Origin of the sequence: Neisseria sp. HMSC078H04, from assembly GCF_001838135.1 — a bacterium.
Classification (GTDB): domain Bacteria; phylum Pseudomonadota; class Gammaproteobacteria; order Burkholderiales; family Neisseriaceae; genus Neisseria.
Map to the genome: position 1 here is coordinate 1 of NZ_KV835853.1, position 56,616 is coordinate 56,616.

Below are 56,616 nucleotides of genomic sequence, written 5' to 3' on the forward strand. Positions count from 1 at the left end.
CGAGCTGCTTCAGCCTTACGTGCTTCTTCAGCCTTACGTGCTTCCTCGGCTTTGCGAGCTGCTTCAGCCTTACGCGCTTCTTCGGCTTTTGTATTTTCAATATTGGTATTGGTTGGTCGTGTAGATGGCGTTCCACCTCCACCTCCACCACAGGCTGCCAGGCTTAAAGCAATAACGGTTACTGCACTTATTTTTTGTAAAGACATGGATGTTTCCTTTGTAATGAGTGGGTTGATAATCAAAATGCAGACGTATTATCAACCAGTCATTTGAAAATATCAAGTAAATAATTTACAAAAACAACAGAACTGTTAATTTTTGCAACAATCGGCTATTCATAATTCTCAATTATGCATACCGAACAAGACAAAATCGATTTTAGCGAACGCTTGAAAACCGCAATCAGGCTGGCGGGTTTGGATAATCTTTCCAACGCCAGCCTTGCCAACCGCTTCAATCTGCGCCATCCCAATCAATCCGTCAGTACGCAGGCTTTCCATCATTGGTTAGTCGGACGTTCGATCCCAACGCCCGATAAAATTGAAACATTGGCGAAATGGCTAGATACCAGCGGAGAATGGTTGCGGCACGGACGAATGTTGGAAGAGGGTGGGGCAGTTTCCCCGCAAGAGGCGTTGTTGCTGAAATATTTCCGCGCGCTGTCGCCGGAAAAGCAGGAGGCGTTGATTACTTTGCTTCATAAAGCGGAGGATTGAGTTTTCATTACAAAAAGGTCGTCTGAAAACGGAAATCTCGTTTTCAGACGACCTTTTGCCTTTATCCGTCAAACCGCTGCTGCTTCAGGTTTGACCTTGCTTTTCTTAAACTTCAATACGGCTTCTTCTTTTGTTGCATCCCAGTCTATCAGCACAAAGCCGCCTTCGGCGAGTTTGCCGAACAGGAGTTCGTCGGCGAGCGGTTTGCGGATTTTTTCCTGAATCAGGCGGTTCATCGGGCGTGCGCCCATTTGTGGATCGAAACCTTTTTCCGCCAGATATTTGCGCAATGCCGGTGTGAATTCGGCTTCGACTTTTTTGTCGAGAAGTTGGTGTTCGAGCTGGAGCAGGAATTTGTCCACGACTTTGACGATGATGGGTTCGGACAAGGGTGCAAACGGAATAATCGCGTCCAAGCGGTTGCGGAACTCGGGCGTGAAGAGTTTGTTGATCGCCTGCATTTCGTCGCCGCGTTCGCGTTTGGCGGTAAAGCCGAGGCTGGGTCGGCTGAGGCTTTCTGCGCCTGCGTTGGTGGTCATAATCAGGATGACGTTGCGGAAGTCGGCATTCTTACCGTTGTTGTCGGTCAGTTTGCCTGCGTCCATGACTTGCAGGAGGACGTTGAAAATGTCGGGGTGGGCTTTTTCGATTTCGTCCAAGAGCAACACGCAATGCGGCTGCTTGTTGACGGCTTCGGTCAAAAGGCCGCCTTGTTCAAAGCCGACGTAGCCCGGAGGTGCGCCAATGAGGCGCGATACGGCATGGCGTTCCATGTATTCGGACATATCGAAGCGTTGCAGCGGTACGCCCATTGAGTAGGCAAGCTGTTTGACGACTTCGGTTTTGCCGACGCCGGTCGGACCGGAGAAGAGGAAGCTGCCTATGGGTTTGTCGGGTAGGGCGAGGCCGGAGCGCGACATTTTGACGGCGGCAACCAGTGCATCGATGGCATTTTCTTGACCGTAAACCATGTTTTTCAAATCGCGGCCGAGGAATTGCAGTACTTGTTTGTCGTTGTGCGACACGGTTTTTTCAGGAATCCGCGCAACTTTGGCGATGACGGTTTCGATTTGCGCTTTACCGATGACTTTTTTCTGTTTGGATTTGGGCAGAATCCGTTGTGCTGCGCCTGCTTCGTCCATTACGTCAATGGCTTTGTCGGGCAGGAAACGCTCGTTGATGTAGCGTGCGGAAAGTTCGGCGGCAGCTTCGAGTGCGCCTTGCGTATAGCGGACTTGATGGAAGTCTTCAAACATCGGTTTCAAGCCGCGTAGGATTTGTACGGTTTCGGAAACGGTGGGCTCGACCACATCGATTTTTTGGAAACGGCGGCTTAATGCGTGGTCTTTGTCAAAAATGGTACGGTATTCGTCATAAGTAGTCGCGCCGATGCAGCGCAGCGAGCCTTTCGCCAGCGCGGGTTTGAGTAGGTTGGACGCGTCCATGGTGCCGCCGCTGGTGCTGCCCGCGCCGATGATGGTGTGGATTTCGTCGATAAACAAAATGGCGTGCGGGATTTTTTCGAGCTGTTTCAGGACGGATTTAACCCGCGCTTCAAAGTCGCCGCGGTATTTCGTGCCTGCCAAAAGCGAACCCATATCCAGTGCGTACACTTCGGCTTCTTTCAGCGCATCGGGAATGTCGCCGTTGACGATTTGATGCGCCAGACCTTCCGCCAGCGCGGTTTTGCCCACGCCTGCTTCGCCGACCAAAAGTGGATTGTTTTTGCGGCGGCGGCATAGGATTTGCACCAGCCGTTCCATTTCGTGTTTTCTGCCGATTAAGGGGTCGATGCGGCCGGCTTTGACTTCGGCGTTGAGGTTGACGGTATAGTCGGAAAGTGAGCCGGTTTTTTGTTCCGCTTCTTCGCTCTCGCGTTCCAGGCCGTCTGAATCATTACCGTCTTCGTCATCGGGCGAGCCATGAGCAATACAACGCAAGACTTCGAAGCGCGTAATGGATTGCAATTTGAGGAAATAAACGGCATGGCTTTCAGATTCGCTCATCATGGCAACCAAAATATCCAAAGGCTCTACTGCGGCTTTGCCGGCAGACTGGGTATGCACCATCGCCCGTTGGATGACGCGTTGGAAGCCCAATGTCGGCTGGGTTTCGACCGTATCCAAAAGATGATCGGGAATTTGCGGCGTGTTTTCAGCAACGCTGGCGGCAAGCTGCTCGGACAGGACTTTCAAATCCGCACCACACAGTTTCAAGACGTTCGGCACAGCCGCATCTTCTTCTATCAACACCAAAAGCAGGTGTTCCAAGCTGATAAACTCATAACGGGCATTGCGTGCTTCACGGTAGAGCAGTTGCAGGATGTGTTCCAATTCGGGTGAAAGCATGATTTAAACCTCTTCGACTATACATTTGAGCGGATGCCCTTCAGCTTTAGCACGTTCCATGACCTGATGTTGCTTGGTCTGGGCAATATCGCGCGTGTAGGTGCCACACAGGCCTTTGCCTTCGTGGTGCACCAGCAACATAACGGCCACTGCCTGTTCCTGTGCAAGCATAAAGACTTCGGTCAGGATTTCGACGACAAATTCCATGGTGGTGTAATCGTCGTTCAATAAAAATACGCCGTAACGTTTCGGCGGCTGTGTGTTGATATCGCTGAGCAGGGTATCGGATTGGTGGTCGGTATTCGGATGGTTCATAATCTTAGGTTTCAGTTTTCAGACGGCCTGTTTTAGAGTGTAAACCGTTTTCTGTTGTATTTCGGCAATTTTTTTCTATTTTCCCACTTTTTTGAAAACATAGCTTGACGTTTTGTCTTAACAAATGTAAAAAGACGGTTAAGCAGAAGTTGGCACTCGACTGCGTATCCAATACGTGGAAGAAACGCTGAACGTTTTAGTTTGCTGTATGCCTTGTTTTGCTGATTTTGTTAATTTTTAAGTATAGGAAGTTTCTAATGGCAACCGGTATCGTAAAATGGTTTAACGACGCTAAAGGTTTTGGTTTCATCACTCCTGATGAAGGTGGCGAAGATTTGTTCGCTCACTTCTCAGCGATCAACATGGATGGTTTCAAAACCCTGAAAGAAGGTCAACGCGTATCTTTCGACGTAACCACCGGCCCTAAAGGCAAACAAGCTGCTAACATTCAAGCTGCTTAATCAAATGCGTGGCGTAAGCCGTAAAATCATGGCGGGGTTTCCCGCCATTTTTTATGGGCGTTCGGGTCAAAAATTATGAATCAAAATTCATCTTATCAAAATGCTTTAAACCAGTTAGACGAGCTTATCCGTCATTTTCGCAGCGAAGGCGAAGTCAGCTGCGCCGTTGCCGAGCGTGAAGACCAAATCTTGATCCGCCTTGCCGATTTGAAACTGGATTTGCGCCCTGAAGATGAAAAAGCCATTGCCGATATAGACCGCTTTTACCGCCGCCATGTTTTAAGTGAATAAACGTTTCAAAATCGTTTGCCGTTTTATTTTTTAAGCACGCCTGATAAAATAGGCCGTCTGAAAAGTTTGTAAAGAATCAGCACAATGAGTATTGCCAATAATAAAAAAGCCTTTCACGATTTCTTTATCGAAGACCAAATCGAAGCCGGTATAGTATTGGAGGGATGGGAGGTCAAAGCCATCCGCGCTGCACGCGTGCAATTAAAAGAAAGCTATATCTATTGGAAAAAAGACGCATTCTATTTGGTGGGCTGCCACATTACCGCATTGCCCACTGCTTCGACACACGTCAAACCCGACCCTGTCCGTCCGCGTAAGTTGTTGTTGAAACAATCGGAAATCAATAAGTTAATCGGCAAAACCGAACGTGCCGGTTATACGATTGTGCCCTTAAACCTGCATTACACCCGCGGTAGGATCAAAGTGGAAATCGGTTTGGCCAAGGGTAAGAAACAGCATGACAAACGCCAAAGCCTGAAAGAAGCGGATTGGAAGCGTGAGAAACAGCGTTTGATGAAAAACGTACGTTGATTTTTTCAGACGGCCTTTGCATAAAGGCCGTCTGAATATTTATTGTTTGAAAATTTTAAAAAGGAAAACAGATGAAAACCATGATTTTAGCGGCAGCTTCAGCCGTATTATTGCTGGGCGCGTGTTCCACTACTGAACAAAGAGTATTGAAACCTGAAGAGCTGACCAGCATCAAACATGTCTGCATCATTCAAAATGCAAAAGTAAGACCGCATGATTTGGATCGTGCTTTGTCTAAAGCTTTGGCAAAACGCGGCATTGGCAGCACTATTGTGACAGCGGATAACCGTGGCAAACTGTATGATTCTTCTTGCCCGTATAACCTGCGTTACAAAACCAAAGGCAATGACGAAATCTTGCGTAAAGGCGTATTTGTGTTGCGAAGCACGAAGTATGCGGTTTCTACGGTCAGCTACTCTTTAAATGATGAAAACCACTTCCGAACCAACCCTGATTTGGTAAAACAGGCTGAAGGCGTTGTGGCCAAATTGTTGGAAAAAAACAGCAAATAAAGACCAGAATAAAAAACCGGCTTGCCGTGATATGGAGAATATCGGGCAAGCCGGTTTTATTTTCAGACGGCCTTAAATGGATTTGATTTTTTCCCAGAGGGTTTTGACCGTACCTTGATAGTAGGTTTCAGAAGTACAATAGACTGTTTCTAAAGCGCATTGTCCTTGTGAGCCGTATTTTTTGATACACTGGTTCAAGGCAATTTGATGCACGGTTTTGAAACGTGGGGAGGTAATGGCCACCACGTTTTGAGCAGTCAATTTGCCCATGGCTTTAGGATAGGCAACAGCGATACAGGTGTTGTGCAGAGGGACAACCGTTTTGCAGCCTGTTGCTTGGCCTGCGCCGATACCGGCTAAGGCATCTTGGCCTTTACAGAATGTTTCGAGTTCGGCTGTCGCATCCAGTTGGGTGGCATTTTCTTTGGTGGTTTTGATTTGCAGCGCTTCATTGCTGTCGGCAGGGTTTTGCCACATGGCCAGGTAGCCGTAAGTATCGGCAGCCAGGGCGGCAGGAGTCAATGCGCAAAGGATAAGTGTCATTAGTGTTTTTTTCATGTTTGTTCCCTGTTTGTTGGGTATTTGTCGTTATTATAAAGCAAAAGTACTTATTTGATATAAATTTGCTTTTAAAATGAATATTTGAGGGTGGCAGATAGATTATAGGCCGTCTGAAATTTCAGACGGCCTTTTGATTATGTTTTAAAGAGTAGGGCGGAGCTTATAGGCTCATACGCCGTGGCGGTCGAGCCAACGTTCGGCATCAAGCGCGGCTTGGCAGCCGGAAGCGGCGCTGGTGATGGCTTGACGGTAGGTATGGTCTTTGACGTCGCCTGCCGCCCATACGCCTTCGATATTGGTTGCGCCGACATTGTCACCGGTACCGCCTTTGGTTTTCAGATATCCGGTTTCATCCATATCGAGTTGGCCTTTGAAAATATCGGTGTTGGGTTTGTGGCCGATAGCGATGAAAACGCCTTTGACGGCGATTTCTTCAGTGCTGCCGTCATTGTGTTTCAGGCGTGCACCGGTAACGCCGCTTTCGTCGCCCAAGATTTCATCAACCGAGCTGTTAAACTTGAGGATGATTTTGCCTTCTTCGACCCGTTGCATCAGCTTGTCCACCATGATTTTTTCGGCACGGAAGCTGTCACGGCGGTGAATCAGGGTAACGGTGTTGGCGATATTGGCAAGGTAGAGGGCTTCTCCCACAGCGGTATTGCCACCGCCGACTACGGCAACATCTTGTTTTTTATAGAAGAAACCATCGCAAGTTGCACAGGCGGAAACGCCTTTACCGGCAAAAGCTTCTTCGCTTGGTAAACCTAAATATTTGGCGGATGCGCCGGTGGCAACGATGAGCGCATCGCAGGTGTATTCGCCCATATCGCCTTTGAGGGTGAAAGGACGGTTTTGCAAATCAACGGTGTGGATTTGGTCGAAAATCATTTCAGTACCGAAGCGTTCGGCATGAGCTTGGAAACGGGCCATCAGTTCCGGACCTTGTACACCTTCGGCATCGGCAGGCCAGTTGTCCACTTCGGTGGTGGTCATCAATTGTCCTCCTTGCTCAACGCCGGTAATGATTACAGGGTTGAGGTTGGCACGGGCGGCATAGACGGCGGCCGTATAGCCGGCAGGGCCGGAGCCGAGGATGATGAGTTTGTGATGGTTGCTCATGATGGTTTCCTTGCTGATAAATGATTGAATTTTGTCGTATCTAAGCTTTCAGACGGCCTGAATTTTACTTGAATCTGCCGCCGTCTGAAATATGTTTGTTACTTGGGTTTAGTGGCTGTCTTTCCATTGATAGTATTTTGAGCCGAGGAAAGAGCCGAGTTTGCGTAGGAAAGGCTGGGTAATGATGTTGCTGTGGCGCAGTTGCTCAAAAGGTTTCAGACGGCCGTCATCTCCCATGATGGCTTCGGCAATCGCCAAACCGGCAATGCCGGTAATCGCCATGCCGTGTCCGGAATAGCCTTGGGCGTAGAAAACGGTAGGGGCGAGGCGGCCGAAATGTGGAGCGAGGTTGCGCGTGATGTCGCATTCACCGCCCCAAGAATGCTCGATTCTGGCATCGGCAAGTTGTGGGAAAACTTTCAGCATGTCTTGGCGGACGAGTTCGGTCATGCGGCCAGGATCGTCGATAAACTCGTTGTCTTTGCCGCCGAAGAGCAGGCGGCCGTCAGCGCTGAGGCGGTAGTAGTCGAGGACGTGGCGGTTGTCGCAGATGGCCATATTGTTGCGGATCAGGTCTTTGGCACGTTCGCCCAGAGGCTCGGTGGCAATGATAAAGGTGCTGACTGCAATGGCTTTTTGTTCCAATACTTTGAATTTCGGGTGTAAACCGGCATAAGTATTGACGGCGTAAACGAGGTTTTTGCACTCAACGCTGCCATTGGGCGTATGAACCAGCCAGCCATTATCGCATGGTTCGATACGTGTCATCGGGGATTGCTCAAAAAGTTGTGCGCCTGCATAGGCTGCCGCTTTGGCAATGCCTAAGGTGTAATTGAGCGGGTGTAAGTGGCCGGATAAAGGATCAAATTGCGCGCCTTGATACATATTGCTGGCAAGTTGTTGCTTCAGCGTGGCTTTATCCCAAAGCTGGTAATGGCTTGCGCCATAATGTTTTTGGGCGTGTTCGTGCCATTGTTGCAATTCTTCCCAATGCTGAGGATGGACGGCGACGGTAGCGTAGCCGCGTTGCCAATCGCATTGGATGTTGTGTTTTTGAATGCGCGAGTCAACCAGTTCAACGGCTTGCAGAGATTGCTGCCAGAACCATTGGGCCTGTTCCAAACCGACTTGTTTTTCGATTTCTTCCATGCCGCAGGCAAAGTCGCTGATGACTTGTCCGCCGCTTCGGCCTGATGCGCCGAAACCGATACGGGCGGCTTCAAGTACGATGACGTCATGGCCGTTTTCAGCAAGCGGTAGGGCGGTGCATAAGCCGGACAGGCCGCCGCCGATAACGCAGGTTTCAGTTTTCAGACAGCCTTCAAGCGTCGGATAAGACGGATGGGGATTGGCCGTGCTGACATAGTAGGAAGGAAGGTATTCTTTGAAGCTGGGATTGATCATGATTTGAGCTTTAGGTTGGTTTTCACTTCATTGAAATTGGTTTTCAGACGGCCTTAAATGTGGGCTTAGATTCAGGCCGTCTGAAAGGATAAGATGCAGTTAATAAAACAGGCTGTTCCGACGCTTTATCGGACAGCCTGTCTGCATATTAGGCGGCTTTCTCGGCTGCCAATTTTTCTTGGCGGTAGGCTTCGGCAGCCTCACGTTCCCGTTTGGTTGCCTGACGCATCATCCAGTAGTTGACGACAATCACCAGCGTACCGATGATACCGATCAGGATGGTTGCCAAAACGTTCATCTGAGGGTCAAGGCCGAGTTTGATTTTGGAGAAAATCACTTGCGGCAATGTCGATGAACCCGGGCCTGACAGGAAGGAGGTAATCACCAAGTCGTCCAAAGACAGGGTGATGCCCAAGAGGAAGCCGGAAGCAATCGCAGGGGCAATCAGCGGCAGGGTAATCACGAAGAAAATCTTCAGCGGACGGGCACCCAAGTCCATTGCAGCTTCTTCCAAGGATTGATCCAATTCCACCAAGCGCGAGCGGATAACGACGGTAATGTACGCCATGCAAAGCGTGGTGTGGCCGAGGAAGATGGTGAAGAAACCGCGATCGAAGTAGAGCGATTGCAGCAATTCGCTGCCTTGCAGGAACATTTGTACCTGAATAATCAGCAGCAGCATGGACAAACCGGTAATCACATCAGGCATTACCATAGGCGCGGAAATCATACCGGCAAACAGGGTGCTGCCTCGGAAGCGTTTGATACGCGCCATGGCGTAACCAGCCAATGTGCCGAGTGCCACGGCGGCAAGCGAGGAAACGATGGCGATACGCAATGACAGCCAGGCCGCTTCCAAGATGGTGTCGTTTTCCATTAATGCGCCGTACCATTTGGTTGAGAAACCGCCCCAAACGGTAACCAGCTTGGATTCATTGAAAGAATAGATGACCAAAACCACCAGCGGAATATAGAGGAATGCCAGCGAGAGCAGGAGCATCAGTTTCAAGAACCAGGATAATTTGGTTTTCTGCATTATTTGCCTCCTTCTTCCAATTCGCGGTTTTCATAGTGCTGGAACAGGGCAATCGGTACAACCAGCAGGGCAACCATGACGACGGCAACAGCAGAAGCCAGCGGCCAGTTGTTTTGGTCGAAGAATGCCTGCCACAATACTTTACCGATCATCAGGTTTTCAGAACCGCCCACCAATTCAGGAATCACAAATTCACCGACGGCCGGAACGAAGACCAGCATAGAGCCGGCGATGATGCCTGTTTTGGATAAAGGCAGGGTAATGGTAAAGAACGATTTGATCGGACCTGCGCCCAAGTCGGAAGCGGCTTCGAGCAGGCGGTTATCCAGTTTTACCAATTGTGTGTACAGCGGCAAAATCATAAACGGCAAATAGGCGTAAACCATCACCAAATTCAACGAGAAAGCATTGTAGAACAGGTCTAAAGGCTCGCTGATGATTCCATATTTGATTAAGAAATTGTTGATGATGCCGTTGTGACCCAATAAGCCCATCCATGCGTAAACACGCAACAGGAAAGAGGTCCAGAAAGGCAGCATGATTGCCAACAGCAGACCGTTGCGCGCAGCCGGATTAGCGCGTGAAATGGCATAAGCGGTCGGGTAACCAATCAACAGGCAGATGATGGTTGTCGTCAGCGCGGTCTTAATCGAAGACCAGTAGGTCATCAGATAGATATTGCTGTTTTCACTGTCGCCAAAAGGATTGAGCGTATTCCAAAAGTTTTGGAAGATGTCGGCGTAGTTCTGATAGCTGATGGCAATGTTCAGACGGCCTAAGTCTTCATCAATCGTTGTCAGCGGCGTAAATGGCGGAATAGCGATTTCTTGTTCGGCAAAGCTGATTTTCAATACGATGGCGAACGGAATCAGAAACAGAATCAAAAGCCAAATATACGGCACGGCAATAACTGCACGCTGTCCAGGACGGCGAAACAGTTTCTTTTTCAGTTTTTTAAGGTCCATTGCATTTCCCTCAAATTAACTGTACAGAGGCGTAGGTTGGTTTTCAGGCCAGCTGATATAGACGGTCTCGTCCCAAGTCGGTGGCGTAATGTTACGCACATACCAATAAGGTGCGGGAACTTGGCTTTTGACGACACGGCCGTTGGCGAGTTTGATGTGGTAAATCGCAAAGCTGCCCAAGTAGGCAATTTCTTTGACTGTGCCTTTAGCCCAGTTGTGTGCGCCCAAATGTTCTGGTTTTTCTTTATGCAAATCAATATCTTCAGGGCGGATACTGATCCAGATTTCATGCTCGTTCGGAACGCCCAGGCCGTGGTCGATGCGGACGTGGTTTTCCAAGCCGTCACATTTGACGATAGAGAAATCGGCGCGGTCGTCAACAACGACACCGTCAAAAATATTGGTTTCGCCGATAAATTCGGCGGTAAAGCGACTGTTAGGGTAGTCGTACACATCACTAGGTGTGCCGACTTGGCGCAATTGGCCGTCGGACATAATGGCGATACGGGTAGCCATCGTCATCGCTTCTTCTTGGTCGTGGGTAACCATGATGCAGGTTACGCCGACTTGTTCCAGTGTGTTGACCAATTCCAGTTGGGTTTGTTGGCGCAGTTTTTTATCGAGTGCGCCCAAAGGTTCGTCAAGCAGCAGGATTTTTGGACGTTTCGCCAGGCTGCGCGCCAAAGCGATACGTTGTTGTTGGCCGCCGGAAAGTTGGTGCGGCTTGCGTTTGGCGTATTTGGTCATTTGCACCAGGCGTAGCATTTCTTCGACGCGGGCATCGATTTCGCCTTTAGGCATTTTGTCTTGTTTCAGACCGAAAGCGATGTTTTGCTCAACGCTCATGTGCGGGAACAGGGCATAGCTTTGGAACATCATGTTGATTGGGCGTTCGTACGGAGCAAGTTTGGTAATGTCTTGGCCGTCGAGAATGATTTTGCCCTGATTGGGGCTTTCCATGCCTGCCAACATGCGCAGCAGCGTGGATTTGCCACTGCCTGAGCTGCCCAAAAGGGCAAAGATTTCGTGTTGGTAAATGTCCAAGTCGATGTTATCGACAGCGTAATTGTCACCAAACTTTTTCACCAAGCCTTGGATTTGCAGATAAGGTTTGGCTGAAGACGCAGTGGTTGCGGTCATAATGGCAATACTCCAAAAAGAAAGACGAGTACCGGCAAAACGGATTTTCGAATGGGTGATAAAAAGCTGTTTGATTGCTGGCGGGAGTCGGACGGAGGCCGTCTGAAACTCTTGTAAAGCGCACGGGCAGCGTGGATAGAAAGCAGTTTAAGCCTAAGCTTTTGCTTTCGGCAAACTCAATATTATATTAGCCTAAGCCTCATAGGGGCAATATGAAATTGCTTGTATCGGCTGATTTGAAACAAATATGAAAGGAAAGGCAGACAGGGGGACAGGATAGCAAAAATGGGTAACGTTGTTTTTCTGCACAAAGGGGTTTAATTGTTATTCATTTGTCTTAAATAATTATTCGAAATAGAGTAAAATACGCAAATTGCATTAATTTTAATAAAATCGTGCGGATTGCGTTTTATACGGGCAAGATGGTTTTGTTCTAAATAAAAACTAAATCCGCTATATGAATAAAAAGGGAAAACATGAGCATTAAAGAATGGCCTGAAGGGGAGCGGCCGCGCGAGAAGCTCTTGGCGCACGGTGCGGCGGCGTTGAGTGATGCGGAGTTGCTGGCGATCTTGTTGCGTGTCGGAACGCGCGGTATGAGCGCGGTCGATTTGGCGCGTTATTTGTTGAGTGAGTTTGGCAGCTTGGGGAGGCTGATGAGTGCGGATGCCAAAACACTTCCTGCTTATAAGGGCATGGGTTTGGCGAGCTATACTCAGTTTGCAGTGGTCAAAGAAATCGGGCGGCGGATTTTGGGTGAAGATTTGCAGGAACAGATAGTTTTGTCAAACCCGAAATCGGTTGCGGATTATCTGCGCCTGCATCTTGGGCATGAAAAAATCGAGGTCAGCGTTGCTTTGCTGCTCAACCGTCAAAATCAATTGATTGCGGTACGGGAATTGTCGCGCGGTACGGTGGCGGAAAATACGGTTTATATCCGTGAAATCGTCAAATTGGCATTGGATGAATATGCCGATAGTTTGATTTTGGCACACAATCATCCGGGCGGTTCGGCAAGGCCGTCTGAATCTGATGTGCAGTTTACAGAGCGTTTGAAACAGGCTTTAAGTTTGGTCGATATTACGCTGTTAGACCATTTTATCGTGACGGCAAAAGAAACCTGCTCTTTGCGCGAACAGGGCTATATGCAAGGATGAATGTTCAGACGGCCTCAACAAGATTGGTTACCTTGCTGAGGCCATCTGAAGTATTATTGCGCTACTTCGTCAGAGGATTCTTCTTTATAGATGATCTCTTCCGATTTTGGCTTTTCTTTGCTCTTTTCCTTCTCTTTTTCTTTATCCTTGTCTTTTTTACCGTCGGGAATGGCGGCATCAATCACTGCGCCCGTTCCTTTGACAACCAATTTTCCGGCAGTCAGGACGGTTGTAGCAGCCAAATCGACAGCCGCGCCTACAACGCAGCCGTTAAGCGTCAGGCAAAGGGCAAGTGCAGGAATCAGGCGTTTTGTGCATCTCAATGGCTGCATCCGCAGTGTCCTTCGTGATGATGGTCGCATCCGAGTGCTTCTTGCCAAGCATCATCATCGCCGTCAAATTCTTCAACTTCGTCAAATTCGCCGTTTTCTACCATGCTTACCAGCTCTTCTAAGCTTTCTGCGCCTTCCACCCAAAAGCAGGGAATATCGGGTGGTGTGTCGGGGGCAAGCAGGGCGGCTTGTTGGTCGTGCCAAGCAATCCAATAGCCATTTTGTGTTTGTACGAATACGGCATCGGGATGGATGGTTTCGTTTTCGGTATTGACCAGCATTCTGGCGGCGATATCGGTTTGAAAAGGTAAGGTTTGCATGATGGTTTGAGAATGTGAGAAAAGAAAGTATTGTAACATGGCAAAAACAAACGCACCGTCTGAGTCAGGCGGTGCGTTTGTGTCTCGGCAACTTGGGTGCGGTCGGTTATGGAGTCGGCCACACCGGGAATGTCATTCCGTCAAGATTATTTGTCTTCGTTAGCCAACACGAAGCGGTAAATAGCCGCGCCAACTGCTGCGCCGGCAATAGGAGCCAACCAGAACAACCACAGTTGTTCAATAGCCCAGCCGCCTTGGAACAAGGCAACACCGGTAGAACGTGCAGGGTTTACGGAAGTATTGGTTACAGGGATGCTGATCAAGTGAATCAGGGTCAGACCCAGGCCAATGGCGATAGGGGCAAAGCCGGCCGGAGCCAGTTTGTCGGTAGAACCCATGATGATGATCAGGAAGAATGCGGTCAGTACGAATTCGATCAGCAAAGCGGCCATCATGTCGTAACCGTTAGGAGAGTGTTCGCCGAAACCGTTGCTGGCAAAGCCGGAGGCAACGGCATCAAAACCGGTTTTACCGGAAGCAATTAGATACAGAACGCCAGCAGCGGCAATCGCACCGATAACTTGGGATACGATGTAAGGCAACAGGTCTTTACCGTTGAAACGGCCGCCGATGAAAAGGCCGATGGAAACGGCAGGGTTGAAGTGGCCGCCGGAAATGTGGCCGACGGCGTATGCCATGGTCAGTACGGTCAAACCGAATGCCAAAGCGACACCGGCAAAGCCAATGCCAAGTTCAGGGTAGGCTGCTGCCAAAACTGCGCTGCCGCAACCGCCGAATACCAGCCAGAAAGTGCCGAAAAATTCTGCAAAATATTTTTTCATTTGTTTTTCCTCGTAAAGGTTGGGGTGTTGCCGAAGGCATGAATCATAATAATATTGCTTCTAATCGAAAAACGGATTTACCTGTTTTTTCCGGTCTTGACAAAAGGCCGTCTGAAAATGGCGACAAATGAATAGGGGTATATCTGGCAGGTCGAGTTTTGTTTATTGAGGCTGGGTTTATTTAATAGCGAAGCAAATGCCGTTAATGCAAAAGCATTTGGTTTTGTTGGTAATATTATTTACAGATTATTTATTTAATCGGAATCTTTGAACTGATTATCTGATAAAAAAGGCCGTCTGAAAGTTTTCAGACGGCCTTAATTTTAAACAAAGATAAATTAATCCAGATGGTCGCTGCTTTGCGCCAAGATGGTGCGGTTGCCATTGTTTTCCGCCGGGGAAACAATACCGTCGGCTTCCATTTGGTCAATCAGGCGGGCAGCGCGGTTGTAGCCGATGCGCAGTTGGCGTTGGATATTGGAAATGCTGGCCTTACGCGATTTTAAGACAACGGAAACGGCTTCGTCATACATGGGGTCGAGATCGCTGTCGTTACTGCGGCTGGTGCCGGTAAAGTCTTCGGTCGAACCGCTGCTTAAAATATCATCGATATAGTCAGGCGCGCCGAATTGTTTCAGGTATTCTACTACGCGGTGAACTTCATTGTCGGATGCGAATGCGCCGTGTACGCGTTGCGGATAGCCGGTGCCAGGTGGCAGGAACAGCATATCGCCTTGGCCGAGCAGGTTTTCCGCACCCATTTGGTCAAGAATCGTGCGGCTGTCGATTTTGCTGGACACTTGGAAGGCAATGCGTGTCGGAATATTGGCTTTAATCAGGCCGGTGATGACATCCACGCTTGGGCGTTGAGTGGCAAGAATCAAATGGATGCCGGCTGCACGCGCTTTTTGGGCAAGACGGGCAATCAGTTCTTCAATTTTTTTGCCTGCAGTCATCATTAGGTCGGCAAACTCATCTACCACGACCACAATAAACGGCAATTTCTCCAATGGCTCAGGATTTTCAGGCGTGAGGCTGAACGGGCTGCCGATTTTTTCGCCACGAGCTGCGGCTTCGGCAATTTTTTGGTTGAAACCGGCAAGGTTGCGCACACCCATAAAGCTCATCAGGCGGTAGCGTTTTTCCATTTCGTTGACGCACCAGTTCAGGGCGTTTGCGGCCAGTTTCATATTGGTTACGACAGGAGCGAGCAGGTGCGGAATGCCTTCGTAAATGCTCAGCTCCAGCATTTTCGGGTCAATCATAATCATGCGCACGTCTTCAGGCGTTGCTTTGAAGAGCATGGACAGAATCATGGCGTTCACGCCTACGGACTTACCTGAACCGGTCGTACCGGCAACCAGCAGATGCGGCGCTTTGGCCAAGTCTGTCACAACAGGCTGGCCGGTAATGTCTTGGCCGAGGGCGAGGGTCAGTTTGGATTTGGATTCGGTAAATGCAGGCGAATTGAAGATTTCGCTTAAGCGGATCATTTGGCGTTTCGGATTAGGCAATTCCAAGCCCATGCAGGTTTTGCCGGGGATAGTTTCCACCACGCGGATGGAAGCCACGCCAAGCGAGCGCGCCAAGTCTTTTTCAAGGTTCAAAACGGCACTGCCGCGCACGCCGACATCAGGCTCAATCTCGTAGCGCGTAATGACCGGGCCGGAATAGGAGTCCATCACTTTGACTTTAACTTTGAACTCGGCCAGTTTTTCTTCAATGGTAATGCTGTTTTCCAGCAACTGTTCTTCAGTTTGCGAGGCGCTTGGGTCAAACTGCGGCGGCAGAAGCAGGGCGGTAGTCGGTAGGTGTGCCTCGGTCAGTGTTGCCGAAGCTGGAATAGCTACACTTGGCGTACTCTCTTGAATGCTTGGTTCTACGGTTTGAACAGGCGTTTCAACGACTGTTTGAGTATATTCAGACGGCCTTGCGATTGTTTCAACAGATTCAACGGGTTCAATGGTTTCAACCGCTTGAATAGCTTCTGCTTCCGCTTGTACAGGAGTTTCCGGCTCACTATTGAATTCCGTTTCTTCGACGGCAGATTCGCTGATTAAATAATCGCGGATACTGCGTTCAGGCTGGTTGCTGACGTGCGCATTGACTTGCGAATCAAAAATCGGCACTTGGATTTTATGTTCAAAAGCAGGTGGCTCGGGGATGTCAATCGGCGCAATCGAGGTTTGGAAAACGGGCGGCTCGGGAATATCGGTTTTAGCCATAGGGACAACCGGTACGGCAGGCGGCTCGACTACGGTTGCGTTTGGTGCGGCAGGTCGGGAGATATAAGGGGATTTTTTAACAGGAGCAGCCGGTTTTGGACGGGACGGCGTTGCCGGTGCGGTAGGTTGTGGTGCAACAGCTTCCGTAGCAGCTTGTTTACGCGCCCATCTTTCGGCGGCCGCTTCGGTATGGCGAACTTGACGGCGTAGGCTGGCAGGGCGGCTGATTTGTCCCAAGTTGGCCAGAATTTCATCATTTTCGATGGTGCGCGGAGAGTAATCGCGCAAAGGGGCGACGGCCGCGGCCAGTTTGTGGCGTGCTGCGGTGCGGCGGGCAAGGTTGTCGTGAATATCTTCCGCTTGGATTTCAGAAGGGAATGCCTGCATGGAAGTATAGGGGAGGATGGCTTCTTTTTCGGCAGTTCTTAAGGCCGTCTGAACGGTTTCGATATGCGGCGCATTGGCTTCTGCTACGCGGACATTATTGGCGCGCGCCAAGGCACGCTCGCGTGTGCGGCGCAAGATAGGGTCGTTGTAGTCGATGATTTCCATGCCTGTCATCGGCAGGGATGAAGCACGCAATAATGGGGTTTCGACTTCGTCTTTGTAAATCGGCGCATTTTTTTCGGCCAAATGCTCGTTCCATTCTTCAACCGCTGCTTCGTGCAGGGAACGGGTAGCTTCTTCTAATGTGATTTCTTCAAAATTGCTGTTTTGCACCAAAGATGGGCTGTATTCGGGCGTTTCCATCTGTGCAAACGGCGTGATTTTAGGAATACGTTCCGGTTTGGCAGCTTTGCGGGTTTTAGGCGCAACTTTGATTTCTTCTTCGGTCGTTGAGATGTGTTCCGGCTCTTCGGCAAACGGCTCTGCTGCATGCTCTTCGTTTGTTTCGGCGCGTTGCGTTTTATTGTGTTCGAGCGCGGAAAGCAGGCGGATGCGGGCGATTTTATGGTTGTCGGCAGTGCGCTTGTTCATGCTGAACAAACGTTTCAGGCTGTCCAGTTGGTCGGAAAAACCGACCGGGCTGTCTTCTTCGTTTATTTCTTGTTCGTCGCCACTGAGTCGGGCCAATTCTTGGCGCCACTTTTGCTCTTGTTTCTGGCGCCACCAGAACAAGCCGGCTATGACAGCCAGCAGAATTAAAGCCAATATTGTCCAAAGCATGCGTCCATCCCCTTAATTAAACGGCAAAGTCCGTTATTCTAACGCTTTTTTCGGGTAAACAAAACCAGCCGAAACAAGCTTTAACGGCAAAGGCAGACAGGATTGTCAAAGCTATGGCTTGAGACGCGTATAATAGGCCGTCTGAACATTTTGCGGATGAGATGATGATTTTTCAAAACGGATGGTTTCCCGTCGGTATCGTGATGGCGGCATGGCCTGTGTTGCTGGTGATTTTTGCTTTGTGCGCAAAGCAGGCATGGGTGTCGGTATCGCAGCATCGTTCCGCTTTTTTGGTGGCTGCCGTGATGTTGCCGCTGGCTTGGAGTTTGAATGCTTCCCCGGAAAGCGGACAACTGGCCGGCATGAGCTATCATTTGCTTGCCTTAAACTTGACGGCTTTAATGCTGGGCACCTCTGCCGCGTTCTGCCTTGGCGTTTTGCTGTTTTTTCCGTATTTGTGGCTTTGGGGCGATTGGCATATGTTCCCTATCAACGCCTTGTCCGTATTGCTTCCGCCTTTGTTGGTGAACTTGGGTTTCCGCCATTGGGTATCGCGTTTGCCTGCCAATATCTTTATCTTTATTTTTCTGAATGGTTTTTGGGCTGCGGCGGTCGGCATGGTGTTTACCGGCGTAATTTTGGTCGGTTTGTTGGACTGGGCGGATGTATTTGATACATCGGTATTGTGGAAAACCGCTTTTCCTGTTTTCTTCTTAATCGCTTGGGCGGAGGCATTTTTGAGCGGTATTTCAACAGCCATTTTTATCGCGCTCAAGCCGCAATGGATTTGTACTTTCGATGACGACAGGTATTTGAAATCCGTGCCTAAGATTTGGCAATAAAATATAAATGCATCCTTGCTTGGTTTTCAGACGGTCTAATGACCGGATGGCCTGTTTTTTGAATTGAATTTTTAACTTGTTATGTTTGCTTATATTTTTCCCATTGTTTGCGGTGCCATTGTCGGAGCTGTATTGCGTTGGCTGTTTGGCTTGGTGCTAGTGTCTTCTGCGCCTTTTTCTATCGGTACATTGGCGGCAAACTGGCTGGGCGCGTTGCTGATTGGTGTATTGGCAGAACTCTTAACCGATCCGCAATGGCGTTTGCTTTGGATTACCGGCTTTCTCGGCAGCTTGACCACATTTTCAGGTTTTTCAGTGGAGATGGTGGGTTTGATGCAGGCACAACGTTGGGGCATGGCCTTGATGGCAACCTGTCTGCATGTTTTCGGTTCGTTTGGTTTGACGGCGCTGGGGATTAAATTGGCGCAGATTTGGAAGTAAGCAAAAATAACGGGGTGCAAAATTGCACCCCGTTATTTTTTATAGGCATTTAATCAATGCCAATAGGCAAACAGACGGTTTCTTGACAATAGATTTTGCCGGACTCGCTTAAGTGTGCCGGTTTGTAGGCGGCAAAGGTGTAGGTCAGGTCTGCGCGGAATGTGTCAGGATCGGCTTCGGCGGTGTCGCAGTTGAGGCCGGTGGGAATATCGAGGGCGACTTTCAGGCCGTCTGAATGATTGAGTTGGCGGCAGAGGGTGGCGATTTCGGTTGGAAGCGCGCCGCTGAAGCCTGTGCCGAATATGCCTTCGATAATGATGTCGTAACCTTTTTTCAGACGGCCTTCCAGTTCTTGTGCGGATATCAATTCAATATGGGGCAAACCGTTGAGGCGTTCGCGATTGGTTTGAGCTAAAGGGGAGAGGTTTTCTCCGAGTGAAAACAGAATATCGATGTGCCACCCTTGCGCCTGCATATATCTTGCCATGACTAAGCCGTCGCCGCCGTTGTTGCCTTTGCCGCAAACAATCAGGGCGCATCCGGCTTGAGGATGACGCTGCATGAGGTCTCGGGCGGCAGAACTGCCGGCGTTTTCCATTAGTTGGTCGAAGCTTGTGCCTTTATCGACAGCTGCTTGTTCGCGTTCGCGCATTTGGGCGGCGGTATAGACTTTCATGATCGGCTCTCTTTGCAGGAAGTTATTTATCGGCGGTATTCATCAGGCGCAAGGCTTTCAGACGGCCTATTTCTTTTTGATATTCCACCAGTCCGATAAATGCGCCGTCTCGGTTGTATACACGGATGGGCTGTTCGGCGGAAATGTCTTCGGTAAACTGGGGGCGTTGGCCGTGTTTGAGCATGGTAATGGCGTAGTCGTTTAACTCAAGTTTGGGGAAATGTTGCACCAAGACATCGCAAGGCAGCAATAGGGCATCGCGTTCGGCTTCATCCAATTCTGTCAAGGCTTCGAGCGTGTGGCTTTGGGCAATGGTAAAGCCTGCGGTTTCGGTACGGCGCAGGGCGGTCAGGTGGGCGAATGTGCCGATGTGTTTGGCGATGTCTTCGCTGAGGGTGCGGATGTAAGTGCCTTTGCTGCAACGTACGTCTATCACGGCTTTGGGTGCATCAAACTCATTGATATTAATGGAGTAAATGGTGATGTCTCGTGCTTTACGTTCGATAACGATGCCTTTGCGCGCGTATTCGTACAGCGGTTTGCCTTCGTGCTTGAGGGCGGAAAACATGGGAGGTACTTGGCGGATATCGCCCGTTAAGGCTTGGCAGGCTGTCTGAAATTCGGACAATGAAATATCGGCGCGTGCGGTGGCAACGATTTCGCCTTCTGCATCACCCGTACTGCTGGCTTCGCCCAGTTTCAGCGTGGCGGTGTAGGCTTTGTCGGCATCAATCAGGTATTGGGCGAACTTGGTCGCTTCACCAAAACAAACAGGCAGAAGCCCTGTGGCCAAAGGATCGAGTACGCCGGTATGCCCGGCTTTTTCAGCACGGAACAACCGTCGCGCTTTTTGCAGGGCGGTATTGCTGGAAAGACCTTCGGGTTTGTCGAGGAGAAGAACGCCGTTGACCGGGCGTTTGGTGGGTTTGGCTGTCATATTAAGTAGGGGGTGTTAATGTTTAGGCCGTCTGAAAGCATTCAGACGGCCTGCGTGTTTTAGTCAATCAGTCTTCAACCGGTTTTTCCGCTGCTACTTGGTCGATCAGGCTGGAAATGCTCATGCCGCGTTCGAGTGATTCGTCGTATTTGAAGTGCAGCTCGGGCGTTTTGAAGAGTTTGATGCGTTTGGCCAATTCGCTGCGCAAATGACCTTTGGCGTGTTCCAAAGCTTCTTCGGTAATGTCGCGTGTGCTGTCGTCGAGGACGGTATAGAACACGGTTGCGTGGCTGTAATCGCGGGTGACTTCGACTTCGTTGATGGTGATGAAGCCTGCGCGCGGGTCTTTCAGGCCGGTGCGGACAAGTTCGGCAAGTTCGCGCATGATTTGTTCTTTGACACGGTCTTGGCGGGCGTAGCCGCGTTGGGGTTTTCTCATGGTTTTCCTTGATGTATGGCAGGCTGTCGTTTTTAGACGGCCTGCGGTTTGAATTTTGAACAGCTGCCTATTATAACGGAGCGCGGTTTATTGTGCTTGAACCGAGAAAGGCATATCGATTTTTTGCCATTGCGCGCTTTCGTAGTCCAGCGCATCGGCGATGAGGGGGTGTTGCTCCAGCCATTGGGCGTTGATGCGCAAGATGAAGCTGTGGTTATTTTCATCGACGCGAAGCTGGGTTTGCGGCGGCAAATCCAGCGGCAGGCGCGAACGGCAGAAGAGGGCTGCCAGGCGCAGGGACAACACGGCACACCACATGATTTCGTTGCTACCAATAATGTCCGCCATTTTCTTAAGGTCGCCGCGATGGCCGATAACCAGTTGTGCCAAAATGGTTTGCTCTTTGCGTGAGAAGCCCGGCATATCGGCGTTTTCGAGAATGTAGGCGGAGTGTTTGTGATAACCGGTATGGGCAATATCCAAGCCGATTTCATGCAGACGGCCTGCGCGGCTGAGGTATTGGTTCCACAGGGCAAGCTCTTGAACGGTTACGTTTTTGGCGTGGCACAGGCTGTTCATGAAGGCTTGCGCGGTATCGGCAACGCGTTTGGCTTGGTTGAGGCTGACGTGGTAGCGTTTTTGGAACTCCGCCGTTGTCTGTTCGCGCATATCGACATTTAGGCTGCGGCCGATTAAGTCGTAGAACACGCCGTCACGGAGTGCGGCTTCGGTAACGGTCATTTTGGTCAGCGAGAGTTCTTCAAAAGCGGCCATCATCACGGCCAACCCGCCCGCAAAAACTTCGACGCGTTCAGGTTTGAGGTTTTCAAATTTGGCTTTTTTAACCGAACCGGCTTCGATAATCCTATCGGCAAGATAACGCATGCCTTGGGCGGTAATGTCGGCTTCCTGCGGCAATTCGGCCGCCAAAACGTCGCGTATGGATTTGGCCGAACCGGACGTGCCGATGGCGAAATCCCAACCGGTGCGCTTCATCAGTTTGCTGATGCGCTGGATTTCGATACGCGCGGCGGAAACGGCGGCTTGGAAATCTTTGGCGGTCACTTTGTTTTGGAAGAAGCGCATGCTGTATGTTACGCAGCCCAAAGGCAGGCTTTCTGTGGTCAGCGGTTGCAAATCCGAGCCGATGACAAATTCGGTCGAACCGCCGCCGATGTCGATAACCAGCATTTTGTCGCCTTTAGGCGGCAGGGTATGCACTACGCCGGTATAAATAAGACGCGCTTCTTCGCGGCCGGCAATGACTTCGATGGGGAAACCCAGCGCCGCTTCGGCACGGGGCAGGAATTGGGCGATGTTTTTGGCGACGCGGAAAGTGTTGGTGGCCACCACGCGCACGTTTTCAGGTTGGAATCCGCGCAGGCGTTCGCCAAATTTTGCCAAACATTCCAAGGCTTGTTCTTGAGAGGCTTCGCTCAGGTTTTTTTGTTCGTCCAAGCCGGCGGCAAAGCGTACCATTTGTTTGAAGGAGTCGATGACTTTCAGCTGGCCGTTGTTGTTTTCACAAATTTGCAGGCGGAAACTGTTGGAACCCAAGTCGACGGAGGCTAAAACGTTGGCGGGAGTGGTGGTCATAAAAAATACCGCTTGATTAGAAAAACCTAAATGTTACTTGAGGCGGTATCACTTGACAATAAAAGGAATACAGCTCTTTGATTCTGCTCATAGATGTATTTTATAATGCTGATTTTAAGCAAATATATCAAAGGCCGTCTGAACTTTTCAGACGGCCTAAAAAGAGAAACACATGAAATCGGAAAACCAAGATTTCTTATTTTTATCGCGCCGCCGCCTGTTGCAAGTCGGCGGAGCCATGCTTTTGACGCCTGCGACCGCATGGGCGGGGGCGCAACGTGAAGAAACGCTGGCCGATGATGTGGCTTCCGTGATGCGCAGTTCGATTAATAGTGCCAGCCCTGCGCGGCTGGTGTTTGCCGATTCGAGGGAAGGGGAACGTTGGTTGGCGGCGATGTCTTCCCGATTGGCACGCTTTATTCCCGATGAGGGCGAGCGCCGCCGTTTGTTGGTCAATATTCAATACGAAAGCAGTCGCGCCGGACTCAACACCCAAGTGATTCTGGGTTTGATTGAAGTGGAAAGCGCGTTTCGCCAATATGCCATCAGCGGAGTGGGCGCGCGCGGTTTGATGCAGGTGATGCCGTTTTGGAAAAACTATATCGGCAATCCGTCGCACAACCTTTTCGATATCCGCACCAATCTGCGCTATGGCTGCACCATTCTGCGCCATTACAACAATATTGAAAAAGGCAATATTGTCCGCGCTTTGGCAAGGTTTAACGGCAGCTTGGGCAGTAACAAATATCCAAATGCCGTGTTAGGCGCGTGGCGAAATAGATGGCAGTGGGGTTGATTCGGGATAAATGGGATAGGGCAGATGTTGCGTGACTTTGGTTTCTGTTGAAACCTTTTTATACCGATGAAGCAGGTTTGCGATAAACGGCTTGCGATTTGACCCCATGCAATTCTTTTGAATCCTGTATAATCAGAAAATCTGTTAATTCACACTTTCAGACGGCCTTTCGCAAACTTAAGGCCGTCTGAAACATTATTTATGGCAAGAGATAACCGCATTCAAATGTTTCCGCACGAGTGGCGTGCCAGTACCACACTTTCCGGCGTTTACGCACTGCGTATGTTGGGGATGTTTTTGGTGTTGCCTGTCTTGGCAATGTATGCCGCTTCGTTGCCCGGCGCAGAAAATAATAAAGCATTGGTCGGTATGGCGATGGGTATTTACGGGCTGACACAGGCTTTGCTGCAGTTGCCTTTGGGCATGGCTTCCGATAAGTTCGGCCGTAAAAAAGTGATTTATGCCGGCCTGATTGTGTTTGCGGCAGGTAGTTTTTTGGCCGCAGTTGCCGACAGCCTGCAGATGTTGGTTGCCGCGCGTGCCATTCAGGGCGCGGGCGCAGTCAGTGCGGCGGTAACGGCTTTGCTGGCAGATTTGACCCGTAACGAAGTGCGGACGCGTGCGATGGCGATGATCGGCCTGAGTATCGGCTTGACCTTTTCCGTCAGCCTAGTGCTGGCCCCGATGATTGCCAGCTTTATCGGCGTATCCGGCCTGTTTGCGCTGACCGGTATTCTGACTGTAATCAGTATCGGCGTGGTTGCCTGGATGACACCTGATCCGGAAGTATCAAAAATGCACGAAGACACGCAGGCGCAGCCTTCGCGTATGGGTGAAGTATTGAAAAACCGCCAACTGCTCAATCTCGACTTCGGTATTTTTGCCTTGCATGCGGCGCAAATGGCTTTATTTACCGCATTGCCGTTTGCCATGACGCAGCTGGGTTTGGAAAAAATCCATCACTGGCAAGTCTATCTGCCGTCAACCATTACCGGCCTGATTATTATGGTGCCGCTGATTATTGTCGGCGAAACGCGCAACAAGCTCAAACAAGTGTTTATCCTTGGTATCGTCTGCATTGCTGCGGCGCAAATCGGCCTGCTGTTTGGAATGCACTCGGTATGGTTGATTACCGCTTATCTGATTGTTTACTTTATTGGTTTCAATGTATTGGAAGCCAGCCTGCCGTCTATGGTATCGAAAATCGCTCCGTCCGATTTGAAAGGCACCGCGATGGGCGTGTATAACACCATGCAGTCGGTCGGCTTATTTGTCGGCGGCGCAACCGGTGGTTTATTGTTCCAAAAATACGGTTTTGTAGGCGTATTTGCCTTTTGTAGCGTATTGATGTTGCTGTGGCTGGTATTGGCAGTCATTTCGCCGGCACCTAAACCTGTCAAAAACCTCAGCTATCCGCTTAACGCCGAATGGCAACAAAATCCGGATTTGCTCTACCAAAAATTGACCGAAATTGAAGGCGTTGAAAGCATCAGCTTTAGCGCAGACAAACAAACCATTTATATCAAGGCCTTGCAAAAAGGATTCGACCAAGAGGCCGCCGAAAAAATTATCACAGGAGTGTAAAATGTCATTGAATAAAGTTATCCTCATCGGCCGTCTCGGCCGCGACCCGGAAGTCCGCTATATGCCCAACGGCGAGGCCGTCTGTAACTTCAGCGTTGCCACCAGCGAAACGTGGAACGACCGTAACGGCCAACGCGTAGAACGTACCGAATGGCACAACATCACCATGTACCGCAAACTCGCCGAAATCGCCGGTCAATACCTGCGTAAAGGCAGCCAAGTGTATCTGGAAGGCCGTATCCAAAGCCGTAAATACCAAGGCAAAGACGGCATCGAGCGCACCGCTTACGACATCATCGCCAACGAAATGAAAATGCTTGGCGGTCGCAACGACAACAGCGGCGGCGCACCATATGATGACGGCTACAACCAAGGCGGTCATTCAAGCCAAAGCAGTTACCAACAAGCATCACAACAGCAATACCAATCCACCCCAGCGCAAGAACCCCCGGCCGCCCCAGCCCGTCGTCCTGCTCCGGCACAACCGACCGCTCCGGTTGATGATATCGACGACGATATTCCGTTCTAATTATTGAGCAAATAAAAAGGCCGTCTGAAAAATATACTTTCAGACGGCCTGAGATCTTTGTAAAATCCCCAAAAATCCCTCAATGTCTTGGGGAGATTTAGGGGATTTTTACAAAGGTTTTTGTCAGGTTTTTATGCTTAATCAATAAATTAGGGAGGCGTTTGTTTTTCAGGCTGTCATGTTACTGCCTTTCAAACGTCAATTTTCCTATATCCATAAGGAATAAGGGGGTTATATATGTTTAGAAACTAAGCTAAACAGATTTAGTCTCAATATATTCTCAGCTTCTGAAATATTCATCCCCCAAATATCTGCTAATATTGCAATGCCAATATTGGCATTCCAGGGTAGTAAAGCTTGTGTTTTAAAACACCCAAAAGGTCCATCGGTTTCAATCAATATTTTTTCTATTGGCATTAGTTTGACCAACTCATAACCCTTTTTACTGCTTAACATTGCAGGTCCTACAGAAAAATAGCAGCCTATTTCAATCGCTCGTTTTAGCTGTTGTTTTGTGCCTGAAAACCAATGAAGGATTGGTAAGTTACCATTTACTTGAATTAATTCATCTAGTACAGCATTTGCACTCATTCTAGAATGTATACTTAATATTTTTCCTCCAGATTTTGCTGAGCTTCTTAAAATATGGCGAAAAACCTTTAATTGGGTTTCCCAATGTGTTTTAAACTCTTTTCCGCCATCCAGCCCAATTTCACCTACATAGCGAGTTTGGTTTAATAATTCATCAAACAAATCCAATTCCTGCCAACGTTCGTGAGCCAGTTGCGGATGCAATCCCAAGGCGGTACGAATACGAGGACAATCTTTTGCTAATGAACTTGTTCCATACCACGCTTTGGGTGTGGTTGTAACAGATAAAACATAAATATTTTCATCTTTACATCGTTTTGCAACGTATTGTGGATTAGTATATAAATCCAAATGGCAATGCATATCCATCATAATATTTGGTTCACTATTAAAAGTTGCTCCACTTCATCCAGTCCGCTCCTAAAAACATTTGCAAACTGATTTAGTTGTTGAGTGGGTAGTGGACCACTTTGTAAAACCCATTGATTGATGTTGCGATGATTTTTTTGACGAATAGCATTTATTAAAGCAAATAAATCATCTCTTCTGTCCTGATTTATTAAAATTTGCCGAATATCATTAAATTCATATTGGGCATCATTGGTAATACCAGCATAATGCAATGACGCTCTACGAATCAGGCATGGAACACAAACCCCGCATTGTTTATTTTTGCGTTTCCAATGGCTACACGAAACAGTATCAGGGATAATTTGCTGTAATAATGGTAAATTTTTACATTCTGCTATCATTTGCCCTTTAGTTTTAAATTGATAAGGATTTCTTAAAGTGAAAGGAATATTGACCGCAGTGAAAAATTTTTGTATTTCTTGGATAAAATAAGGGTGAGTGGTACGGGTACTTAAAGCGCCTACTCTGCGTACTGTTAAAGGTGCATTGATTGAAATTACCCCATTTTCAGGCACTAAAATATCAATCTTTTTTTGCGCGACTTCCTGTAATGTATAAGCTGATACAATAGCAAATGCCAAAAAATTTAAACTTCTGGTTCGCATTGTGATTTCAGCAGTTTTTCCATTATTTAGATGTGGCTGTGCAATCGCATTAAATTGCGAAAATCGATCAGTATAACCATATTGATTAAGTTTCTGGATAATGACATGCTGACGTGATTTATCACCTTTATAAGAATGGCTAACTAAAACCGGTGAATGTCCCTGCTCCAATAAATCAATCGCCCCAATTGCTGAATCTAAACCACCTGAAAACAAACAAACGCTGTCTTTATTTCTTAAATCCACCAATTTGGTTCGGCTACTTAATTTATAGGGCCGTGGCGGTAATTGCCCTCCTGCCTGAAAATTAAACTGCCAAATATCGCCACTTAAAAAGTGTAAGATCTGTTCTAAATGGGTTTTGTTTGTATGCCAAATATCAGGCTGGCACAAAGGTAAAGTAATGGAAAACGAACGACACCAACCATTTGCGGTATCTTTTCGCAAAACAAAAGTGTCTGCTGCCGTTACTGCCAAAGCAATCGTCAAAAAATCCATTACAGTATCACTGGGTGCAACACCCAATTTTTTAACTTGTTTCAAAATCCTATTGCCGATATAAGCAATTTGTAGATTTTTATCTCCCATTCCATACAACCGAACAGGTATTACACCGTTTGGTAGATTTTTTAATTGTTCAATATCGTGATGAAAAACTAATTGAGCCATCAATACTCCTCCCACTCTTCCCAAATTTCCAAAATAGTTTGATTTTGAATTTCTTGCATTTGTTCAATTGTTAACTGGCAAACATCATCCGTAAATTTAGGGGCAAGCTTAATATCTACTACTTCACGAATGAGTTGTCGTAAATCATTTTCTGCTATGGCAATTTGCACAGGATCATCACCTTTCTTCCAAGCCTTGCCGGCATCGTGTGCAATTTGCAGAAAAATACTTTCAGTTAAATAACAAACCATCATTCCACCAATGACTTCAGTAGTAATGCTATTTTCATCAAAAGTTGTCATTCCTTCCAATGCTTCTGATAAAGCAATATTCATCGCAGCACGAATTTTGTCTGAATCACCGTGGTGACCAGCCAAAAGTTCGGTAATTTGGGTGATGACTTGATCACAAGGCTGGCCATTTAAACTATGTAAATTAACCGAATATTGTTGCTGCTGGCTGCCTGAAAAAATGCCAAATAAATCCGAACCTGCTTGGGTAATTTTCCCTAATTTTTGGACGGCTGTATGCTTACCACCACTGGCTTTTCGTGCATAATGACCAAGTGCTTTACGTACATCATCACGTCCACTGCCTCGTACAGCCCTACCGATTGCTTGACGCAATCCCTTTAATCTCTGTGGATCTGGCGTTTGAGTCGTTGCTTGGCTGTCATCAACCCAAGCCGGTAACAGAGGTGAACGACCATTTGGTCCTACGCTAGACTGTGAAGTACCCATTTATTATTCCTTATACCAATTTGCATTTTTTAAAGCCGTATTTAACCAAGGTTTTTTTACACTTTGTTTTAACCCAATAATGAAACGGTTTAAAATTCTTGCCCCATCTTCTGAATTTTCTGCCAACAAACAAGCCCCCACAAAACCATTTGGACTTTTATCCCAATTATCCACTTTTCTTAATTGTTCCACTAACGCGTCCATAACAGAGATTTGTTCATCCATTGTTAGTTGTTGAATGGCATCTTGGGTACCTTGTGAGCCTGTTCTTGATGTGGTTGTAAGTAAAATGTTTAAAGCATCTTGGGCTTTTTGAGAAAGTTGAGCGGTATAAGTATTTAGCGGTATGGTTTCTCTGGATAAATAGATCGCCGCACGCAAATCAACATTGGATAATTTGGGCTCTAACTTTGCCCATTCTTTGATAAATGCTTGAATAGGCTTATTTTCAGAGAGTGTTGATAAATTTTGCTCATTGTTATCTTCCAGCTCTTTTAATAGTTCAGGTTTACCCTCTCTTTCGTAAACAAGCCGATAAAATTTTGTTATCACATCATAATCCACGCATCGCTCAAAAATAACCAGCTTGGTAATAATTGCTTCATCTAACGGCATTTGACGCTTGTTTGCGATTTTGGTACGCATTTTAATGGTATTTAAAATACGTTTTACAATTCTAGGATTACCCTGAATATTAGGTGAATTTGCTAATAAAGGCGCTATTCTGTTTGCGCGTTCAAAATCTGACAATAGAGTTTGATTGTGTTGCTCCTCAATAGTTTCAGCCACTTCTTCTGGATTTAAAGATTGACTTTTCCAAGATTGTTGCAAATGATTTTCTAAAAATTGGCGTAAACTTGCTAATTTTCCGGTTGGTACTTTTTGATGAATGGCGTACAGCATATATAAATACGCACGAATTTCAAGCACACCTGCTTTGGGTACACGAATAGGAATCTGTATGAGCTTATCCAAATAATCAATTTGATGACGATACGACAAATCTTTGTAATGCTCCGCAACTGAATGGCGAATCATTTCCTCGTCAGCCGCGATAATGAATGCCGTCCGATTTAAAAACAAAAATAAACGAATCGCCTCCAATGTCTGAATAGCATTAGCAGGCAGACAACGGTCAAGATTATCAATTACAATAACCAGCTTTTTGCCTAAATCCTGTAAGATTTCGCCATATTCTTTTCTGAACTCATCAATTTGTTTTGGTGGAGTTTGTTGTTCTTTGGATTTGATAAGATTTTTTTCTGAATCAACGATTTCTTTTACTGTTTCTACAACTTGCTTACTTTCCGTTTCATTTTGAATACCATCCAAAGCATTTTGGGCTGTTTCAAATATTTTGGATACTAAACCAAAAGCAGGTAAGCCTGCTGCTAAAGCTGCACCCTCTACAACTAAACCAGCTACACGTAAGCCATTAATTCTTGCAAATAAGTTTTTGGATTTTTGCAAGATGGTTTCTTTATCTTTGGCGGCCTGAATCAAATGGCTTGCAATAGTTTCCAAAAGCGCCGCTCTGGCATCATCAAATCCCTGATAGAGCCAAGCATCAAATTTAATTATAATCCATTCATCAGGTTTGATTTGTTGCTCAATTAAATTTAATAGAGAGGACTTGCCTGCCCCCCAGTTGCCAAAAACACCTATCGAAACGGGAAGCATAGCTTCAGTTTCTAATATTTCAGTAACAATTTGCGACACTTCGCCAAAATTGAGATAGTCTTCTTTAGATTCAGTATCTGACCACATTTAATTAACCTCATTTATAAAATATAATTTTTTACATTTTACATATTTTTAGTAAACATTTTAATGTTTTTATAATGATAAGTATATAGAAAGTAGCAAGGTCGGTGGATGAGTTATCGAAATTAAAAGATATTAGGAAAAGGGATGGAAGTGGAATAAAACAGATAAACAGATTAAACTACTATAATCAATAAGCGTAAAAAACAGTATACTCAAATTTAGCAATGCCTCTTACTAGAGTTAAACGTGATAATTTCTACTATAACCTACCAGCTTTTCCTTCTTTCAATGATTTTATGAATAAACATTGTCAACTTGGTATCTCATAGCAAGCATATTGTGTAAAAATAAAATCTGAAATCTAATCTTTTCATACTTTATTTTTACGCAATCCAGATTGAAAAGTGAATAATAAGAATTTAATTATCTGATTTTAAATATCTTTATAGTTTACATTTTACTATAAAATAGAAACAACCGTTCTAATCATTGAACAATACAAAAGGCCGTCTGAAAAATATACTTTCAGACGGCCTTTTAAATGATTTAAAAGAAAATCCTACATTTGCACCGAACCGCTGACGGTCAGGCTGATTTCTTCTGAGCCTGGGGAGGCTGGTACGCCATCTTCTATTCCTGCAGCTACCTCTGCGACAGGGGCTGCCCGCAGCATTTTGGCGTGTGCAAAGTCGCCGCCGACTTGGCGGTTGCCGATGTGGCCCAAGTTGAGTTTGACGATTTTGTAGCTGGAGAAGCCGAGCGTTTGGGCGAGGTTTTGGGCGCGGTCTTTGAAGCGCAGGATGACGGCTTTGCTCAGTTGGTCGACGGTTTCTTCGCGTTTTTCTTTGGATACGGAAAACGAGGAGCTTTCCAAAACGGCAATATTGATGCTATCGGCAATCAGGCGGTTGAGTGCTTCAAAGTCTTTGCTTTCTACTTTGAAGTAGGCGTGTTCTTCCCAGCCGGTTTGGGTGCGTTTGCCGTTGGTGTATTGATAGCGCGGGGAAGCGTTGCGCTCCATCAGCTCGGCTTTAAATTTGTTGTTTTGGGAGATTTTGTTGAACTGGTTAAATTTTTTCATGAAGGCTTGGTTGACGGCTTGACGGTCTTTGCCTTCTGCGTTGACGCTGAAATGCGCGGTCATGGTATCCCGTGGCACTTCCATGTTGGCGGATTCGGAAAATTCAACGATGTTGTAGTTGAGGCTTTCTGCTGCTACGGGCAGGGAGGCCGCTAGCAGTAGGGCGGTAAGGGCTGGACGGAGCATTTTGTTTTTCCTTGTAATGCGGATTTTAAAAAAGTAATTTAGCATGAAAGATGGAAACGTTGGCTTTGGCAAGCGTAAGGATTTGTATGGGTTGAGGCCGTCTGAAAAGAAGTTACTTTGTGTCCATCAAGCCGACCTCATGGGGATTGAGGCGGGCTTTTTCTTCTTGGCCTAAGCCGACCAATTTCCGTAAGCGAGTCATGTAGGCATTGACGTCAAGGCCTCGTCCGTAGCGTTGCGCCTCCCAGATGGTTTCTGCCAAGGCTTCCATCATATCGTGTTCGGCTTTGACCCAGTCGCCGTTGTAACGGGCGCAAAGTTGTTGGTGGATGGCACGGATGCCCGAGGGTTGGTCGATGGCGCTTTGCTCTTGCAGGGAAAGGTGTAGCGACATATGCAGGAATGGATTGCTTTCGTCGTCTTCGGGCAGCCATTCTTTATCTAAATATTGTTCGATGTCTTCGAGATAGTGTCCGTATTCGGGATGGGCTTCGATAATGCGTAAGGCTTTTTGTTGCAGGCCGTCCAATTGGAGCGGTGCGAGCCTGTGTTGCCAGACGTGGGCAAAGAATCGGCGGACATCGTGGGTGTTTACGTCATACATAATGGGTGTGATTTGATTTTGGGATATGTGATTATATAGCGATTGCGATAAAAAAGGCCGTCTGAAAAATATGTTTTCAGACGGCCTTTGTTTTGCAGGGTTTAGCGGCGGTCGATGATTCGGTAATACACTTCGCCGTCTTGGACATAGCCCAATTCGACACGGGCAATTTCGGCAATGGCCTCTTGTCCGTGTGCCAAATCTTCAACTTCCGCATTGAGGAAATTGTTGCGTAAAGTGAGCGTTTGGTTTTTTTCCTCCTGACGGACGAGCTGCTCCTGCAATTCTTCCGTATGCCCGACGCTGCCTTTACCAAACCAAAGGCTGTACTGACAGCACAAAAGTGCGAAGGTTAAAACAAAAGTTACCCACTTCATACAATCAATATCCTATATTCTGCTTATTTGCCCAGTTGGTAGAATGCGGCTTTGCCAGGGTAGTAGGCGGCTTCGGCCAATTCTTCTTCAATGCGCAACAATTGGTTGTATTTCGCCATGCGGTCGGAGCGGGACAGGGAGCCGGTTTTGATTTGCATACAGTTGGTGGCAACTGCCAAGTCGGCAATGGTGCTGTCTTCGGTTTCACCGGAACGGTGGCTCATTACGCTGGCGTAGCGGTTGCGTTTGGCCAAGTCAACGGCTTGCAGGGTTTCGCTCAATGTACCGATTTGGTTGACTTTGACCAGCAATGCGTTTGCCACGCCTTTTTCGATGCCTTCGGCCAAGATTTTTGGATTGGTTACGAACAAGTCGTCGCCGACCAATTGAACTTTTTTGCCCAATTTTTCGGTCAGCAGTTTCCAGCCTTCCCAGTCGTTTTCGTCCATGCCGTCTTCGATGGAAACGATTGGGAATTCGTTAACCAGACCTTCCAAGTATTCGGCAAATTCTGCGCTGGTGTAAGAGCGGCCTTCGGCTTCCAGATGGTATTGGCCGTCTTTGTAGAACTCGCTGGATGCGCAGTCCAGGGCGAACAATACGTCTTCGCCAGCTTTGTAGCCTGCGGCTTCGGTTGCTTCAACGATCAGCTGCAGGGCTTCTTTGTGGCTGTTCAGGTTAGGTGCGAAACCGCCTTCGTCGCCGACGGTAGTTGGGAAGCCTTTGCCGTCACACAGTTTTTTCAGCGCGTGAAAAATTTCTGCACCGCAACGCAGGGCTTCGCGGAAAGATTTTGCGCCGACAGGCATGATCATGAATTCTTGGATGTTCAGGCTGTTGTTGGCATGTTCGCCGCCGTTGATAACGTTCATCATCGGAACCGGCAGAGCCATTGGGCCTGCGCCGCCCAAGTAACGGTACAGCGGCAGGCCTGCATCTTCAGCGGCTGCGCGTGCTACGGCCATAGAAACGGCCAAAGTGGCGTTGGCACCCAAGTTGCCTTTGTTTTCAGTACCGTCCAATTCGATCATGATTTGGTCGATATAAGATTGTTCGTTAGCATCGATACCGATGAGGGCTTGCGCGATTTGGTTGTTGACGTGGTCAACGGCTTTCAATACGCCTTTGCCCAAGTAACGGGATTTGTCGCCGTCACGCAGTTCCAAAGCTTCTTTTTGACCGGTTGATGCGCCGCTTGGTACGGCTGCACGGCCCATGACGCCGGATTCCAACAATACGTCACACTCTACAGTAGGGTTGCCGCGAGAGTCTAAGATTTCGCGTGCAAAAATATCAACGATTGCGCTCATGAATATCTCCAAATAGGATGGTAAAAGAAAAGTAGCTTTGTTACGCTTCAGACGGCCTTGAGGATGATTGCCGAAGTCTGATGAATGCAGCCATTATACCGTCTTTGCCGGGCATGGCATCGGTGTCGGTATGAAACCGACTGTAAGTTTGTTTCACGTCAATATCGTTCAAACAAACATAAGCCGTATAGTGTAACATTTTTTACCCTTTTTAGGGTGAAAAGCTGATTAAATCAGGCATAAGGCCGTCTGAAAAACGGATTAGTCTTCGCCCAAAATCATTGAGCCTACGCCGTCATCGGTCAGTACTTCCAAGAGCAGGGCGTTTGGAACGCGACCGTCTATGATATGCGTGGCTTTGACGCCGCTTTTGGCGGCTTCAACGGCGGAGGCAATTTTAGGCAGCATTCCGCCGTACAGCGTACCGTCTTCAATCAGTTCGTCAATGCGGCTTGGCGTCAGGGTGGTCAATAATTTGCCTTCTTTATCCAGTACGCCGGGGATATTGGTCATCATCAGTAGTTTTTCGGCTTGAAGTTTTTCCGCCAGTTTGCCGGCAACCAAGTCGGCATTGATGTTGAACGCTTCTCCGTTTTGACCTACGCCGATGGGTGCGATGACAGGAATGCAGCCGCGCTCGACCAAGCCTTCTACCAAACGGGTATCGATGTCGGCTACTGTGCCGACTTGGCCGATGTCCACGCCTTTTTGTTCGGGCGTGTCGATCAGGAGTTTTTCCGCTTTGATGAAGTGGTTGTCCCGGCCAGTAATGCCGACGGCGCGACCGCCGAAGGTGGTAATCATGGAAACGATTTCTTTATTGACGTGTCCGCCCAAAACCATTTCTACAATGTCCATGGTTTCGCTGTCGGTCACGCGCATGCCTTGAATAAATTCTCCTTTTTTGCCGACTTTTTCCAACATTTCATTGATTTGTGGACCGCCGCCGTGAACGATAACGGGATGCAGGCCGATCAGTTTGAGCAGGACGACATCGCGTGCGAAACCCTCTTTTAAGGCAGGTTCGGTCATGGCGTTGCCACCGTATTTGATGACGATGATGGAGCCGGAAAAACGGCGGATATAAGGTAAAGATTCGGCAAGGACGCGCGCCTTGATGGAAGGGGAGACAGATTGTTGCTGGGTCATGGTTTCAACCTTGTTTCATGATTTCGGCTTTATCTTAATCCCAAAGGCCGTCTGAAACAATATTTCCAAACGCTTGAAATCCTGTTAAATCAGTTAAATGGTTGAAACCAGCCTCATGCAAACGGTAAAATGACGGTTTGCTTCGGCCTCTTCGCCGATTACTAAGGATACCCATGATGAAAATCAGCACCCAATTCGATGCCGGTTCGGTCGTTGTCAAAGACTTGAGCAACCCTGCCGATATCCGCCTCGCCCTGCGTCCCGACAATGCTTCGGAGTTTGCCCAATGGTTTTACTTCCGTTTGCAGGGTGCGGCCTATCAAAATTGCGTGATGCATTTTGAAAATGCGGCGGACGCTGCGTATCCTTTGGGCTGGGAGGACTATCAGGCTTGCGCTTCTTACGACCGCCAAAATTGGTTCCGCGTGCCGACCAGCTACGAAAACGGCGTGTTGACCATCAACCATACGCCTTTGTCCAACAGCGTTTACTACGCTTATTTCGAGCCTTATTCCAACGAGCAGCATTTGAACCTTTTGGGCGATGCGCAGGGAAGCGGTTTGTGCCGTATCGACGATTTGGGCAGTACTGTTCAAGGCCGCGACATCAATCTTTTGACCATCGGCAACCAAGTCGAAAGTGACATGAAAGTCTGGATTATCGCCCGTCAGCATCCGGGCGAAACCATGGCGGAATGGTTTGTCGAAGGTTTGCTGGGTCGTCTGCTTGATCCGCAAGATCCGACCGCGCGCATGCTGCTTGACCGTGCGACTTTCTATATTGTGCCGAATATGAATCCGGACGGCTCGGTTTTGGGTAATTTGCGTACCAATGCCGCCGGCGCCAACCTCAACCGCGAATGGGAAAACCCGACTTTGGAGCGAAGCCCTGAAGTCTTTACCGTCCGCGAAAAAATGATGGAAACCGGCGTGGATTTGTTCTTGGATATTCACGGCGATGAAGGTCTGCCGTTTGTCTTTGTGGCCGGTACCGAAGGCGTGCCGAACTACAACGAGCGCATCGAAGCCTTGGAAGACCAATTCAAACTTGCGCTGCTCAATGCCAGCCCCGATTTCCAAGACGATTACGGCTATGACAAAGACGCGCCGGGTCAGGCAAACATGACTTTGGCGACCAACTGGGTCGGCAATCATTTCAACTGCCTTGCCTATACTTTGGAAATGCCGTTTAAAGACAATGCCAATCTGCCGGACGACGATTTCGGCTGGAACGGCCAACGCTCGCTGCGCTTGGGCGAGGCAATGTTGTCTGCTATTTTGAATGTGGTTGGCGATTTGCGTTAAACCATCCGATACTGCATACAGGCCGTCTGAAAGTTCAGGCTTTCAGACGGCCTTTGAGATAAGGAACACACATTATGATGATACATCCCCAGTTTGATCCGGTGCTGATCAGCATCGGCCCGCTTGCCATCCGCTGGTATGCCTTGAGCTATATCGTCGGCTTTATCCTGTTTACGATTTTGGGCCGCCGCCGTATCGCGCAGGGCAATTCTGTGTTTACCAAAGAAACACTCGACGATTTCCTGACTTGGGGTATCTTGGGCGTCATCTTGGGCGGCCGTATCGGCTACGTTTTGTTTTATAAATTTTCCGACTATCTTGCCAACCCGTTGGATATTTTCAAAGTTTGGGAAGGCGGCATGTCGTTTCACGGCGGCTTCTTGGGCGTGGTCGTTGCCATGTGGCTGTTTGGCCGCAAGCACAACATCAGTGTCTTGAAATTGATGGATACCGTTGCGCCGCTCGTACCGCTGGGCTTGGCTTCCGGCCGTATCGGCAACTTTATCAACGGCGAACTTTGGGGACGCGTGACCGAACTCAATGCTTTCTGGGCGATGGGTTTCCCTCAAGCGCGTTACGAAGATGCAGAAGCTGCGGCGCACAATCCTTTGTGGGCCGAATGGCTGCAACAATATGGTATGCTGCCGCGCCATCCGTCTCAGCTTTATCAGTTTGCCCTTGAAGGTATTTGCCTGTTTGTTATCGTTTGGATTTTCTCGAAAAAACCGCGTCCGGCCGGTCAAACGGCGGCATTGTTCTTGGGCGGTTACGGTTTGTTCCGCTTTATTGCCGAATTTGCCCGTCAGCCTGACGACTATCTCGGCCTGCTGACTTTGGGCTTGTCCATGGGTCAATGGTTGAGCGTGCCGATGATTGTATTGGGTGCGATTGGTTTTGTTTGGTTTGGCCGTAAAAACAGCGTTGCCAAAGCATAAATAAAACAATAAATAAAGGCCGTCTGAAAAGGTTTTCAGACGGCCTTTTTATCGCTTCAGGCAAACAGATTTCGGGTTTAACCGAAAAAGCCCATTTTGACTTGAATGAGTTTTTCCAACTCCGGCAGGACGCGGCGGCGTGAGACGAAGAAGATAATGTGGTCGCCGTCTTGGAGGATGGTTTCGGTGTGGTGTCCCATGATGACCTCGCCGGTTGCGCCGCGGACGATGGCAGCGATGTAGCAGTCGCTTGGCCATTTGATACCGCTGATACGGCGGCCGACGATGGCGGAAGTGTTTTTATCGCCGTGTACCACCACTTCGATGGCTTCGGCCGTGCCGCGGCGCAGGGGGTGGACGGCAACGATGTCGCCGCGGCGGATGTGGGCGAGGATGGAGCCGATGGTAATCAGATGGGGAGAAACGACGATATCGATTTTGTTGCCTTCGAGCAAATCGACGTAGCTTGAGCGGTTGACGATGGTAATTACGCGTTTGGCACCAAGGTTTTTCGCCAACAGGCTGGACATGATGTTGTTTTCGTCATCGTTGGTCAGCGCGCAGAAGACGTCGATTTCGTCGATGTATTCTTCGTCCAGCAGGGTTTCATCGGTGGCGGAACCTTGCAGGACGAGGGTGTTGTCCAGATTCTCGGCCAGCCATTCGGCGCGGTGGGGTTTGTATTCGATGATTTTGATGTCGTATTTGGACTCGAGCTGTTTGGCGAGGCGGTAGCCGATGTTGCCGCCGCCGGCAATCATGATGCGGCGGGTACGCGCTTCTTTCGGACGCAATTCGCGCATGATGGCCTCAACGCTGTTGATGTCGGCGGCAAACAGGACTTCATCGCCTTCGATAATGACAGTTTGCGGCGTTGGGACGATCAGGCGGTTGTTGCGGTAGATGGCGCAAATTTGGCAGTCTACGCCTTCGAGCAGGTGCTGGTTGATGTCGGCAATTTCACGACCGATCAGCAAACCGCCTTTGCGAGCTTGAACAATCACCATGCGAACTTGGTCGTTGGCAAAGCTGAGTACCTGCAATGAGCTGGTGTAGTTGAGCAGGCCGACAAGTTGTTCGGTAACCAGTTGTTCGGGGCTGATGGTTTCGGTAATGCCGAAGATGTTGAGGCTGCCTTCTTCGGGGTTGTCGCTGCCGTCAACCGGATATTCGAGGTATTCGCTTGAGCGCACGCGTGCGATGCGGCTGGGGATGTTGAACAGGTCGGCGGCGATTTTGGAGGCAACAATGTTGGTTTCGTCACTGCGGGTCAGGGCAAGCAGGAGGTCGGAGTCCGCCGCGCCTGCCTGTTCAAGGGTAAAGGGCGATGCGCCGTTGCCGACGATGGTTTGGACATCGAGGCGGCTGCTGATACGGTTGAGCGCTTTTTCGTCGATGTCGATGATGGTAACGTCGTTGCTGGGAACGGAGGCGAGGTTTTGGGCGACGGTCGAACCGACTTGGCCGCTGCCGAGGATGAGTATTTTCACGGTAATTGAGTGTGTTCGGTAAAAATGAAATTGTAACAAAAGGCCGTCTGAAATTGGAGTTTTCAGACGGCCTGAGTTTTAAATAAGCCAGAGGGTTACCAGTAGCCCAAAACTTTCCACCACAAGATACCGACAGTGCAGAATATCAGGATTTCGAGCACGCTCATGATGAAGCCGGCTTTCCACCATTCGGTCATGTTGACGTAGTTTGAGCCGTAAATGACAGGTGCAGAACCAGTGGCGTAGTGGGTCAGTGACATCATGATGCCGGTAGCGGCTGCCATAACCAGGGCAAATAGCATCGGTGGTGCGCCCAAGGCCAAGCCTGCGCCGTAGAATGCGCCGAACATGGCGGTAACGTGTGCCGTACCGCTGGCGAAAACGTAGTGGGCGTAGAGGTAGGCCAGCATCAACAGGGCGCAGCCTGCTTCCCAACCCAAGCCCATGTGGGCGATACCGCTTTGCATGGAGTCGGACAACCAGCTGATGAGGCCCAGTTTGTTGAGGAAGTTTGCCATCATCACCAAGGCAGCAAACCAAACAATGGTATCCCACGCGCTTTTTTCTTTCAGCGCGTCGTCCCAAGTCAGTACGCCGGTCAACAGGCACAGGCTCAAGCCGAGGAAGGTGGTGGCGGTAGCGTCAACTTTCACGCCGAACAGCATTTCAGGAATACCCGCCCACAACAGCAGCAGAACCAGGAAAATGCCCAGCATGATTTTTTCTTCACGCTTCATCGGCCCCATGGCAGCCAAATGCTCTTTTGCCAATGCAGTGGCGTTAGGGGTTTGTTTGATTTCAGGCGGATACAGGAAATACAGCACCAGTGGCATCAGCAGCATAGCAAGCAGGCCGGGTACGACCATCGCCAAGAACCATGTGCCCCAAGAGAGTTGGATTTGCGAATTGGTGGCTTTGGCAACCAATTCGACTACCAGCGGATTAGGTGCGGTGGCAGTGATAAAAATCAGACAGGTAATCACGTTGGAGTGGAAGTTGACCAGTGAAAGGTATTTACCGATTTTGCCTTCCGTACCTTTTTCAGGGTCGGAGTCAAAGCTAAGTGCGATGGATTTCATAATCGGATGCACAATCGCACCGCCGCGCGCGGTATTACTCGGCGTTACTGGACCGATGACTAAGTCGGCAAGCGCCAAGCTGTAACCTACGCCCAACGTGCGTTTGCCGAAGAGGGAAATCAAGAGGTAGCCGATGCGCATACCCAAGCCGGTTTTCAACAGGCCGCGCGAGATGATGATGGCGATACCGATCATCCAGATGAGTGAGTTGTTGAGGCTGCTCAAAGCGTCTTTGGTTGCGTCTGCAGCTTTTTCGTTAGTCACGCCGGTCAGTGCAACCAAGGTAATGCCCAAAATCGCCATTGCGCCGATAGGCATGGCTTTGCCGATGATGCCGGCAATGATGCCGACGAACAATGCTAAAAGATGCCATGCGTCAGGCGATACGCCTTGAGGAACGGGGATAACGAACCAGATAAGCAGCGTCAGCACAAGTGCGACCGCGGCAGGAATTGGCTTGAAGCCCATGTTGAATCTCCTAATTTGAGGATTGAAGTATTGGGAAATCGGTTTTCAGACGGCCTGAGTGTTGCTGAAGCCTGTCTGAACGTATTTTGGTAGGTTCGGAAGGTATTTTCTTATTGGGGTTTCTCTTCCATCTTGGAAAGAAGAGAAAGGGAGTCGGGTATCGTTTTTCAGACGGCCTTTATGGCAACAGGCCGTCTGAAAACAACGCCGTTTTACTCCTGTTCTTGCGGCAGGCCGTATTCTTCGGGGAAGGTACGCAGCGAGCTTTGCAACACGGTAACTGCGCCGTCAATCAAACCGCAACGGCCGCTTCGTGGCAACAGTTGGCACAGGCTTTGCAGGGCGCGCAGGTCGTCGGGAGTGCCGATGCCGGTGTCCACACGGTTGAGCAGGCGGGAAAGCTGGAATGTACCGCCTTTGCAAGGTGGGCATTGACCGCATGAGTTAGAAGCGAAAAATTCCACATATTCGGCCACTTTGCGCACCACGCTGGTGCCTTCGGAAATCACAATCATCGCGCCGGTACCGAGGCTGGATTTGCGTTCGCGCACGGAAACGAAGTCCAAAGGCACGTCCAAATCTTTGACGGTCAAAAGCGTGTTTGACGGGCCGCCGGTAAATACGGCTTTAAACGTACGGCCTTCGAGCATACCGCCGCCGTGATCGTAAATCAGTGATTGCAGGGTTGTGCCCATCGGTAGTTCGTACAGCCCCGGATTCAATACGTCGCCAGAGAGCGAGTAGAGTTTTGTACCGGCCGCATCGCCCAAACCCAGCGATTTGTACCATTCCGCACCTTTGGCAAGGATTTGCGGAATATTGGCGAAGGTTTCGGTATTGTTGATAAGGGTCGGCTCACCGTTGACACCGCTTTCGGCTGGGAAAGGCGGCTTGCGGCGAGGGAAAGGGAAACCGCCTTCCAGCCATGAAATCACGGCAGTTTCTTCGCCGCCGATATAACGGCCTGAAGTTTCAACCAGTTGCAAGTCCAAAGGTTTACCCAAGTAGTTTTCGATGCGGATAAACAAATCGCTGTTTTTCCATTGCTCGATGGCCGGTGTGATGGAAGCGATGGATTCGGTTTGATGAGGGTTAACGTACAAAATCGCTTTGTTGGCACGGCAGGCAACGGCGGCAATCAGGACGCCTTCGATGACTTGGTGCGGTGTATTTGCCAGCAGTACACGGTCTTTAAATGTACCCGGTTCGTCTTCGTTGGCATTGCAGACAACGTATTTGTCGCCATTTTTGCTTTGGGCGGCAACGGCAGCCTCCCATTTGCGCCAAGTCGGGAAACCTGCGCCGCCCATACCGCAAAGATTGGCTTCTTGCAGTTTGGAAACAATGCTTTGAGGATCGGCAAGCGCCGCCAACAGGCCTTCGCCGCCGCCAACTTTACGCCATGCGGCTAAATCTGCGCCGACTTGGCGGGAAGGATGCAGTAAGTTTTGATTGGCTTGATTCATGATTGTTGCTCCTGCAAACCGGCGTGTTCGCGCAAATCGAATTTGCCGTAGTCGGGATATAAAACGGGGGCTTTGATGTCGCTGGTCAGACCGGCACGGGTCATTTCGCGTTGCAGATCGTGGACGTGACCGACACCGCCGCGTACTTTTTTCAGCGGCAGCCCGCAATTTGCCGCGGCTTTACCGGCACGGCGGCCGAAGCTGATGATGTCCAAAAGCGCATTGCCCATCAGGCGGTTGCGGCCGTGAATACCGCCGGTTACTTCGCCGGCGCAATAGAGGCCTTCGACGCAGGTTGCGCCGTCACCGTTGATTTCGATACCGCCGTTTTGATAGTGCAGGGTCGGATGAATCATGACCGGCTCAACGGCAGGGTCGATGCCGCATTTATGGGCAACGTGGCCGAGTGTTACCAAACGGTTCAATACGTCAGGGTCGTTAGCAATCAGGCGCGGGGTGTCGAGGAACACGCCGACTTGACCATCGCGTACCACGCCGCGGCCTTCGCGGCATTCGCGCAGAATCGCAGCGGCAACAACGTCGCGCGGTTGTAATTCGTCAACGAAACGTTCGCCCAAACCGTTGACCAGCTTGGTGCCTGCAGAGCGCACTGCTTCGGAAATCAGCGCGCCTGCCAAGTGTGGCGGATGGGCAACGCCGGTCGGGTGGTATTGGAAAGAATCGACATCGCGCAGTTTGGCGCCGATACGGTAGGCCATGACCAGGCCGTCTGCAGTCGCTCCATAGTGGTTGGAAGTGGCGAAACCTTGCAAATGCAGGCGTCCGCTGCCGCCGGTTGCCAATACCACGGCTTTAGCGTGAACCAACACCAAAGAACGTTTTTCCAAATCGTACAAAATCGCGCCGACGCAGCGGCCGTGTTCGTCAGACAATAATTCGATGGCGGGGTGGCGGTTAAGCTGTGTGATGTTTTCGTCGAGCTCGACTGCCTCGCGCAGTACGCGCATCATTTCGAGGCCGGTAAAGTCGCGGTAGCTCAGAATGCGCGGCACGGTCGTACCGCCTGCACGCTTGCGGCTCAACATGCCGTTGCTGTCCGTGCCTTTGGCAAGATCGAAAGTCATGCCCAAGCCGATCAGCCAGCGGATGGCGGACGGCGCATCGGTAACCATTTGCGCCACCAATTCTTTTTTGCCTGCGTTGTGGCCGCCTTTGATGGTATCGTCAAAGTGTTGTTGCAGGCTGTCTTCCGCGCCGATCGCAGCTTGAATGCCGCCTTCGGCCATCACGGTATTACTGTCGCCGATACGCAGTTTGTTCGCCATGATGACGCGTGCTCCGGCTTCAGTGGCAGACAATGCCGCTGCCGCGCCCGCTCCGCCGCCACCAATTACCAATACGTCGGTGTTCAAGTGTTCTGCACCCGACAAATTATAGTCGTCAATCAGAGGCTGACTGATTAAGAGTTTGGCCAAATCAGGATGGCAGTAATCGCCTTGGTTTGGACCGATAGGCAGTTTCACACGGGCATTTGCCTGATAGTCAGGGTGAAATTGGCTCAGTAATTCGTTTTTTTCAGGTAAATCGCCGCGTAATTCCAATGAGGACGCACGCAGGTTGGCAAGGGCGGTTTCGTAGTCTATGCCTTGGGTTTTGTTAACCATTACACTGACTCCTCTTCAAATTCGACTTTCATTTTGCCGCTGTCGATTTCGCGTAGGCGGCGCATCAAATCCACAGGACGCAATGTACGCGCCGCTTTCATACGGCGGGCGAACAGGCCCAAGTGGTTCGGACGGATGTGTTCGGGGCAGGAGAGGGTGCAGAGGTTGCACATCACGCATTGGTCAAAGGTCAGCGCAGCCGCACTGAAATCGCCGGAAACTACCTGCGCTACGCCGTTTTCCACTTGCAAACCTTTAGGACAGGCTCGATTACAGCCGCCGCAATGACGGCAATTTTGCGCTTCTGGGAAGGCTTTGGCGGTATCGTCCAACCAGTTCCAGCCATCACCAATTTCGCTGACGTCGTAATATTGGATATGCTCGGGAATGAAGTAGTCCAAGAAGCTGACCTGCATGCCTTCTTCAACTTTGGTCTCGCATGCCAGTGCAGTGGTTACTTCACGTTCGCCTTCTTTACGAATCATGCAGCGGCAGGAACCGCATACGCCTTGACCCATACAGCCGACATTGGCAGTAATCGCATTGCCTGAACGGGCATAGGCTTGGATAATTGACGAATCGGCGGAGGCTTTGACTTCGTGGCCGTCTATGGTCAGGGTTAACAAATTTTCACTCATGGTTTGTTCCTGTGAAATTGGAAGTTGGAATAGTGGATAATTTGGTTAATTGTATTTTTATTACATTTATTGCGTATGAGGAAAATATCCAAGTGATTTACTCGGAAATTCTTTTAAAATCAATGTTTATCTATATAAGGTGAAGTGTATCAGAATTTGTTGGATTTGATGATAGGGGTAACCTAAGGTTTTATAGAAGGAGGATTGCAAATAAAATATGCCTATTATTTAGACAAATTTATTACAAAAATTTGATTTTAAAAGTAAAATAAAATTACTTTTTTATTATAAATTTTAAAATATTCGTATATTTACTAGTAAAAATCATTATTATATGTTAGACAATTTTGCATAGATTATTGTATATATTGAATAATATTTTGGTATGTGAGCAAGTGAAAAAACTGTTATAAAATTTCAGAAAATCAAACAAGTTTGATATCAGTCAAGAAGATTGAGGGAGAAAATAACACGGATTTTACAATTGTGTATTGTATTGGAGAATAAGAAAGGCCGTCTGAAATTTAGGTAGTTTCCTTTTAAATACAGGCTACTAAATTTCTTTTTTAGATGCTTAAGGCAAATATTTTCAGACGGCCTTGAAATAAGATTATCATTTAAAAACAATGTAATTTTATTTCTATGTAAGCGAATAGCCAGTAGATATAGGTTATCAATAACCAAGTGATTTAATATGTTATTAAATTCTATTTAAATCAATAAGGTATGAAAATGATATTGTCTGGATTATTCATTTGAAAGCACTATTACACTATTGAAGGCCGTCTGAAAAATCGGTCTCTTAAAAAATAAACAAACCCTTCCTACCATGACTCCCGAAAAGGAACACAATCATGACCGTCATCAAGCAAGAAGACTTTATCCAAAGTATTTTCGATGCTTTCCAATTCATCAGCTACTACCATCCTAAAGATTACATTCAGGCTTTATACAAGGCTTATCAAAAAGAAGAAAACCCTGCCGCCAAAGATGCGATGGCGCAGATTTTGGTCAATAGCCGTATGTGTGCCGAAGGCCATCGCCCGATTTGTCAGGATACCGGTATTGCGACCGTATTCTTGAAAGTGGGCATGGATGTACAGTGGGATGCCGAGATGAGTGTACAGGAAATGGTTAATGAAGGTGTACGCCGTGCATACACCTATCCTGACAACAAACTGCGCGCCTCTGTATTGGCCGACCCGGCTGGAAAACGTCAAAATACCAAAGACAATACCCCTGCCGTTGTACATATGGAAATCGTAAAAGGCGACAAAGTCGAAGTCACTTGCGCAGCCAAAGGCGGCGGTTCTGAAAACAAAACCAAAGTTGCCATGCTCAACCCTTCAGACAATATCGTTGATTGGGTATTGAAAACCGTTCCTCAAATGGGTGCCGGCTGGTGTCCTCCGGGCATCTTGGGTATCGGTATCGGCGGTACGCCTGAAAAAGCAGTGCTGATGGCCAAAGAAAGCCTGATGAGCCATATCGATATTCAGGAACTCAAAGAAAAAGCCGATTCAGGTGCGGAATTGTCTACAACCGAAGCCCTGCGTTTGGAACTCTACAAAAAAGTAAATGCCTTGGGTATCGGCGCACAAGGTTTGGGCGGTTTGAGCACCGTGCTGGATGTCAAAATCCTTGACTACCCAACCCACGCGGCTTCCAAACCGATTGCCATGATTCCAAACTGCGCGGCAACCCGCCACATCGAATTTGAATTGGATGGCTCAGGCCCGGCCAAACTGGAAGCCCCATCTTTGGAAGACTGGCCGGATCTGACTTACAGCCCTGACAACGGCAAACGTGTCGATGTCAACAATCTGACCAAAGAAGAAGTGGCTACATGGAAAACCGGTGACGTATTGTTGCTGAACGGTAAAATCCTGACCGGCCGCGATGCCGCGCACAAACGTTTGGTTGACATGCTCAACAAAGGCGAAGAGTTGCCGGTGGATTTCACCAACAAACTGATTTACTACGTCGGTCCGGTTGATCCAGTCCGCGACGAAGTTGTTGGCCCGGCAGGTCCGACCACCTCCACCCGTATGGATAAATTTACCCGCCAAATGCTGGAACAAACCGGCCTTTTGGGTATGATCGGTAAATCCGAACGCGGCGCAGCAACTTGCCAAGCCATTGCCGATAACAAAGCTGTTTACCTGATGGCTGTCGGCGGCGCGGCATATCTGGTTGCCAAAGCCATTAAAGCATCTAAAGTCTTGGCGTTCCCAGAATTGGGTATGGAAGCGATTTACGAATTTGAAGTCAAAGACATGCCTGTGACCGTTGCGGTGGATAGCAACGGCGAATCGGTTCACGCTATTGCGCCAAAACAATGGCAGGCCAAAATCGGTATTATCCCGGTTGAAGCTTGATATTTGACTGAATAATCAAAGGCCGTCTGAACGATTTCAGACGGCCTTTTTTGTGTATAAATAATTCAAATATTTTCAAACGAGTAAATTTCCCTTCCTAAAAAACACTTGTCAAAATCAGTATTTGAAACTAGAATTCATGGCTTATCGAGTCGGAGTGTGGCGCAGTCTGGTAGCGCACTTGCATGGGGTGCAAGGGGTCGAAGGTTCGAATCCTTTCACTCCGACCAAAAGATTTTAAGGACTTAACCTGTTTTTCCGGTTAAGTCCTTTTTGTTTTTACTCTTTAAGTTTCAATATAGATTGCTCACTTCGGTATAGGCTATTAGGCTGAAAAAAATCTTGCAACCTTGTGGAGCAGTATGATGATTTTGTGTAGCAAAGGCCGTCTGAAAAATAACGAAAAACCTGCTTAAAAAAGCAGGTTTTGTTGTTTCTAAAGCAGGTCTATTCGGCACTATTTTTTAGCGTGTCTTTATAAGTATAAAGATACGATGCGCCGACAAATGATGCGCCACCGACGACATTACCCAGAAATACGGGAATCATGTTGAAGTAAAACTGCCCCCAAGTGATGTTTGCACCTGCCAAAATGCCGGCTGGGATAACGAACATATTGGCGACAAGGTGTTGGAAGCCGTTTAATACGAAAATCATGACGGGGAACCAAATGGCCAGCATTCGTCCGGTTGTGTTTTTAGCGGCAAAGTGCAGCCACGCGCCCATGCAGACCATCCAGTTACATGCGACTGCCGATACGAAAGCACGGCCGAAATCCATATGGACTTTTGCTTCCGCCACAGCAATAGTTTTTTCTACCACGCTGCCTTCGGTCATGCCGACATAGTGTCCGAGAAAAAACGCCATCGCCAGCGTGCCTACCAAATTGCCCATGCAGACGATAACCCAGTTTCGCAGCAGCATTTTAGAGGAAATCCGTCCGGCCAATCTGCCTAAAGACATAATCATCATGTTGCTGGTTACCAGCTCGCCGCCGCCAAGCAGGATACAAATCAAGGCGATTGGGAACACGGCGGCACCGAGTAAAGTCGCAACGCCGCCCCATTCATGCGGAATGCCGCTGACTACTTTTAAATAGGCAAGATATCCGAAGCCGATGTATCCACCGGCCAAAATGCTCAAGATTGCCAGTGTGGGGATGCTGGATTGTGCTTTGGCGCAGCTTTTGTCGAGAACAACCTGTAAAATTTCCTGTGGGTATAAATCGCGCGAAGCCATGATGTTCCTTAAAGTGGGTTGAGGAGGAAACGTTGTTTTAAAGGTGATACAAACTGTCGCGGTAGAGTGGTGTTATAGGGAGCCGGTGTACGGTCTTTGTCTTATCAATCAGCCTGAATTAAACCTAAAAAACAGATACTTCGCCTTGCTTTAGCTCAAAAGAAATATTATTACATTTTGTCTCCATATTCAAAAAGGCCGTCTGAACATTGAAATTTCAGACGGCCTGGTTTTGATTTCTTAAACTGACAAATGAGCCAGCTTTGCATTGCCTTCGCGAGGAATAGGGCGCGGATTGCCTTGTGAATCGATGGCGACGTAAGTGAACACGGCTTCGGTGACCAGTTGGCGGTCTTCCGTTACCATATCGTTCATCAAAGTCTTCACCCACACTTCGATTTTCAGTTGCAAAGAAGTATTGCCGACGCGGACGCAATGACCATAGCAGCATACAACGTTGCCGACCTTTACCGGTCTGATGAAATTCATTTCTTGAACGGCCACGGTTACAATGCGTCCCTGTGTGATTTCTGCCGCCAAAATACCGCCGCCCAAATCCATTTGCGACATAATCCAGCCGCCGAAGATATCCTGATTAGGATTGGTATCGCGCGGCATGGCTACCGTACGCAATAAAAGTTGTCCTTCGGGTGCCGCATGTGTTTGTTTGTTGTCAGCCATAAAAAGTCCTGTCAAAAAAGTGCTATTTTACGCCATTTGTGGCGATAAACCTATGTAGGCCGTCTGAAAAATCAGAAGGCAAAGTGTTACAATCAACATATTCATCAGACAAAGGAGAAAGCTTATGCATCCGATTCAAGAACCACGAAATAGCGGCCTTTTGCGCGTATCCGACATTCACGAAATCTACTGGGAAGAATCAGGCAATCCTGATGGCCACCCCGTGATTTTCCTGCATGGCGGCCCCGGAGCAGGGGCATCACCTGCCTGTCGCGGCTTTTTCAATCCAGAACATTTCCGCATCGTTATTATCGACCAACGCGGTTGCGGACGCTCCAAACCCTATGCCTGTATTGAAGACAACACCACATGGGATTTGGTTGCCGATATTGAAAAAGTACGTGAAATGCTCGGCATTCAAAAATGGCTGGTTTTCGGCGGCTCATGGGGCAGCACCTTGTCGCTGACTTATGCCGAAACCCATCCCGAGCGCGTCAGCGGCTTAGTTTTGCGCGGTATTTTCCTGTGCAGGCCGTCTGAAATGGCATGGTTGAACGAAGCAGGCGGCGTCAGCCAAATTTATCCGGCTCAATGGCAAAAATTCATTGCTCCCGTAGCCGAAAACAAACGCCAAGCCCTAATCCAAGCCTACCATGAAATGCTGTTCAGCGAAGATGAAGCCACGCGCCTCAAAGCGGCTAAATCATGGGCAGACTGGGAAAGCTACCTTATTCAGTTTGAACCTAAAGATGTAGATGAAGACCCGCAAGCCTCTCTTGCCATCGCAAGAATGGAAAACCATTACTTCGTGAACGAAGGCTGGTTACGGGGCGATAAAGCCATCTTGGCAAACATCGACAAAATCCGCCATATCCCAACCATCATCGTCCAAGGCCGCTACGACCTATGCACCCCAATGCAAAGCGCGTGGGAACTCTCGCAAGCCTTTCCAGAAGCAGAATTGAGAATCGCCCAAGCAGGCCATTCTTCTTTTGATCCTTCGCTTTCCGAAGCTTTAGTGAAAGCTGTGAAGGATATTAGAAGCAAGTTATAAAGGGTAATCAATAACAATGCCGTCTGAAAAAGTTTCAGACGGCATTTTTTAATCAAAGCTTGCTAGATATTAAGCGGTAAATGTTTATATGTAATATTATTGAGTGTAAATACTATCTGGTATATGATTTATAAATTAACTAATTAATGATAGTAAGTTTTACCATTGCTTGCATCTGTAAGGTAGATGGACAATATTAGTTTTCACAATCCCATCTAATGGAAACTTGCATGATTGCGAAATCATGGGTAACCAAGTTGCTGTTGAAACATATAGAAAAATTGTTTGGGTACATGTGTTTCTTAAAAATCTATAATTAATTTCATTTTAGGAAGTTGGATGACTGACAAAATTGCCCACGCCCGCCAAGACGCATCAGGAAATTGGCATTCCCACCCTCTGCAAGACCACCTGCAAAAAGTCGCACAACTTGCTAAGCGTTTTGCAGGGCGTTATGGGTCGTTGTTTGCCGAATATGCGGGGCTTTTGCACGATTTGGGGAAATTTCAGGAAGCTTTTCAGAAATATATCCGTAATGCATCCGGATTTGAAAAAGAAAATGCCCATTTGGAAGATGTCGAATCTACCAAGTTGCGCAAAATTCCGCATTCCACTGCCGGTGCCAAATATGCAGTAGAGCACCTTAATTCGTTTTTTGGGCATTTGTTGGCGTATTTGATTGCCGGGCATCATGCTGGGCTGGCAGATTGGTATGACAAAGGCAGTCTGAAAAGCCGTCTGCAACAGGCGGATGACGAGTTGGCGGCGTCTTTGTCGGGCTTGGTGGAAAGTGGTTTGTCTGAAGACTCTTTTCTTTTATCCAATAATGATTTAACACAAAATTTTCTTGCTTTTTGGGAAAAACCAGAACAGGCAAAACTGTTCAAGGAGCTACATATTTGGATACGTTTTTTCTTTTCCTGCTTGGTGGATGCCGATTTTTTGGATACCGAAGCCTTTATGAACGGCTACGCCGATGCCGATGCCGCGCAGGCTGCCGAATTGCGCCCGAAATTTTCCGGTTTGGATGAGTTGCACCGGCGATATGAGCAGTATATGGCGCAGCTTTATGAAAAATCGGACAAAAACTCATCTTTAAACCAAGAACGCCATGCCATTTTGCAGCAATGTTTTTCTGCCGCAGAAACCGACCGCACTTTGTTTTCTTTAACCGTGCCGACCGGTGGCGGTAAAACTTTAGCGAGCTTGGGGTTCGCTTTGAAACACGCACTGAAATTTGGCAAAAAACGTATTATCTATGCTATTCCTTTCACCAGTATTATCGAGCAGAACGCCAATGTTTTCCGCAAAGCATTAGGCGATGATGTGGTTTTAGAACACCACAGCAATTTAGAAGTGAAAGAAGATAAGGAAACAGCGAAAACTCGTCTTGCTACGGAAAATTGGGACGCGCCGCTGATTGTTACCACTAACGTGCAACTGTTTGAAAGCCTGTTTGCGGCGAAAACCAGCCGTTGCCGCAAGATTCACAATATTGCCGATAGCGTGGTGATTTTGGATGAAGCCCAGCAGCTTCCGCGCGATTTCCAAAAGCCGATTACTGACATGATGCGGGTGTTGGCTCGCGATTACGGCGTTACCTTTGTGCTGTGCACGGCAACTCAGCCTGAACTTGGCAAAAATATCGACGCATTCGGCCGCACCATTTTGGAAGGCCTGCCGGACGTGCGCGAGATTGTGGCAGACAAAATTGCCTTATCGGAAAAACTGCGCCGCGTCTGCATCAAAATGCCGCTGCCAAACGACGAAGCGCAAAGCTGGCAGGAAATTGCCGATGAAATCGCCGCGCGTCCGTGTGTTTTGGTGGTAGTCAATACGCGAAAACACGCCCAAAAACTCTTTGCCGCCCTGCCTTCTAACGGAATCAAGCTACATTTGTCTGCCAATATGTGCGCCACACACCGCAGCGAAGTCATTGCGTTGGTTCGCCGATATTTGGCACTGTATAGCGCAGGCAGCCTGCACAAGCCTTTATGGCTGGTCAGCACGCAGTTGATTGAAGCCGGCGTGGATTTGGATTTCCCTTGCGTTTATCGGGCGATGGCAGGACTGGACAGCATTGCCCAAGCGGCGGGGCGGTGCAACCGTGAAGGCAAACTGCCACAGTTGGGTGAAGTGGTCGTGTTCCGTGCCGAGGAAGGCGCGCCTAGCGGCAGCCTGAAACAGGGGCAGGACATTACCGAAGAAATGCTGAAAGCAGGGCTGCTCGGCGACCCGCTTTCCCCGTCGGCATTTGCCGAATATTTCCGCCGGTTCAACGGTAAAGGCGATGTGGATAAACACGACATTACAAGACTCTTGACGGCAGAATCATCCAATGAAAATCCGCTGGCAATCAAATTCCGCACTGCTGCCGAACGCTTCCGCCTGATTGATAACCAAGGCGTGGCACTCATTGTGCCGTTTATCCCGTTGGCTCATTGGGAAAAAGACGGCAGTCCGCAAATTATCAAAGCAAACGAGTTGGACGATTTTTTCAGACGACACTTGGACGGCGTGGAAGTTTCAGAATGGCAGGATGTTTTGGACAAACAACGCTTTCCTCAGCCAACCGACAACTCCTTCGGGCAAACTGACAGTCCACCGCTGCCCGAGCCGTTTGAAAGTTGGTTCAAATTTTTAGAAAGCGATCCACTCAAACACAAATGGGTTTACCGCAAGCTGCAACGCTACACGATAACGGTGTACGAACACGAACTGAAAAAGCTGCCTGCACATGCGGTTTTTTCTAGGGCGGGATTGCTGGTGTTGGATAAGGGCTATTACAAAGCCGTGCTTGGCGCGGATTTTGACGATGCAGCTTGGCTACCTGAAAATTCGGTTTTATGAAATGAAAGCAATAAGGAGATGATATGAGTTTTATCTTAGAAATCAGCGGTGATTTGGCTTGCTTCACTAGGCCTGAGCTAAAAGTAGAAAGGGTAAGTTACTCCGTTATCACGCCGTCTGCCGCCAGAAACATTTTAATGGCGATATTGTGGAAGCCGGCAATCCGCTGGCGAGTCTTGAAGATAGAAATCCTAAAACCGATTCAGTGGACGAATATCCGCCGTAACGAAGTGGGAACCAAAATGAGTGAACGTAGCGGCTCGCTCTATATTGAAGACAACCGCCAGCAGCGCGCATCCATGCTACTGAAAGACGTTGCCTACCGCATTCACGCCAATTTTGACATGACAAGCGAAGCAGGCGAGGGCGACAACTACGTCAAATTTGCCGAAATGTTCAAACGGCGCGCGAAAAAAGGGCAGTATTTCCACCAGCCTTATTTGGGTTGCCGTGAGTTTCCCTGCCATTTCAGGCTACTTGAAAAGGCTGAAGACGGTTTGCCACGCGAAGATATTACCCAAGATTTCGGTTTTATGTTGTACGACATGGATTTCAGCAAATCCGATCCGCGCGATTCCAATAACGCCGAACCTATGTTTTACCAATGCAAAGCGATAAACGGCGTAATTACCGTGCCCCCAGCCAATAGCGAGGAGGTGAAACGATGATTCTGCACGCGCTCACCCAATACTACCAACGCAAAGCCGAAAGCGATGGCGGTGTTGCCCCGGAAGGGTTTGAAAACAAAGAAATCCCGTTCATTATTGTTATAGACAAACAGGGCAAATTTATTCAGCTGGAAGATACCCGTGAGCTGAAAGGCAAGAAGAAAGTTGGCCGCATTTTTTTAGTGCCGAAAGGCTTGGGCAGGAGCGGTTCAAAATCCTACGAAGTAAGCAATTTATTGTGGGATCACTACGGTTATGTGCTTGCCTATGCCGGAGAAAAAGGGCAGGAGCAGGCGGATAAACAGCATGCTAGCTTTACCGCCAATGTAAACGAATTGAAACAGGCGTTGCCCGATAATGCAGGTGTTGCCGCCATTGCCGCCTTTCTGGCTTCTGCGGAAGAAAAAAGCAAAGTCATGCAGGCCGAAAATTGGGCGGAATGTGCCAAAGTCAAAGGCTGTAATCTCAGCTTCCGCTTGGTGGACGAGGCAGTAGATTTGGTTTGTCAATCAAAGGCGGTTCAGGCATATGTGAGTCAAGCTAATCAGGCACAATCCGATAACATCCCCAAAGGCATTTGCCTGGTAACGGGCAAACCTGCGCCGATTGCGCGGCTGCATAACGCCGTGAAAGGTGTGAACGCCAAGCCCGCCCCGTTTACATCGGTAAATCTGTCAGCTTTTGAATCATACGGCAAAGAGCAGGGCTTTATCTTTCCTGTGGGCGAACAAGCCATGTTCGAGTACACCACTGCCTTAAATACCCTGCTTGCTAGCGAAAACCGCTTCCGTATCGGCGATGTAACAGCCATCTGTTGGAGTGCGAAACCAACTCCGTTGGAAGAGAGTCTTGCTTCTTTGATTAACGGCGGCGGCAAGGACAATCCCGATGCCCATATTGATGCGGTCAAATCGCTTTATAAAAGCTTGTACAACGGCAAATACACAGAACCCGACGGTAAAGAAAAATTCTACCTTTTAGGTCTATCACCCAATTCTGCGCGCATTGTCGTCCGCTTTTGGCATGAAACCACTGTTGCCGCCTTATCCGAAAGCATTGCGGCGTGGTATGACGATTTGCAGATGGTGCGTGGCGAAAACTCGCCATACCCCGAATATATGCCGTTGCCGCACCTGCTGGGTAATTTAGTGTTGGACGGCAAAATGGAAAACCTGCCATCTGACCTGATTGCCCAAATAACCGATGCCGCACTCAACAACCGCGTTTTACCCGTCAGCCTGTTGCAGGCTGCTTTGCGGCGCAACAAGGCGGAACAGAAAATTACCTATGGCAGGGCAAGTCTGCTTAAAGCCTATATCAATCGCGCAATTCGCGCAGGTCGTCTGAAAAACATGAAGGAGTTAACTATGAGTTTGGATAGAAACCGTCAAGACATTGGCTATGTGCTGGGGCGGCTGTTTGCCGTGCTGGAAAAAACACAGGCCGAAGCCAATCCCGGCTTGAACGCCACCATTGCCGACCGCTATTTCGGTTCGGCAAGCAGTACGCCGATTGCCGTATTCGGCACACTGATGCGCCTGCTGCCGCACCATTTGAATAAGCTGGAATTTGAAGGACGTGCCGTACAACTGCAATGGGAAATCCGCCAGATTTTGGAACATTGTAAGAGATTTCCCAACCATTTGAATTTGGAACAGCAAGGCCTATTCGCCATCGGTTATTACCACGAAACCCAATTTCTGTTTACCAAAGACGCATTGAAAAACCTGTTCAACGAAGCGAAAACCGCATAAGGAGCAAATGCTATGACTATTGAAAAACGCTACGACTTTGTCTTTTTATTTGACGTGCAAGACGGCAACCCCAACGGCGATCCCGACGCAGGCAACCTGCCGCGTATCGACCCGCAAACCGGTGAAGGTTTGGTAACCGATGTTTGCCTGAAACGCAAAGTCCGCAATTTTATCCAAATGACCCAAAATGGTGAACATCACGATATCTTTATTCGTGAAAAAATCATTCTTAATGATTTAATTGCTGAAGCCCATCAGCAAGATGAAGTAAAAGACAAACCAAATGGGAGAGAAAAAACCGAAAGTGCGCGTCAATATATGTGCAAACGCTATTACGATATTCGTACTTTTGGTGCGGTTTTAACGACAGGTGAGAATGCGGGACAAGTTAGAGGTCCTGTGCAATTGACTTTTTCCCGCTCTATTGATCCGATAGTAACACTTGAACATACGATTACTCGTTGTGCGCCGGCTAAAGAGGTTGAAAATCCGAAACCTGAGGATAGTGAAGAAGAAAAAGCAAAGAAAGAACGTGGAAGAATGGGGCGCAAATTTACAGTCCCTTACGGCCTATACCGCTGCCATGGCTTTATTTCCGCCCACTTCGCCAAGCAAACCGGTTTTTCCGAAAGTGATTTAGAACTGTTTTGGCAGGCACTCGTCAATATGTTCGACCACGACCATTCCGCCGCACGCGGGCAAATGAATGCTCGCGGGCTCTATGTGTTTGAACACAGCAGTAGTCTGGGTGACGCACCTGCTGATAGCCTCTTCAAACGCATTCAGGTTGCTAAAAAAGACGGAGTGGAAGTGGCAAGGAATTTTGACGATTACCTTGTCAGCGTGGACGATCAAAATCTTGGCGAAACCAAGCTGCTGCGTAAATTAGGCTAAAAATGACCGCACTTTTAACCGAAACCCAAAGGGAAAATCAGGACACACGCCTGATTTCTCTTTCTGCCCTGCAACACTACGCTTTCTGCCCGCGCCAATGCGCACTGATTCACAACGAGCAGGCGTGGATGGAGAACTATTTGACCGCACAGGGCAAGGCGCTGCATGAGCGAGTGGATTCGGGCGAGCCGGAAACGCGCAAGGGCGTGCGCTTCGAGCGGACGGTGCATGTGTCGGCGGAGAAATTGGGCATCAACGGGGTGTTGGATTTGGTGGAAGTGGACACGAAAACAGGCCGTTTGAAACCTGTGGAATACAAACGCGGCAAGCCTAAACCCGACCCAATGGACGAAATCCAGCTTTGCGCCCAAGGTTTGTGCTTGGAAGAAATGACAGGGCAAACCGTTTCTGAGGGCGCGCTGTGGTATATGCAAACCCGCCATCGCGTCCCCGTCGTGTTTTCAGACGGCCTGCGCGCCCAAACACTCGCCACCATCGCCGCCGTGCGCGAGCTGCTAAACAGCGGTCAAACCCCGCCACCCGACTACGGCAAACGCTGCAAAGCCTGCTCGCTGGTGGAGATTTGCCAGCCAGAGTTGCTGGGGAAACAGGATAGGAGTGTGGGGTATGTGATGAGGTTGTTTGGGGATTGAGAAAATTGATGAACGTATAATATGTTATGTTGTGAATCTATCTAAATTTAAATAAGGAAATTTTTTCATGGAAATGCCTAAAACACATTTTGATTGTATCCAATATCTTAGGCCAGAGTTATTAATTGAAGCAAAGAAAGATGTCAAAGAATTATTAAATATAGATAGGAAGTCCCCTATATTAAGTATTGATGAGTATGAAAATAGATTAAATTCATATTTGGAAAAAGTAATCAATGATACTCTACAAGTTGCCGCAGATAATATTGGGGTTTCTCTAAATTTTATTAAAAATAATATAGATGATTTACCAGAGTTCTTTAAAAATCATCTATTTGCTCTAGGTAGTACTATTAATTATGAATATCATTTCATAGTTAATTTTCTATTAGCTGGTAGAAAAACATTTTTCTTTTCTGATGCTATCAGTCAAAAGCTCTTACATACAGAAATTAATGTGCCAGCTAAAGAGATACAGCTACCTTTTTTTAGTTGCCAATTAGTATTCACGGAAAGAGAAATTATAGATGCATTCTATACAAAAGCTCTTAAGGATAATCCTGACTTAACTGTTGATTATTCTTGCCCTATAAGTGTTTTTGTTACCTTATTTGATGATTGTGATGAATTGGATGGCAGAAGAATTATTTTTAACTCATACCATAGTA

The 56,616-nt window shown here is 48.4% G+C and carries 53 protein-coding genes, 1 tRNA gene and 1 pseudogene (1 of these 55 only partly in view); 22 read left to right on the top strand and 33 right to left on the bottom strand.

Annotated features, from left to right (window positions below):
- Positions 1-206 (bottom strand): annotated as a pseudogene (locus tag HMPREF2560_RS10475) (transferrin-binding protein); the annotation flags it as partial.
- Between the two features lie 144 nt (positions 207-350).
- Here HMPREF2560_RS10475 and HMPREF2560_RS10480 point away from each other — a divergent pair.
- Entirely contained in the window at positions 351-716 is a 366-nt protein-coding gene (locus HMPREF2560_RS10480) for a transcriptional regulator (protein WP_016687458.1), read from the top strand.
- Positions 717-784: 68 nt separating this feature from the next.
- On the opposite strand, the gene clpA is transcribed toward HMPREF2560_RS10480, so the two are convergent.
- Both clpA and clpS read right to left on the bottom strand, forming a co-directional pair.
- Positions 785-3,064 (bottom strand): ATP-dependent Clp protease ATP-binding subunit ClpA, encoded by a 2,280-nt coding sequence (clpA, locus tag HMPREF2560_RS10485; protein WP_070608619.1) that lies wholly within the window; start codon positions 3,062-3,064, stop codon positions 785-787.
- A 3-nt stretch (positions 3,065-3,067) separates the two neighbouring features.
- Positions 3,068-3,379, bottom strand: coding sequence for an ATP-dependent Clp protease adapter ClpS (gene clpS / locus HMPREF2560_RS10490; protein WP_003679561.1), 312 nt, complete (start codon positions 3,377-3,379; stop codon positions 3,068-3,070).
- A gap of 257 nt (positions 3,380-3,636) precedes the next feature.
- Between clpS and HMPREF2560_RS10495 the strand changes: the two genes are divergently transcribed.
- The 4 genes from HMPREF2560_RS10495 (at position 3,637) to HMPREF2560_RS10510 (ending at position 5,174) form a co-directional block, all read left to right on the top strand.
- Positions 3,637-3,840: a cold-shock protein gene (locus HMPREF2560_RS10495; protein WP_003682902.1), complete on the top strand. Its 204-nt coding sequence runs from the start codon at positions 3,637-3,639 to the stop codon at positions 3,838-3,840.
- Between the two features lie 75 nt (positions 3,841-3,915).
- Entirely contained in the window at positions 3,916-4,131 is a 216-nt protein-coding gene (locus HMPREF2560_RS10500; protein ID WP_003679564.1) for a hypothetical protein, read from the top strand.
- Positions 4,132-4,215: 84 nt separating this feature from the next.
- Complete coding sequence (smpB, locus tag HMPREF2560_RS10505; RefSeq protein ID WP_003679566.1) at positions 4,216-4,662, top strand: SsrA-binding protein SmpB; 447 nt, start codon at positions 4,216-4,218, stop codon at positions 4,660-4,662.
- Positions 4,663-4,733: 71 nt separating this feature from the next.
- Complete coding sequence (locus HMPREF2560_RS10510; protein ID WP_070608621.1) at positions 4,734-5,174, top strand: hypothetical protein; 441 nt, start codon at positions 4,734-4,736, stop codon at positions 5,172-5,174.
- Between the two features lie 72 nt (positions 5,175-5,246).
- On the opposite strand, the gene HMPREF2560_RS10515 is transcribed toward HMPREF2560_RS10510, so the two are convergent.
- The 6 genes from HMPREF2560_RS10515 to potA all read right to left on the bottom strand — a co-directional run bounded on the left by HMPREF2560_RS10515 (position 5,247) and on the right by potA (position 11,399).
- Positions 5,247-5,732, bottom strand: a complete 486-nt coding sequence (locus HMPREF2560_RS10515; RefSeq protein WP_070608623.1) for a DUF4189 domain-containing protein — start codon at positions 5,730-5,732, stop codon at positions 5,247-5,249.
- Positions 5,733-5,903: 171 nt separating this feature from the next.
- Entirely contained in the window at positions 5,904-6,854 is a 951-nt protein-coding gene (gene trxB / locus HMPREF2560_RS10520) for a thioredoxin-disulfide reductase (protein ID WP_070608625.1), read from the bottom strand.
- A gap of 108 nt (positions 6,855-6,962) precedes the next feature.
- Positions 6,963-8,258 carry an NAD(P)/FAD-dependent oxidoreductase gene (locus HMPREF2560_RS10525; protein ID WP_070608627.1) on the bottom strand — a complete coding sequence of 432 codons (1,296 nt, stop codon included), beginning with the start codon at positions 8,256-8,258 and terminating at the stop codon, positions 6,963-6,965.
- A 148-nt stretch (positions 8,259-8,406) separates the two neighbouring features.
- Complete coding sequence (locus HMPREF2560_RS10530) at positions 8,407-9,294, bottom strand: ABC transporter permease subunit (RefSeq protein WP_003679574.1); 888 nt, start codon at positions 9,292-9,294, stop codon at positions 8,407-8,409.
- The gene (locus HMPREF2560_RS10535) at positions 9,294-10,259 is read right to left on the bottom strand and encodes an ABC transporter permease subunit (protein ID WP_004520792.1); all 966 of its coding nucleotides are present in this window, start codon (positions 10,257-10,259) and stop codon (positions 9,294-9,296) included. The genes HMPREF2560_RS10530 and HMPREF2560_RS10535 overlap by 1 nt, the downstream gene beginning before the upstream one ends.
- Positions 10,260-10,274: 15 nt before the next feature.
- A complete protein-coding gene (gene potA, locus HMPREF2560_RS10540; RefSeq protein ID WP_070608628.1) occupies positions 10,275-11,399 on the bottom strand; it encodes an ABC transporter ATP-binding protein in 1,125 nt (374 codons plus the stop codon).
- Positions 11,400-11,875: 476 nt separating this feature from the next.
- Here potA and radC point away from each other — a divergent pair, with 476 nt between their 5' ends.
- Positions 11,876-12,556 (top strand): RadC family protein, encoded by a 681-nt coding sequence (radC, locus tag HMPREF2560_RS10545; protein WP_070608630.1) that lies wholly within the window; start codon positions 11,876-11,878, stop codon positions 12,554-12,556.
- 53 nt (positions 12,557-12,609) lie between these two features.
- On the opposite strand, the gene HMPREF2560_RS10550 is transcribed toward radC, so the two are convergent.
- From HMPREF2560_RS10550 to HMPREF2560_RS10565, 4 genes are all read right to left on the bottom strand, one after another.
- On the bottom strand, positions 12,610-12,888 hold the full coding sequence (locus tag HMPREF2560_RS10550) for an NF038104 family lipoprotein (RefSeq protein WP_070608632.1): 279 nt from the start codon (positions 12,886-12,888) through the stop codon (positions 12,610-12,612).
- A complete protein-coding gene (locus HMPREF2560_RS10555) occupies positions 12,876-13,208 on the bottom strand; it encodes a hypothetical protein (RefSeq protein ID WP_049332818.1) in 333 nt (110 codons plus the stop codon). The genes HMPREF2560_RS10550 and HMPREF2560_RS10555 overlap by 13 nt, the downstream gene beginning before the upstream one ends.
- 146 nt (positions 13,209-13,354) lie before the next feature.
- On the bottom strand, positions 13,355-14,050 hold the full coding sequence (aqpZ, locus tag HMPREF2560_RS10560; RefSeq protein ID WP_070608634.1) for an aquaporin Z: 696 nt from the start codon (positions 14,048-14,050) through the stop codon (positions 13,355-13,357).
- A 338-nt stretch (positions 14,051-14,388) separates the two neighbouring features.
- On the bottom strand, positions 14,389-17,442 hold the full coding sequence (locus tag HMPREF2560_RS10565; protein ID WP_070608636.1) for a DNA translocase FtsK: 3,054 nt from the start codon (positions 17,440-17,442) through the stop codon (positions 14,389-14,391).
- A 164-nt stretch (positions 17,443-17,606) separates the two neighbouring features.
- On the opposite strand from HMPREF2560_RS10565, the gene HMPREF2560_RS10570 reads away from it, so the two are divergent.
- Positions 17,607-18,284: an energy-coupling factor ABC transporter permease gene (locus HMPREF2560_RS10570; protein ID WP_070609009.1), complete on the top strand. Its 678-nt coding sequence runs from the start codon at positions 17,607-17,609 to the stop codon at positions 18,282-18,284.
- An 81-nt stretch (positions 18,285-18,365) separates the two neighbouring features.
- On the top strand, positions 18,366-18,725 hold the full coding sequence (locus HMPREF2560_RS10575; protein WP_070608638.1) for a CrcB family protein: 360 nt from the start codon (positions 18,366-18,368) through the stop codon (positions 18,723-18,725).
- Positions 18,726-18,774: 49 nt separating this feature from the next.
- Here HMPREF2560_RS10575 and HMPREF2560_RS10580 read toward each other — a convergent pair whose 3' ends face one another.
- The 4 genes from HMPREF2560_RS10580 to ppx form a co-directional block, all read right to left on the bottom strand.
- Entirely contained in the window at positions 18,775-19,401 is a 627-nt protein-coding gene (locus tag HMPREF2560_RS10580) for an NAD(P)H-hydrate epimerase (protein ID WP_070608641.1), read from the bottom strand.
- 22 nt (positions 19,402-19,423) lie between these two features.
- Entirely contained in the window at positions 19,424-20,338 is a 915-nt protein-coding gene (gene truB, locus HMPREF2560_RS10585) for a tRNA pseudouridine(55) synthase TruB (protein ID WP_070608643.1), read from the bottom strand.
- 67 nt (positions 20,339-20,405) lie between these two features.
- Positions 20,406-20,777 carry a 30S ribosome-binding factor RbfA gene (rbfA, locus tag HMPREF2560_RS10590; protein ID WP_003685554.1) on the bottom strand — a complete coding sequence of 124 codons (372 nt, stop codon included), beginning with the start codon at positions 20,775-20,777 and terminating at the stop codon, positions 20,406-20,408.
- 87 nt (positions 20,778-20,864) lie between these two features.
- Positions 20,865-22,373 carry an exopolyphosphatase gene (gene ppx / locus HMPREF2560_RS10595; RefSeq protein ID WP_070608645.1) on the bottom strand — a complete coding sequence of 503 codons (1,509 nt, stop codon included), beginning with the start codon at positions 22,371-22,373 and terminating at the stop codon, positions 20,865-20,867.
- Positions 22,374-22,545: 172 nt separating this feature from the next.
- On the opposite strand from ppx, the gene HMPREF2560_RS10600 reads away from it, so the two are divergent.
- From HMPREF2560_RS10600 to HMPREF2560_RS10610, 3 genes are all read left to right on the top strand, one after another.
- Positions 22,546-23,169: a lytic transglycosylase domain-containing protein gene (locus tag HMPREF2560_RS10600; protein WP_070608647.1), complete on the top strand. Its 624-nt coding sequence runs from the start codon at positions 22,546-22,548 to the stop codon at positions 23,167-23,169.
- A 201-nt stretch (positions 23,170-23,370) separates the two neighbouring features.
- Positions 23,371-24,753, top strand: coding sequence for an MFS transporter (locus HMPREF2560_RS10605; protein ID WP_003685608.1), 1,383 nt, complete (start codon positions 23,371-23,373; stop codon positions 24,751-24,753).
- Between the two features lies 1 nt (position 24,754).
- Positions 24,755-25,282 carry a single-stranded DNA-binding protein gene (locus tag HMPREF2560_RS10610; protein WP_070608650.1) on the top strand — a complete coding sequence of 176 codons (528 nt, stop codon included), beginning with the start codon at positions 24,755-24,757 and terminating at the stop codon, positions 25,280-25,282.
- Between the two features lie 231 nt (positions 25,283-25,513).
- Here the strand turns inward: HMPREF2560_RS10610 and qatD are convergent, their stop codons facing one another.
- The 9 genes from qatD to argB form a co-directional block, all read right to left on the bottom strand.
- A complete protein-coding gene (gene qatD / locus HMPREF2560_RS10615; RefSeq protein WP_070608652.1) occupies positions 25,514-26,245 on the bottom strand; it encodes a Qat anti-phage system TatD family nuclease QatD in 732 nt (243 codons plus the stop codon).
- Entirely contained in the window at positions 26,242-27,558 is a 1,317-nt protein-coding gene (gene qatC / locus HMPREF2560_RS10620; protein WP_070873870.1) for a Qat anti-phage system QueC-like protein QatC, read from the bottom strand. Before qatC ends, qatD begins: the two co-directional genes overlap by 4 nt.
- Positions 27,558-28,298 carry a hypothetical protein gene (locus HMPREF2560_RS10625; RefSeq protein ID WP_070608655.1) on the bottom strand — a complete coding sequence of 247 codons (741 nt, stop codon included), beginning with the start codon at positions 28,296-28,298 and terminating at the stop codon, positions 27,558-27,560. The genes qatC and HMPREF2560_RS10625 overlap by 1 nt, the downstream gene beginning before the upstream one ends.
- A 3-nt stretch (positions 28,299-28,301) precedes the next feature.
- Positions 28,302-30,065 carry a KAP family P-loop NTPase fold protein gene (locus tag HMPREF2560_RS10630; protein WP_070873871.1) on the bottom strand — a complete coding sequence of 588 codons (1,764 nt, stop codon included), beginning with the start codon at positions 30,063-30,065 and terminating at the stop codon, positions 28,302-28,304.
- 559 nt (positions 30,066-30,624) lie between these two features.
- Positions 30,625-31,332, bottom strand: coding sequence for an SIMPL domain-containing protein (locus HMPREF2560_RS10635; protein WP_070608658.1), 708 nt, complete (start codon positions 31,330-31,332; stop codon positions 30,625-30,627).
- A 112-nt stretch (positions 31,333-31,444) separates the two neighbouring features.
- Positions 31,445-31,936 (bottom strand): DUF1841 family protein, encoded by a 492-nt coding sequence (locus HMPREF2560_RS10640; protein ID WP_070873872.1) that lies wholly within the window; start codon positions 31,934-31,936, stop codon positions 31,445-31,447.
- Between the two features lie 101 nt (positions 31,937-32,037).
- Positions 32,038-32,313: a cell division protein FtsB gene (ftsB, locus tag HMPREF2560_RS10645; protein ID WP_003679613.1), complete on the bottom strand. Its 276-nt coding sequence runs from the start codon at positions 32,311-32,313 to the stop codon at positions 32,038-32,040.
- A 23-nt stretch (positions 32,314-32,336) separates the two neighbouring features.
- Positions 32,337-33,623, bottom strand: a complete 1,287-nt coding sequence (gene eno / locus HMPREF2560_RS10650; protein ID WP_070608661.1) for a phosphopyruvate hydratase — start codon at positions 33,621-33,623, stop codon at positions 32,337-32,339.
- Positions 33,624-33,884: 261 nt separating this feature from the next.
- Positions 33,885-34,772, bottom strand: a complete 888-nt coding sequence (gene argB / locus HMPREF2560_RS10655) for an acetylglutamate kinase (RefSeq protein ID WP_070608663.1) — start codon at positions 34,770-34,772, stop codon at positions 33,885-33,887.
- A 173-nt stretch (positions 34,773-34,945) separates the two neighbouring features.
- Between argB and HMPREF2560_RS10660 the strand changes: the two genes are divergently transcribed.
- Together HMPREF2560_RS10660 and lgt are read left to right on the top strand one after the other, a co-directional pair.
- Entirely contained in the window at positions 34,946-36,076 is a 1,131-nt protein-coding gene (locus HMPREF2560_RS10660; RefSeq protein ID WP_003746205.1) for a M14 family metallopeptidase, read from the top strand.
- A 74-nt stretch (positions 36,077-36,150) separates the two neighbouring features.
- On the top strand, positions 36,151-37,011 hold the full coding sequence (gene lgt / locus HMPREF2560_RS10665; RefSeq protein ID WP_070608665.1) for a prolipoprotein diacylglyceryl transferase: 861 nt from the start codon (positions 36,151-36,153) through the stop codon (positions 37,009-37,011).
- Positions 37,012-37,088: 77 nt separating this feature from the next.
- Here the strand turns inward: lgt and trkA are convergent, their stop codons facing one another.
- From trkA to HMPREF2560_RS10690, 5 genes are all read right to left on the bottom strand, one after another.
- Entirely contained in the window at positions 37,089-38,501 is a 1,413-nt protein-coding gene (gene trkA, locus HMPREF2560_RS10670; RefSeq protein ID WP_070829970.1) for a Trk system potassium transporter TrkA, read from the bottom strand.
- Between the two features lie 95 nt (positions 38,502-38,596).
- Positions 38,597-40,048 (bottom strand): DASS family sodium-coupled anion symporter, encoded by a 1,452-nt coding sequence (locus tag HMPREF2560_RS10675; RefSeq protein WP_070873873.1) that lies wholly within the window; start codon positions 40,046-40,048, stop codon positions 38,597-38,599.
- A 212-nt stretch (positions 40,049-40,260) separates the two neighbouring features.
- Positions 40,261-41,514 carry a complex I 51 kDa subunit family protein gene (locus HMPREF2560_RS10680; RefSeq protein ID WP_070829968.1) on the bottom strand — a complete coding sequence of 418 codons (1,254 nt, stop codon included), beginning with the start codon at positions 41,512-41,514 and terminating at the stop codon, positions 40,261-40,263.
- Positions 41,511-43,139 carry an FAD-binding protein gene (locus tag HMPREF2560_RS10685; protein ID WP_070829967.1) on the bottom strand — a complete coding sequence of 543 codons (1,629 nt, stop codon included), beginning with the start codon at positions 43,137-43,139 and terminating at the stop codon, positions 41,511-41,513. Before HMPREF2560_RS10685 ends, HMPREF2560_RS10680 begins: the two co-directional genes overlap by 4 nt.
- Positions 43,139-43,777 carry a 2Fe-2S iron-sulfur cluster-binding protein gene (locus HMPREF2560_RS10690; protein ID WP_070735107.1) on the bottom strand — a complete coding sequence of 213 codons (639 nt, stop codon included), beginning with the start codon at positions 43,775-43,777 and terminating at the stop codon, positions 43,139-43,141. The genes HMPREF2560_RS10685 and HMPREF2560_RS10690 overlap by 1 nt, the downstream gene beginning before the upstream one ends.
- Positions 43,778-44,631: 854 nt before the next feature.
- Between HMPREF2560_RS10690 and HMPREF2560_RS10695 the strand changes: the two genes are divergently transcribed.
- Both HMPREF2560_RS10695 and HMPREF2560_RS10700 read left to right on the top strand, forming a co-directional pair.
- On the top strand, positions 44,632-46,155 hold the full coding sequence (locus tag HMPREF2560_RS10695; protein ID WP_003746217.1) for a fumarate hydratase: 1,524 nt from the start codon (positions 44,632-44,634) through the stop codon (positions 46,153-46,155).
- A 153-nt stretch (positions 46,156-46,308) separates the two neighbouring features.
- A tRNA-Pro gene (locus HMPREF2560_RS10700) sits at positions 46,309-46,385 on the top strand.
- A gap of 217 nt (positions 46,386-46,602) precedes the next feature.
- On the opposite strand, the gene HMPREF2560_RS10705 is transcribed toward HMPREF2560_RS10700, so the two are convergent.
- Together HMPREF2560_RS10705 and yciA are read right to left on the bottom strand one after the other, a co-directional pair.
- On the bottom strand, positions 46,603-47,394 hold the full coding sequence (locus HMPREF2560_RS10705) for a formate/nitrite transporter family protein (protein ID WP_070873874.1): 792 nt from the start codon (positions 47,392-47,394) through the stop codon (positions 46,603-46,605).
- Positions 47,395-47,634: 240 nt separating this feature from the next.
- Positions 47,635-48,075: an acyl-CoA thioester hydrolase YciA gene (gene yciA, locus HMPREF2560_RS10710; RefSeq protein WP_070873875.1), complete on the bottom strand. Its 441-nt coding sequence runs from the start codon at positions 48,073-48,075 to the stop codon at positions 47,635-47,637.
- Positions 48,076-48,199: 124 nt separating this feature from the next.
- On the opposite strand from yciA, the gene pip reads away from it, so the two are divergent.
- The 7 genes from pip to HMPREF2560_RS10745 all read left to right on the top strand — a co-directional run.
- A complete protein-coding gene (gene pip / locus HMPREF2560_RS10715; RefSeq protein WP_070873876.1) occupies positions 48,200-49,129 on the top strand; it encodes a prolyl aminopeptidase in 930 nt (309 codons plus the stop codon).
- Between the two features lie 339 nt (positions 49,130-49,468).
- Entirely contained in the window at positions 49,469-51,979 is a 2,511-nt protein-coding gene (locus HMPREF2560_RS10720; protein WP_070608684.1) for a CRISPR-associated helicase/endonuclease Cas3, read from the top strand.
- Between the two features lie 23 nt (positions 51,980-52,002).
- The gene (gene cas5c / locus HMPREF2560_RS10725) at positions 52,003-52,647 is read left to right on the top strand and encodes a type I-C CRISPR-associated protein Cas5c (protein ID WP_070608686.1); all 645 of its coding nucleotides are present in this window, start codon (positions 52,003-52,005) and stop codon (positions 52,645-52,647) included.
- Positions 52,644-54,401, top strand: a complete 1,758-nt coding sequence (gene cas8c / locus HMPREF2560_RS10730) for a type I-C CRISPR-associated protein Cas8c/Csd1 (RefSeq protein WP_070608688.1) — start codon at positions 52,644-52,646, stop codon at positions 54,399-54,401. Before cas5c ends, cas8c begins: the two co-directional genes overlap by 4 nt.
- A gap of 12 nt (positions 54,402-54,413) precedes the next feature.
- On the top strand, positions 54,414-55,295 hold the full coding sequence (gene cas7c / locus HMPREF2560_RS10735; RefSeq protein ID WP_070608690.1) for a type I-C CRISPR-associated protein Cas7/Csd2: 882 nt from the start codon (positions 54,414-54,416) through the stop codon (positions 55,293-55,295).
- A 2-nt stretch (positions 55,296-55,297) separates the two neighbouring features.
- Complete coding sequence (gene cas4 / locus HMPREF2560_RS10740) at positions 55,298-55,948, top strand: CRISPR-associated protein Cas4 (RefSeq protein ID WP_070608693.1); 651 nt, start codon at positions 55,298-55,300, stop codon at positions 55,946-55,948.
- A gap of 67 nt (positions 55,949-56,015) precedes the next feature.
- Positions 56,016-56,616, top strand: partial view of an AcrVA2 family anti-CRISPR protein gene (locus tag HMPREF2560_RS10745; RefSeq protein ID WP_070585559.1) — the start only. It continues 605 nt past the right edge of the window; 601 of the gene's 1,206 nt are visible here — the first part of the coding sequence; it begins with the start codon at positions 56,016-56,018; its stop codon lies beyond the right edge, outside the window.

Excerpts from the sequence above, each read along its gene's own strand:
- HMPREF2560_RS10525 (WP_070608627.1), bottom strand. The coding sequence starts at position 8,258 with ATGATCAATCCCAGCTTCAAAGAATACCTTCCTTCCTACTATGTCAGC.
- HMPREF2560_RS10625 (WP_070608655.1), bottom strand. The coding sequence starts at position 28,298 with ATGGGTACTTCACAGTCTAGCGTAGGACCAAATGGTCGTTCACCTCTG.
- yciA (WP_070873875.1), bottom strand. The coding sequence starts at position 48,075 with ATGGCTGACAACAAACAAACACATGCGGCACCCGAAGGACAACTTTTA.
- cas7c (WP_070608690.1), top strand. The coding sequence starts at position 54,414 with ATGACTATTGAAAAACGCTACGACTTTGTCTTTTTATTTGACGTGCAA.
- smpB (WP_003679566.1), top strand. The coding sequence starts at position 4,216 with ATGAGTATTGCCAATAATAAAAAAGCCTTTCACGATTTCTTTATCGAA.
- HMPREF2560_RS10515 (WP_070608623.1), bottom strand. The coding sequence starts at position 5,732 with ATGAAAAAAACACTAATGACACTTATCCTTTGCGCATTGACTCCTGCC.
- HMPREF2560_RS10690 (WP_070735107.1), bottom strand. The coding sequence starts at position 43,777 with ATGAGTGAAAATTTGTTAACCCTGACCATAGACGGCCACGAAGTCAAA.
- HMPREF2560_RS10550 (WP_070608632.1), bottom strand. The coding sequence starts at position 12,888 with ATGCAGCCATTGAGATGCACAAAACGCCTGATTCCTGCACTTGCCCTT.
- HMPREF2560_RS10570 (WP_070609009.1), top strand. The coding sequence starts at position 17,607 with ATGATTTTTCAAAACGGATGGTTTCCCGTCGGTATCGTGATGGCGGCA.
- HMPREF2560_RS10675 (WP_070873873.1), bottom strand. The coding sequence starts at position 40,048 with ATGGGCTTCAAGCCAATTCCTGCCGCGGTCGCACTTGTGCTGACGCTG.
- HMPREF2560_RS10640 (WP_070873872.1), bottom strand. The coding sequence starts at position 31,936 with ATGTATGACGTAAACACCCACGATGTCCGCCGATTCTTTGCCCACGTC.
- HMPREF2560_RS10530 (WP_003679574.1), bottom strand. The coding sequence starts at position 9,294 with ATGCAGAAAACCAAATTATCCTGGTTCTTGAAACTGATGCTCCTGCTC.
- HMPREF2560_RS10510 (WP_070608621.1), top strand. The coding sequence starts at position 4,734 with ATGAAAACCATGATTTTAGCGGCAGCTTCAGCCGTATTATTGCTGGGC.
- HMPREF2560_RS10635 (WP_070608658.1), bottom strand. The coding sequence starts at position 31,332 with ATGCTCCGTCCAGCCCTTACCGCCCTACTGCTAGCGGCCTCCCTGCCC.
- cas5c (WP_070608686.1), top strand. The coding sequence starts at position 52,003 with ATGAGTTTTATCTTAGAAATCAGCGGTGATTTGGCTTGCTTCACTAGG.
- HMPREF2560_RS10580 (WP_070608641.1), bottom strand. The coding sequence starts at position 19,401 with ATGAAAGTCTATACCGCCGCCCAAATGCGCGAACGCGAACAAGCAGCT.
- eno (WP_070608661.1), bottom strand. The coding sequence starts at position 33,623 with ATGAGCGCAATCGTTGATATTTTTGCACGCGAAATCTTAGACTCTCGC.
- HMPREF2560_RS10695 (WP_003746217.1), top strand. The coding sequence starts at position 44,632 with ATGACCGTCATCAAGCAAGAAGACTTTATCCAAAGTATTTTCGATGCT.
- ftsB (WP_003679613.1), bottom strand. The coding sequence starts at position 32,313 with ATGAAGTGGGTAACTTTTGTTTTAACCTTCGCACTTTTGTGCTGTCAG.
- HMPREF2560_RS10575 (WP_070608638.1), top strand. The coding sequence starts at position 18,366 with ATGTTTGCTTATATTTTTCCCATTGTTTGCGGTGCCATTGTCGGAGCT.
- ppx (WP_070608645.1), bottom strand. The coding sequence starts at position 22,373 with ATGACCACCACTCCCGCCAACGTTTTAGCCTCCGTCGACTTGGGTTCC.
- rbfA (WP_003685554.1), bottom strand. The coding sequence starts at position 20,777 with ATGAGAAAACCCCAACGCGGCTACGCCCGCCAAGACCGTGTCAAAGAA.
- HMPREF2560_RS10685 (WP_070829967.1), bottom strand. The coding sequence starts at position 43,139 with ATGGTTAACAAAACCCAAGGCATAGACTACGAAACCGCCCTTGCCAAC.
- HMPREF2560_RS10680 (WP_070829968.1), bottom strand. The coding sequence starts at position 41,514 with ATGAATCAAGCCAATCAAAACTTACTGCATCCTTCCCGCCAAGTCGGC.
- HMPREF2560_RS10605 (WP_003685608.1), top strand. The coding sequence starts at position 23,371 with ATGGCAAGAGATAACCGCATTCAAATGTTTCCGCACGAGTGGCGTGCC.
- cas4 (WP_070608693.1), top strand. The coding sequence starts at position 55,298 with ATGACCGCACTTTTAACCGAAACCCAAAGGGAAAATCAGGACACACGC.
- HMPREF2560_RS10500 (WP_003679564.1), top strand. The coding sequence starts at position 3,916 with ATGAATCAAAATTCATCTTATCAAAATGCTTTAAACCAGTTAGACGAG.
- HMPREF2560_RS10600 (WP_070608647.1), top strand. The coding sequence starts at position 22,546 with ATGAAATCGGAAAACCAAGATTTCTTATTTTTATCGCGCCGCCGCCTG.
- truB (WP_070608643.1), bottom strand. The coding sequence starts at position 20,338 with ATGACAGCCAAACCCACCAAACGCCCGGTCAACGGCGTTCTTCTCCTC.
- clpA (WP_070608619.1), bottom strand. The coding sequence starts at position 3,064 with ATGCTTTCACCCGAATTGGAACACATCCTGCAACTGCTCTACCGTGAA.
- lgt (WP_070608665.1), top strand. The coding sequence starts at position 36,151 with ATGATGATACATCCCCAGTTTGATCCGGTGCTGATCAGCATCGGCCCG.
- qatC (WP_070873870.1), bottom strand. The coding sequence starts at position 27,558 with ATGGCTCAATTAGTTTTTCATCACGATATTGAACAATTAAAAAATCTA.
- aqpZ (WP_070608634.1), bottom strand. The coding sequence starts at position 14,050 with ATGAAAAAATATTTTGCAGAATTTTTCGGCACTTTCTGGCTGGTATTC.
- HMPREF2560_RS10535 (WP_004520792.1), bottom strand. The coding sequence starts at position 10,259 with ATGGACCTTAAAAAACTGAAAAAGAAACTGTTTCGCCGTCCTGGACAG.
- HMPREF2560_RS10495 (WP_003682902.1), top strand. The coding sequence starts at position 3,637 with ATGGCAACCGGTATCGTAAAATGGTTTAACGACGCTAAAGGTTTTGGT.
- clpS (WP_003679561.1), bottom strand. The coding sequence starts at position 3,379 with ATGAACCATCCGAATACCGACCACCAATCCGATACCCTGCTCAGCGAT.
- HMPREF2560_RS10480 (WP_016687458.1), top strand. The coding sequence starts at position 351 with ATGCATACCGAACAAGACAAAATCGATTTTAGCGAACGCTTGAAAACC.
- cas8c (WP_070608688.1), top strand. The coding sequence starts at position 52,644 with ATGATTCTGCACGCGCTCACCCAATACTACCAACGCAAAGCCGAAAGC.
- HMPREF2560_RS10630 (WP_070873871.1), bottom strand. The coding sequence starts at position 30,065 with ATGTGGTCAGATACTGAATCTAAAGAAGACTATCTCAATTTTGGCGAA.
- trxB (WP_070608625.1), bottom strand. The coding sequence starts at position 6,854 with ATGAGCAACCATCACAAACTCATCATCCTCGGCTCCGGCCCTGCCGGC.
- qatD (WP_070608652.1), bottom strand. The coding sequence starts at position 26,245 with ATGATGGATATGCATTGCCATTTGGATTTATATACTAATCCACAATAC.
- HMPREF2560_RS10555 (WP_049332818.1), bottom strand. The coding sequence starts at position 13,208 with ATGCAAACCTTACCTTTTCAAACCGATATCGCCGCCAGAATGCTGGTC.
- HMPREF2560_RS10720 (WP_070608684.1), top strand. The coding sequence starts at position 49,469 with ATGACTGACAAAATTGCCCACGCCCGCCAAGACGCATCAGGAAATTGG.
- potA (WP_070608628.1), bottom strand. The coding sequence starts at position 11,399 with ATGACCGCAACCACTGCGTCTTCAGCCAAACCTTATCTGCAAATCCAA.
- pip (WP_070873876.1), top strand. The coding sequence starts at position 48,200 with ATGCATCCGATTCAAGAACCACGAAATAGCGGCCTTTTGCGCGTATCC.
- radC (WP_070608630.1), top strand. The coding sequence starts at position 11,876 with ATGAGCATTAAAGAATGGCCTGAAGGGGAGCGGCCGCGCGAGAAGCTC.
- HMPREF2560_RS10565 (WP_070608636.1), bottom strand. The coding sequence starts at position 17,442 with ATGCTTTGGACAATATTGGCTTTAATTCTGCTGGCTGTCATAGCCGGC.
- HMPREF2560_RS10610 (WP_070608650.1), top strand. The coding sequence starts at position 24,755 with ATGTCATTGAATAAAGTTATCCTCATCGGCCGTCTCGGCCGCGACCCG.
- HMPREF2560_RS10660 (WP_003746205.1), top strand. The coding sequence starts at position 34,946 with ATGATGAAAATCAGCACCCAATTCGATGCCGGTTCGGTCGTTGTCAAA.
- argB (WP_070608663.1), bottom strand. The coding sequence starts at position 34,772 with ATGACCCAGCAACAATCTGTCTCCCCTTCCATCAAGGCGCGCGTCCTT.
- HMPREF2560_RS10705 (WP_070873874.1), bottom strand. The coding sequence starts at position 47,394 with ATGGCTTCGCGCGATTTATACCCACAGGAAATTTTACAGGTTGTTCTC.